Source organism: Amycolatopsis palatopharyngis, from assembly GCF_003385185.1.
GTDB classification, from domain to species: Bacteria; Actinomycetota; Actinomycetes; order Mycobacteriales; family Pseudonocardiaceae; genus Amycolatopsis; species Amycolatopsis palatopharyngis.
Window position 1 is genome coordinate 1 of record NZ_PQHZ01000029.1, and the last position, 56,644, is coordinate 56,644.

Here is a 56,644-nt window from a genome sequence, read left to right on the forward strand (position 1 = left end):
GCCCTCGGCCTGATCCCCGACCCAGCCCTCCCGGACTCCGCCTGGTGCGTCTGCAAGTACCACCAAGCAAGATCAAAGTCGTCGCTAACCCACCCCAAGCGAGCGGCCCCACATACGCGAGTTGGGTGTAGTTAACTGCGAAGTCGATCTTGCTTGGGCGTACTTGCAGACGCACCAACTGGGTGCGGGAGGGGCGGATGGGGACGTAGGTGCGGTCTGGACAGGCTGCGGAAGATCGGGGAGGCCCTAGACTGCGGGTGTGACAGGTGCCACCGAGTTGTCCGGCTCTCCCGCGGAGCTCGCCGACACACTGGAGAAGGTCGGATATCTCGCCGACGCCGGGGTGGCCACCGCCGCCTTCCTCGCGATCCGGATGCGGAAGCCGCTGTTCTGCGAGGGCGAGCCCGGTACCGGGAAGACCGCGCTGGCGCTGGCGCTCGCCGAGGCACTCGGCCAGCCCCTGATCCGGCTGCAGTGCCACGAGGGAATCGACGCGGCCCAGGCGCTGTACGAGTGGGACTTCCCTCGGCAGCTGCTGCACCTGCGTGCGCTGGAGGCCTCCAGCGGCGGCGGTCTCGACGTCGACGCCGCGGAGCAGTCCCTCTACACCGAGCGGTTCCTGCTGGCTCGTCCACTGCTGCGTGCCCTCACGACCGCGCCCTGCGTCCTGCTGATCGACGAGATCGACAGGGCCGACGACGAGTTCGAGGCCTTCCTGCTGCAGCTACTGGACGAGAACGCCGTCACCATTCCCGAGTACGGCGAGGTGCGCGCGCAGACGCCACCGCTGGTCGTGCTGACGTCGAACCGAACCAGGGAGGTGCACGACGCGCTCAAACGCCGCTGTCTCTACCACTGGCTCGAACATCCGGGACTGGCCAGGGAGATCGCCATCCTGCGCAGCCGCATCCCCGGTATCGGCGATCGTCTCGCCCACCAGGTCGCCGACGCGGTTCGCAGGCTGCGTGACCTGGAACTGCTCAAACCACCCGGCGTCGCCGAGTCACTGGACTGGGCACAGGCACTGCTGGCGCTGGACCGCGACGAACTCGACGCGGAGGCCGCGGCACTCACCCTCGGCGCGGTGCTCAAGTACAGCGAGGACGCCGAGCGCATGCGAGCCAAGCTGGACGCTCTGCTCGCGTGAGGCCGCGCGGCCTCAGGCCTCGGCCGCGCTCCAGGTCAGGTGCTCGTCGACGCCGGCCAGCGTGATGACCCGCTCTACCGCGGCGCTCGCCACCACCGACATCGCGACCTCGCGCTCCTGAGCGTGCCGCTGGACCTGAAGCAGTGTGTTCAGCGCGGACGAGTCGAAGAACGTCACCCCGGACAGATCGGCCACAAGGGCGCCTGGCTGCCCGTCGTCAACGACCGTTGTCAGTGCTTCCCGCAGCCGCGGGCTGGTCAACAGGTCGAGTTCCCCGGCGACGGCCACGCGCCACTCGCCGTCTCCGGCGGTGGTGGTGATGCTGAAGCCGGGCGTCTGGGCATCCAGACCAGGGACGCTCATAGGAACTCTCCTCAGGCTTACCGATGCGACCCCGGTATGCGCCTGTGGTCTCAAGCGCCGGCCGTGGCATCGGGACGGGTACTCACACTGATTGGTGCGCGCTGTCCGTGCAACGGGACATACCCGACTTTAGCCGAGCGGATGACGGCCCTGTCGATCACCCGGAGTGTTCAGTTCTTGCCTGCGGTCTCCCTCGGCGCGCGGCGCTGGCGCCGGAACATCTCGCGCCGTTCGATCTCGCCGAGACCACCCCAGATGCCGTACGGCTCCTGTACCGAGAGCGCGTGCTCACGACACTGCTCCAATACCGGGCAGGACCGGCAGATGGCCTTGGCCCGCTGTTCCCGGGACTCCCGGGCTAGTCCGCGTTCGTTGTCCGTGTGGAAGAAGAGACTGCTGTCGGCGCCACGGCACGCCCCGTGCAGTTGCCATTCCCACTCTTCAGCGACCACGACCGGCAGTCGGCTCACATCGGCCATCTCGTCCCCGCCCTTCAGCGATCTTCATGTCCGATCTGCTGCTACCCGGCTGCCGTGACGATCAAACGTCGATGTGTTTGAACTACCGTATGAGGGGGCATGTCAGCGGCACAGCCGCGATTGACGGAGGAGGCGACAGTGTCGCAGCAGTTCGTGGCGGAGGATTCGGCGTCGCCGGCCTCGCATTCGATGCGGGTGCAGACCTCGGCCACGCCAGAGGTGATTCCTACGTTGCGTACGATCGGTGCCGACCTGGCGATGCGCCTGGACTTCGATCTCGACGCGATCGACGATCTCCGGATGGCCGTGGACGAAGCGTGTTCGCTGCTGCTGCCGGCCGCTTCCGACGGTCAGCTCGACTGTGACTTCCGCTACGGTGCCGGACGGATCGAACTGAGCGTCTCCGTCTTCACCGAACAGCCCGGCCTGGTAGCCCCGGACGCACTCGGCTGGCAGCTGCTCAACGCGCTGGTGACGTCCGTGGAGAGGTCGATCGACCAGGTGGACGGCGGCTTCCGGGCCAAGATCGATCTCGCGCGTGACTGCGCGACGGTCGCCCGGTGACCGAGCGGGACGACGACGGCGGGCGCGGTTCCACGGGCATTCGGGACGCCGACGTGCCCGAGTTGTTCCGGCAGCTGCGTGCGCTCGAGCCGGGTGACCGCCGCAGGGAACGCCTGCGGGAACAGTTGGTGCATCACCACCTCGGCCTGGTACGTAACCTCGCTCGGCGCTATCGCGGCCAGGCGGAGTCGATGGAGGATCTGCTGCAGGTCGGCACCGTCGGCCTGATCAACGCCATCGATCGGTTCGATCCCGAGCACGGCACCGAGTTTCTCGGCTATGCCGTCCCCACCATCACCGGCGAGATACGTCGCTACTTTCGGGATTCCGGCTGGTCGGTACGGGTACCAAGGCGGCTGAAAGACCTGCACGGCAGGCTCGCCGCGGCACGGGAGGAACTCACCACCCGGCTGGCAAGGGCGCCGCGGCCGAGTGAACTCGCCGACTATCTCGGCATCAGCAGGGAGGAAGTGCACGAGGGCCTGCTCGCCGAGCGGGGTCAGTACGGCACTTCGCTCGACGCGCTGATGGAGGAGTCGACCCATGCCGTGTTCGGCTCGTCGGACGACAACCTCGATCAGGCGGAACTGCGGGCGCTGATCGGGCCGTTGGTCGAGGACCTGCCGGAACGGGAACGCAAGATCGTTCTGCTGCGGTTCGGCTTCGGCCTGAGCCAGTCCGACATCGCTCGCCGGGTAGGTGTTTCCCAGATGCAGGTGTCCCGGCTGCTGGCAGGCACCCTGCGCCAGTTGCGCGCCAGGATCGGGGAGAGTGCGGGTCCGATGGGGTGACAGGCAGTTGACACCGTGGCACGTAGGGTCTGCAGCGACGAGGTCGGCCGGAGCTGGTGAGGGAGGCCGCGGGGTGGGTGCGTTGCTCGGGGACAGCCCTGGAGAGACCATGGCGCGTGATCGGATGGCCGAGGAGAACTCGGCGCTGGAACACGCCCTGGAACGCGCGGCGTTCATGCAGGATGTTTCCCGCAGGCTGGCCGGTTCGCTCAATGTGCGCAGGACACTCCTGCAGCTACTGCACCTCGGGGTGCCCTACCTCGGCGACTGGATGATGCTCGCGCTGTTCGACGGTCGCGGCGCACGCCTTGTCTCCCTGGGAGCCGGGGGATCGGTCACCGAGCCCCTCTTCCTGCCCGAGCTCGGCGACGGCCCCGCGGCGCTCGACCGCATCCGCCGCGGCGGGCACACCGACCTACTGCACCTGGACTCCGTTTCGCCCGCTGCGGACAGCCTCGCCACCTTCATTCCGGACGAGTCGTTGTGCGCGCGCGCCGCCGCCCAGCGGCCCGCGGAAGTACTGGGTGCTGGACTGACGGCGCGCGGGTCGACCCTCGGCGCGCTGGTATTGGTGCGCGGGGACGGTCGTGCGTTCGCCGAAGCCGACCGCACCCTGGCCGAGGAGTTCGCGCGCAGGGCTGCGGTCACCCTCGACTCCGCCGCGTTGTACGAGGAACGCAGCGAGGTCGCCTCGGTGTTGCAGGCGAGTCTGCGCCCGCCGGTACTGGAGCGGATACCCGGCATGCGGGTCTCGGCCCGGTTCCGCGCCGCGAAGGAACATATGTCCATCGGCGGGGACTTCTACGATCTGCACGGCGCGAACGACGACTGGTCGCTCGTCATCGGCGACGTCTGTGGCAAGGGCGTCGACGCGGCTGTGCTCACCGGCAGGGCCAGGCAGACGATCCGCACCGCGGCGCATTTCGACAGGTCCCCCGCCACGATTCTCACGGCGCTCAACGACGTCCTCTACGGCGCGGATTCCGACCGGTTCGTCACTGTCGCCTGTGCCAGGGTCCGTCCCGGCCGCCGGGACGGCAGCGCCGAGGTGACACTGGCACTCGCGGGTCATCCGGCCCCGCTCGTTCTGCGCGGTGACGGCACGGTCGAGGAGCCCGAGCTGTCCGGGACGCTGTCCGGCGTGCTGCCCGACCTTTCCTACGCCGAGATCACCATCCAGCTGCGCCCCGGCGACCTCATGCTTTTCTACACCGACGGGGTGTGCGAGGCGAAGGGACCGGAGGACATGTTCGGCGTCCAGCGGCTGCGAGCCCTGCTGCCCGCCTATGCCGGGGCCGAGCCGGATACCGTGTGCGAGGCAGTGGAACAGCAGGTGATCGACCACCTCGACGGCCGGGCACACGACGACATCGCGCTGCTCGCACTGCGCTGTGAGGGTGCTGGCCAGGAGATGGCGGACACCGCCCGCTGAGCGAGGAGACGCGAGTGCGGCTTGCCGTCGAGGACCTCGCGGAGTTCGAGCGAGCCCTCGAAGCCGCCGACACCACCGTGGCGGTTCGACACGTGGAACACCTGCTCGACGCCGGCGCGGGCGTGCTGCCGGTCCTGGTCGAGATCATCGCCGCCGCACAGCGCAGGGTCGGTGAGCGCTGGCTGCGCGGGGAGTGGTCGGTGGCCAGAGAGCATGCGGCGACCGGAGTCTCGGTGGCCGCCGCCGGGGTGGTCGCGCGCCACGCGAGGCGCGTGCCGGTGAGCCGAGGCAGGGTAGTGCTCGCCTGTGCCGAACGGGAGTGGCACTTGTTGCCCGCGCTGCTCGTCGCGTACGGGCTGCGGGCCGACGGCTGGGAGGTCGACTTCCTCGGCGCCTCGACTCCGCAGGCACGTTTTGTCTCCCACCTGCACGACATCGGTCCGGACGTGACCGCGGTCAGCTGCTCGGTCCTGCGTGCGTTACCCAGCACCCGCGAATTCATCGAGGCCAGTACGGAATGCGGCATCCCGGTCCTCGCGGGCGGTGCGGCGTTCGGCCCGGACGGCGTGCGCGCCGCCGCCCTCGGTGCGACCGGGTGGGCCGGTGACGTCAGGGACGTGGTGGACGTGATCGCCCGGCTGCCCACGGTGGTCCCGCCCGCACCTGCGCTGCCGGTCCGGCCACTGGCCGAGCAGCGGGCGCTGGACGTGCACCACTCCTGGCTGGTGGCCGAGGTCCTGCGCAGCTGGCAGCCGGAAGCGGCGGCAGCAGCGAGGGAGCACGCGACCGTGTGGCGGGAAGGTGTGGAGCAGGTGTTGTTCGCGCTTCAGGCCACACTCGTCACCGGCGACACCAGAATTCTGTCCGAGGCGGCTCGGTGGGTGGACGGCCTGCTCGGCGCGCGCGGAGTCCGAGGCACGCCGATCCGCGATCTCGCCGAAGCGCTGGCCCGGAACGTGCGGGAATTCCCGCTGGCGGCGGACCTCGTCCACGAATACTGGCCCGCATCACCGCACTCGGCGGCCTCCGTGGGGTGACAATGGTGGGATGGGCGAACCGATCCCGGGACTGGTGGGGTTTCCTGTCGCGCTGCGCGCGGCTGGTCTGCCCTGCGACGCCCACCGGGTACAGGCGTTTCTCGCGGCCACAGAGGCGCTGGATCTCGCCGATCCGGGCCAGCTCTACTGGGCAGGCAGGGTCACCCTCTGCGCCGATCCCGATGACCTGCCCCGCTACGACGAGGCGTTCGCCGCGTGGTTCGCGACCACACCGCCCCGCAGGACGTCGCGACCGGCCCAACAGCGAAGGCAGAGCGTGCTGGCCGCGCTGACCTCCCCAACTCAGCCGGACGCCATCTCGGCCGCCGACCCCTCAGGCGAGGAGATGCGGGTCGCGGCCAGCGATTCGGAGGTGCTGCGCAGGCGCGACCTCGGCGAACTCACCGCGGCCGAGCGGGCGCATCTGCGTGAACTGTTCGCGCTGTTACGGCCCGTACCACCGCAGCGATCGTCGCTACGCAGACGCAGGGCCCGGCGCGGCGGCCTCGATCCGGCGCGGACGATGCGCGCGATGCTGGCGGGCGGCGGTGAGCCGGTGCGCCTTTCGTACCGCGACCGGTCCCGGCGGCCACGCAGGGTCGTGCTGCTGATCGACGTTTCCGGCTCGATGACGCCCTATGCCGACTCGCTCCTGCGGTTCGCGCATGTCGTAGTGCGTTCCGCTCCCGCGTCGACTGAGGTGTTCACCCTTGGCACCCGGCTGACCCGGGTGTCGCGACAGTTGCGGCAGCGGGATGCGGAACGGGCGATGCTCGGCGCCGCCCATGCGGTGGCCGACTTCGCGGGTGGCACGAGGCTGGGGGAGACGCTGCGAGTGTTCCTCGACCGGTGGGGCCAGCGTGGTCTCGCACGGCAGGCCGTCGTGGTCGTCTTCTCCGATGGATGGGAGCGCGGAGACACCGCGCTACTCGGGGAACAGCTCGCGCGGATGCGCAGGCTGGCCCGCTCGGTGCTCTGGGTCAACCCGCACGCGGGCCGGGCGGGTTACGCTCCGGTGCAGTCCGGCATCGCCGCCGCGCTCCCGCACCTTGACCGGTTGCTGGCCGGACACAGCCTGGCCACTCTCGAACGACTGCTGCTGGAGATCCGAGATGCGTGATGTGCTGGACGAATTGCACCGGCGGTGGTCGGCCGGAGAGAGCGTGGGCGTGGGAACGGTCGTGGCCACGTTCTCCTCTGCCCCGCGTGCCCCTGGCGCGGCGATGCTCGTCGGTTCCGGTGGCGACGTCGTCGGCAGCGTGTCCGGTGGCTGCGTCGAGGGCGCGGTGTACGAACTGGCTCAGCAGGTGCTCGACGAAGGTATGCCGGTGTCGCAGCGCTTCGGCGTCAGCGACGACGACGCGTTCGCCGTCGGGCTCACCTGTGGCGGGATCATCGACATCTTCGTGGAGCGGATCGACCGGGAGTCGCTACCGGAACTCTCGGAGATCGTGGCGGCCGTGCACGAGGGGCGGCCGGTCGCGATCGCGACGGTGGTGGAGCATCCGGAGCCGGAGCGGATCGGCCGCAGGCTGATCGTCTGGCCGGATCGGGTGTCCGGCGGCCTGGGATCGGATCGCAGTGACGATGCCGTCGCCGACGACGCGCGCGGACTGCTGGCGAGCGGGCGCAGCGAGATGCTGCACTACGGGCCGGACGGCCAGCGCCGCGGTGAGGGCATGGCGGTGTTCGTGAACTCCTTCGAGCCGCGTCCGCGGATGCTGGTGTTCGGCGCGATCGATTTCGCAGCCGCGATGGCACGTCTCGGCGCATACCTCGGCTACCGCGTGACGGTGTGCGACGCGCGGCCGGTGTTCGCCACGACCAGCCGGTTCCCCGATGCCGACGAGGTGGTGGTCGACTGGCCGCACCGATACCTCGAGGCCGAGGCCGAGGCGGGCCGTGTCGACCAGCGAACCGTGGTCACCGTGCTCACGCACGACCCGAAGTTCGACGTCCCGCTACTGGAGGTCGCGCTGCGACTGGACGTCGGGTACGTCGGTGCGATGGGTTCGCGGCGCACGCACGACGACCGGATGAAGCGATTACAGGACACCGACCTCACCGACGCTGAGCTCGCCCGGCTGTCCTCGCCCATCGGACTCGACCTCGGCGCGCGCACACCGGAGGAGACCGCCGTCTCGATCGGCGCCGAGATCATCGCGTTGCGCTGGGGCGGCGGCGGGCGGCGCCTCGCCGAACTCGACGGCCGCATCCACGGCTGAGGCGCCCGTCCCCGTCCGCACCAGCTATCGCACTTTCCCGGGAAAGTGCGATAGATGCACGCGCAACGAGGGCACTTTCCCGGGAAAGTGCGCCACGGCGGGCCGGGTGTGCGCCCGCCCGTCGCCCGGCCAACACCCCGGTGGAGGCGCTGACGCGCCGCTTGGGTGTTCGCCGGGTCAGCGGATTCGGTACAGATCTCGATCAGGGTCTTGTCCCAACGGGACAGAAGTAGCACGCTCAATTAGTCTCGACTGTGAGGCCCATCACTGAGTCGATCACAGGGAGCCCGTGTACTGCCAGCCCCACCACTGGAGACGCCATGCGCATCACCGTCACCGTCGACGGCACCAAGTACACCGATGACATCGAGCCCCGAATGCTGCTGGTCCACTACCTGCGCGAGCAGGTGGGCAAGGTCGGCACCGTGGTCGGCTGCGACACCAGCAACTGCGGCGCGTGCACCGTCCATCTGGACGGCCACAGCGTGAAGTCCTGCTCGGTGCTCGCGGTGCAGGCCGATGGCTGCGAGGTCAACACCATCGAAGGTCTCGCCAGGGATGGTGAGCTGCACCCGGTACAGCAGGCCTTCCACGACAATCACGCTTTGCAGTGCGGCTTCTGCACTCCCGGCATGATCATGCAGTCCCTCGACCTGCTCGCCGACAACCCGAATCCGGACGAGAAGGCCGTTCGCGAAGGGCTGGAGGGCAACCTCTGCCGGTGCACCGGCTACCAGAACATCGTGCGCGCAGTTCAGGACGCCGCCCATCACATGCGCCCCGGTGCCGGACCCGATGCGGAGCGGGTAGCCAACGAACGGGCCGATATCTCCGGTCGCACGGCCAGCAGTGTCGGCGGAGGTGGTGAGTGATGACCGCGACGATCGAGCCCGAAGTCGGAAAGGCACGCCTGCGCAAGGAGGACGCGCGGCTGATCACCGGCCGCACCCGGTGGACCGACAACATCTCCCTGCCGGGAATGTTGCACCTCGCGGTGCTGCGCAGCCCGATGGCCCACGCCAGGATCACCTCGATCGACACCTCGGCCGCCAAGGAGATGCCGGGCGTCATCGCCGTCTTCACCGGAGCGGACCTCGACCCAGGCGGCGAGATCGGGATGCCATGCGCCTGGCCGGTAACCGAGGACATGAAGCATCCGCGCCGCCCGATTCTGGCCACCGAGCAGGTCAACTTCGCCGGCGAGGGAGTGGCGGTGGTCGTGGCGCGTAGCGATTACGAGGCCCACGACGCGCTCGAGTCGATCGACGTCGAGTACGAAGACCTACCGGTCGTGCTCGGGCTGGAGAACGCACTCACCGAGGGCGCGCCGCTGGTCCACGAGGAGCTCGGTACGAACCAGAACGCCCTCTGGGTGTTCGACTCGGCCGAGGCCGGATCCGGCGGCGACGTCGCGGAGGCCATCCGCACGGCCGAAGCCGACTCCGACGCGATCGTGCTCACCCGGCGCTTCCGCCAGCAGCGGCTGGTACCCGCGTTCATGGAGCCCCGCTCCTGCGTGGTGGACCCGACGGCCGCACAGCTCACGATGTGGTCGGCCACCCAGGTGCCGCACATCCTGAAGACGATGTCGGCGCTGACCCTCGGCATCCCCGAGCACAAGCTGCGCGTCATCGCCCCCGACGTCGGGGGCGGATTCGGCGGGAAGATCGCCGTGCTGCCCGAGGAGACCATGGCGCTGTTGGTGGCGCAGAAGCTCGGCAAGCCGGTCAAGTGGACCGAGTCCCGCTCGGAGACCATGCTCGCCGCACACCACGGCCGTGACCAGATCCAGGATCTGACCATCACCGCCAAACGCGACGGGACGGTCACCGGCCTCAAGGTCGACCTGATGGCCGATATGGGCGCCTACCTCGGACTCGTCGGGCCCGGCGTGCCGATCCTCGGCGCGTTCATGTTCAACGCGATCTACAAGATCCCGGCCTACCGGTTCGCCTGCACCAACGTCTTCACCAACACCACGCTCACCGACGCCTATCGCGGCGCGGGCCGTCCGGAGGCGACGTTCGCGATCGAGCGGATGATGGACGAGCTGGCCGCCGAGCTGGGCATGGACCCGATGGAGATCCGGGAGAAGAACTGGATCAAGCACGAGGAGTTCCCGTACACGACGGTCTCGACACTGACCTACGACTCCGGCAACTACGAGGCAGCCACGGCCAAGGCGAAGGAACTGTTCGACTACGACGGTCTGCGGGCGGAGCAGCGCAGGCGGCGGGAGTCCGGTGATCCGGTACAGCTCGGTATCGGCATCTCGACGTTCACCGAGATGTGCGGGCTGGCGCCGTCACGGGTGCTCGGTTCGCTGTCCTACGGCGCGGGCGGCTGGGAGCACGCGGCGGTACGAATGCTGCCCACCGGCAAGGTCGAGGTGATCACCGGGGCCTCGGCGCACGGGCAGGGGCACGAGACCGCGTGGAGCCAGATCGTGGCCGATCAGCTCGGCGTCGGTTTCGAGGACATCGAGGTACTGCACGGCGATACCCAGTCCTCGCACAAGGGCCTGGACACCTACGGCTCACGGTCACTGGCCGTCGGCGGGATCGCGGTGGTCAAGGCCGCGGAGAAGGTCGTCGCCAAGGCCAAGCCGATCGCCGCGCACATGATGGAGTGCTCGGAGGACGACCTGGAATTCGCGAACGGCAAGTTCACGGTGAAGGGAACGGACAAGTCCACCGGCATCCAGGACATCGCGCTGGCGGTGTTCGCCGCACATGACCTGCCCGACGGGGTGGAGCCCTCGCTGGACTCCGACGCCACCTACGACCCGGAGAACTTCTCCTTCCCGCACGGCACGCACCTGTGTGCCACGGAGGTGGACACCGAGACGGGACGGGTGTCGATTCGCTCCTACGTCTGTGTCGACGACGTCGGGGCCGTGGTCAACCCGATCATCGTGGAGGGGCAGGTCCACGGCGGCCTCGCACAGGGCATCGCCCAGGCGCTGTTCGAGGAGGCCGTGCACGACGAGGGTGGCACGCTCACCACGGGCACGTTCGCCGACTACCTCCTGCCGTCGGCGGCCGATCTGCCCTCGTTCGTCACCGACCGAACCGAGACGCGCTCCACGACGAACCCGTTGGGCGTGAAGGGAGTCGGTGAGGCAGGCACGATCGCCTCGACACCGGCCGTGGTCAACGCGGTCGTCGACGCCGTACGTCACCTCGGGGTGAACGACGTCGAGATGCCCTGCTCGCCGATGCGTGTCTGGTCGGCGATCCACACCGGATCGTCCGATTCGGGCGGAGTCGGTGCCGAAGCGGGTGGAGGCCTTGGATCGATGGACGCGTCCGGCTCAGGAACCACAGGAGGTGCGCAGTGATCCCCGCTGCCTTCGACTACGTTGCTCCCACCACTGTGGACGATGCCGTCCGCGCTCTGGCCGATGCGGGGGAGGACGCCAAGGTGCTGGCAGGTGGACAGAGTCTGCTGCCGGTGCTGCGGATGCGCCTCGCCACGCCGACCAAGCTGATCGACCTCGGCCGGATACCCGAGCTGCGCGGCGTCCGGGAGGACGGCGACATGCTGGTGATCGGGGCGATGACCACGCATTACGACGTGCAGCGGGATCCGCTGGTGGCCGAACACGCGGCGCTGCTGCGCAAGGCCACCGACACCGTGGCCGACCCGCAGGTGCGCCATCGGGGTACCTTCGGCGGCTCGATCGCCCACGCGGACCCGGCCGGTGACCTGCTGGCACCGGCGCTCGCACTGGACGCCGAGATGGTGATGTCCGGAATGGACGGCAGGCGTACGGTGCCGGCGCGGGAGTTCTTCGCCGACTTCTTCACCACGTCCATGCGGCAGGGCGAGATCCTGCTCGAGATCAGGGTGCCGAAGTACACCGGGTGGCACGCGCACTACGAGAAGTTCAACCGGGTGGCGCAGGCGTGGTCGATGGTGGGCGTCGCGGCGGCGATCCGCACCGACGGCGACACGATCGCGGAGGCACGGGTGGGCCTGACGAACATGTCGTCGGTCCCGGTCCGCGCCACAGCCGTCGAACAGGCGCTCGTCGGCAGGCCCGCGACGGCGGAGTCGATCAACGAGGCCGCGCAGCAGGCGGCCGAGGGCACCAGTCCGGCCACCGACGGCAACGCCGACGCCGCCTATCGCCAGCACCTGGCCAGGGTCCTGACCGGTCGCGCCCTCACCTCTGCGGTGAGCGTCTAGCAGCAAGCCACCATGGCCACTTCGGGTGCGTCGTTCTCGCTCCCGAAGTGGCCATGATGGTTTCTTCCACACCACGAAGAAGGGAGACCGGCCCGTGCGGCTCGACCACGAGTTCTCCGTCCCAGCGCCCATCGAGGACGTCTGGAAGGCCGTCGTTGACCCGGAACGGGTGGCGCCGTGCATGCCGGGCGCCACGCTCACCGGGGTGGACGGTGACACGTTCCGCGGGACGGTCAAGGTCAAGCTGGGGCCGATCTCGCTGACCTACAAGGGATCTGGCGAGTTCCTGGAGAAGGATGAGCAGGCTCGCAGGGTCGTCATCAAGGCCGCGGGCAAGGACGCACGCGGCGCGGGTACCGCATCGGCCACGGTGACGGTCACGCTGACCGCCGCGGGCGACACCACGAGGGGTGCTGTCGCCACGGATCTCAGCGTCACCGGCAAACCGGCTCAGTTCGGCCGCGGGATGATCTCCGAGGTCGGCGGGAAGATCCTGGACTCCTTCGCGTCCTGTCTCGCCGAGAAACTCGGTTCCGCACCGGAACCGCCCCCCGTGGCGGAAGATCCCGCGAAGGCCGAACCGGTTCCGGAGGAGGAACCTGCCGAGAAGCCGGGGCCCGCCGCCGCCCCGCGCAGCGAAAGTCCGCGCGAGGCGGAGGCGATCGACCTGTTCGACTATGCGGGTGGTTCGGTGGTCAAACGCCTCGGACCGGTCATCGCCGCTGCCGCCGCACTGCTGGCCGTCGTCGCCGTCGTCCGGGGGATTCGCCGCCGCTGAACCGTCCGGCTGTGACCAAAGACCTGCCAGGTGCGGGAAATACCCGGCCGCGGTCGCCGTTGTACCCGGTATGGGCAGTGGGCAGGCGGACCACCGGACCGACGTCGCGGTGATCGGAGCGGGACAGGCCGGACTGTCGGCCGCGTATTTCCTGCGCCGCGCGGGACTGGCCAACGGCAGCGGATTTGTCGTGCTCGACCACGCGAAACACGCGGGCGGGGCCTGGCAGTACCGCTGGCCGTCGCTGCGCCTGGACCGGGTGCACGGATTGCACGACCTGCCGGGAATGGCGCTGGGTTCGCCGGACGGTTCCCGGCCCGCCTCCGAGGTCGTGTCCGAGTATTTCGACGCCTACGAGCGTGCCTTCGATCTGCCCGTGCTGCGGCCGGTGGACGTGTTGTCCGTTCGTGAGGGCGAGGATGTCGAGGCCGGCAGGCTGGTGGTCGAGAGTGCCACCGAGTCCTGGTCCGCCCGCGCGGTGATCAACGCGACGGGCTCCTGGGACCGGCCGTTCTGGCCGTACTACCCCGGCCAGGAAACGTTCGCCGGCCGTCAGTTGCACACCGCGGACTACACGGGGCCGGCCGGATATGCGGGTCGGCATGTAGTGGTCGTCGGGGGCGGAACGTCGGCTGTGCAGTTGCTCATCGAGATCGCCGAGCAAGGTGCTCCGGCAAGCACGACCTGGGTGACGCGCAGGCCACCGACCTTCCACGAGGGACCGTTCACCCGCGAGGACGGCAGGGCCGCGGTCGCGCGCGTCGAGCGGGCGGTCCGCGCGGGCAGACCCCCGGCGAGCGTCGTCAGTGTGACCGGCTTGCCACTGACCGAGGACCTCCTCAGGGCCCGCGACGCGGGACTGCTCGATCGGCGGCCGATGTTCGAGCGCATCACCTCGCACGGAGTCGTCTGGGCGGACGGCACCGAACAGCGTGCGGACGTGATCCTCTGGGCCACCGGGTTCCGAGCCGCGGTGGATCACCTCGCGCCGCTGCGCCTGCGCGAGAACGGCGGCGGGATCCGGATGGACGGCACCAGGGCCGTCGCCGACCCGCGAGTGCATCTGGTGGGCTACGGGCCCTCGGCGAGCACGATCGGCGCGAACCGCGCGGGCCGAGCAGCGGTCCGCGAACTCAGGCAGCTGCTGAACCTCTGACCGCCGTCGGGGTTATGGCGTCTGCAAGTACCACCAAGCAAGATCAACTCCGCCGCTAACTGTTACCAAGCGGCGGTGGTGTCGGTTGCGGAAAAATGCCTTGATGATCTTGCTTGGGCGTACTTGCAGACGCTCCAACTGTGGGGGACGGCTGGGACTCGTACTCGTCATCTGGGCGTCGGGGTGGTCGGGGGCGAGGTTGAGGGAAGTTGCAGCTTGTTCTGGAGGACCGGACGGAGGTGCTTGCCGGGACGATCCGCGAGTTCTCGGGACCGCCCCGGCAAGCACTCAGTCCTGACTGAGTTCCGGCGTGAGTGGTCCCGCTGTCTCCGGACGCCGGGTACGCTCGCCGAAGATCAGGTTGAGCACCACGGCGGCGATACAACCCGCGCTGATTCCGGAATCCATCACGGTTTGCACCGCGGACGGGAAGCTCTCGTAGAACGTCGGGGACGCGATCGGGATGATCCCGATCCCCAGGGCGGCCGCGACGATCGTCGTGTTGGCCGGTCGTTCGAACGATGCCCTCGCCAGTGTTCGCACGCCGCTGACGGCGACGCTGCCGAACAGCACCAGGCCCGCGCCGCCGAGCACCGGTTGCGGGACCAGTGCGACGATCCCGCCGGTCACCGGGAACATACCCAGCAGCACCATGATCAGGCCGCTGGCCGCAACGACGTATCTGCTCACCATCCTGGTCAGCGCCACCAGCCCGACGTTCTGGGCGAAGGCAGTGCAGGCGAAGCCGCCGAACAAGGTGCTGACAGCGGTGGCGAATCCATCGGCCCGCAGCCCGTTCGCCAGCGTCGTCTCGGATGTCGGCTTCTCCACGATCTCGCCAAGCGCGAGCATGTCCGCGGTGCTCTCCGCCATCACCACGAGCATGACGATCGCCATCGAGACGATCGCCGCGATGTCGAAGGCGGGCACGCCGAAGTGGAACGGGGTGACGATGCCGAAGGTCGGGGCGTCGGCCAGTGTCGAGGTGTCCACGGCACCGAGCGGCCAGGCGACGAGGGTGCCGATCACCAGCCCCAGCAGCAGGGCGATCCGGCTCCAGAACCCGGAGAGGAATCGGTTGAACGCCAGTACCGAGGCCATGGTGACGCCGGCCAGTAGCAGTCCGGTCGGGGCGACGGTGTCTTCCTGATTCGAGATCCACCGCACCGCGACGGGCAGCAAGGAGACGCCGATCAGGGTGATCACCGTGCCGGTGACCAGTGGTGGGAAGAACCGGGTGAGCCGGGAGAAGAACGGCGCGGCGAGGACCACCAGTGCGCCACCGACGAGGGTGGCCCCGTAGATCACGCCGAGTGAGTCCTGCGGGCCGTGCTGACTGACGATCGCGAGTACGGGCGCCACGGTCGCGAACGTCACGCCGTTCACCAGGGGCAGCCGGGCACCGAATCGCCATACGCCGAGCGTTTGCAGCAGGGTCGCCAGTCCAGCGGTGAACAGGCTGGCGCTGATCAGCAGGCTCAGTTGGGTGGGATCGAGGCCGACGGCCGCGCCGATGATCAATGGCGGCGCGACCACCCCGGCGTACATGGCGGCCACATGCTGGAGACCGCCCGCGATCAGTTGTGGCAGGGGTGGACGTTGGTCGACGGGGTGGACGTCGGTGGTCGTGGTGGGGGTGGAAGGCATGCGGGCTCCACAACTGGTGCGGCCACGTTCCTAGAACGCGGCGAGGGTGTGCCAGGCCAGTCCCGGGTCCTCCGCGGCAGGATCGCCGTTCTCACGCTGCACGGTTCCCTCGATCAGGCCGTAGGGACGGTCGGCGGCGTAGAAGACCTCGTTGTCGTTGTCCAGCCCGAAGGGGCTGAGATCGACCAGGAAGTGGTGCTTGTTCGGCAGGGAGAGCCGGATCTCGGCTATCTCCTCGCGCGCGAGGAGCACTGCCTCACCCATCGCGTACAGGGTCTGCTGCAGCGAAAGGCTGTGTTTGGTGGCGAAGGTTTCCAGCAGGATCCGCCGGACGTCGGTGAAGCAGGACGTCCAGTCGTGCCCGCCGGAGCGGTAGCGCCAGCGCGCGGTCAGCGCGGTGGCGAGGATGCGGTCGGTCGTCTCGGCGAGCGTCGTGTAGCGATCGCGCGGGAACCCGTGGAACTCCGAGCCGGTCGACTTGAGCAGGACCAGCCCGGTTACGCCGGAGACGACCCAGGACCGTTCGCCCGCGACCGTGACCGCGGTCGTCCTGCGCTCGTCGCCGGATCGGGAGAAGGCGTGTTCGTGCGGGCTGTCGCCGACGGCGATGCGATCCCACCCGTGCTCTTCGACGAGGATCCTGGCCTGCCCTATAGGGCTGAACTGGCCGACGAAATGCGTGCCGAGTCGCAGGGCGAAGTCCTCGATCTCGCCGACCGGTTGCTCCTTGGCGAACGCGAAGACAGTGTTCTTCTGCGTGTCCGTCGCGACCACGTCGGCGTTGTCCCCGGTCAGGTGGGTGCTTTCCAGTTCCCCGCGCAGGGCCGTCGAGACCGTGAGGTCCTTGATGTGGTGGGTGGGTTCCGTGCGGTCGACCGTGACCAGGCGGACCTCGGCCTTGCCGTACTGGTTTGGGCCCAGGGTGATGGCCACAGTTGATCAGCTCCCTCGGTAGGTGGAGTAGGCGAATGGACTGAGCAGGAGCGGTACGTGGTGATGCGCGGTGCCGTCGGAGATGCGGAAACAGATCGTGGCTTCCGGGAAGAACGCGTCCTGGCCGAGATAGGCCGCGGTGTCGAACACCAGCCGGTAGACACCGGGATTCAGTGATTCCGGCCCGAGGTCGCGAACTCGGCCGTCATCGTCGGTATGTCCGGTCGCGACGGCGCGCCAGCCGTCGTCGGTAGCGGCTTCCAGCGCAACCGGCACTGTGCGTGCGGGTCGCCCGTTCGCCGTGTCCAGCACGTGGGTGGTCACCAGGCTCATGCCTGTACCGCCTTCCTCAGTCGTAGCTCGGCGATCTTCGTCAGTTCCTCGCCGGCCACCGCGAGTTCGGTGTCCGGATCGTTGTCCAGTCGCCGCCGCAGGTCCGCGAGCAGCTCGTCACCACCGCGTCCGCCGGCGCAGACGAGGTAGATGTGGCCGAACCGCCGCTCGTACTCGGCATTGGCATCCCGGAACTCCTTCGCCGCCGCACTGTCCACGCCGGACTGCTCACTGCGGGACCACTTCGAGGAACTGCGCTCGCCGATCCGGGGATGGGAGTCCAGTGCGGCACGAACTTCGGTGGTGCGCAATGGTGCAACCGAGCGGGCCGCCGCGAGCAGGGAGTCCAGCTCCGGATACGGCCTGCCGGCCAGCACCGTGTCCACCCAGCGCGGGACGGCCAGGCAGGCGGTCAGCAAGGCACTCGCTCGCGGCTGTCCTGCTTCGTTGAACTCCGCGAGGGTCAGTGTGGCTTCCGCGTCCTGGCTTGGCGACATGCTGTGTCCTATTCGATACTCGGAGTGATGCACGGTCGTAGGTTCGGCCGCCGCTGTTGTCTCACGTGCATGCGGCCGCCACGAGCCGGCCTCCGGCCGGCCCTCGTCGACCGCATTGTGCATAACCCTCGTGAGTTCTCGATCCCGTGAGAGCGGAGATTCTTCTGCATTGCGGAAAAGAAATTCTGATCTGGAGACGGTACGGCCGCTTGTGCCGAGCGTCAACAGTTTGTTGAATCTATGGTGACCGTGCAGGTGACGACGCTAGGAGGTGTCGCGGTTGAGGTAGTTGTAGACGGTGAACCTGGTGACGCCCAGCGTCTCGGCCACGGCGGCCACCGACTTGCGTAGCTGGAACGCTCCACGTTCCTCGAGTAGCCGTACGGCCCGTTGTTTTCCGGGGCGGTCGAGTTCTCCCAGTGGGCTTCCGAGCTCGTGCTCCACCTGCCGAACCAGCTGGTCGAGCACGTTGACCGGCTCGCCCGCGGGCGTGTCGTTCGTGATGGAGCCGAGGCGAAGGGTGAACCGCGTGGCCCCGCCGTCAAGTGCGGCACGGGCGATCCCGGGCAGGGCTTCGAGTACGGCCTCACGTTCGCCTCTCGCGGCGGTCCCCAGCGGTCCGAAGTCGACGGAGAGCCCGGCTGCGAGCGCGGCGTCTCTGGCTCGTGTCGCGTGACCGGGTGGGCTGCCCTCGCCGCGAAACGGCTCGGTGGTGAACTCCGCTTCCAGTTCCACGGGCGAACCGTACCGCTGCCGGAGTCTTCGGCGCCCGACCCGTTGACGCCGACCGGACTGCTTGGCTACTGTCGTTATGTGAAATAGAAATTCCACTATACGAAATCGCTCAGCGAGGTGTCTCATGAGTGAAGGCAACGGGGCGCAACACTCCCTGCGCTACGACGTCAACTTGTCGATCCTGTTCACCGAACTGCCGGTACCGCGGCGACCCGCGGCGGCGCGGGATGCCGGGTTCGACGCGATCGAGTTCTGGTGGCCGTTCACCGAGCCGGTGCCTGGCGACCGGGAGGTGGACGAGTTCGTCCGCGCGGTCCGGGACGCGGGTGTGGACCTGGTCGGGCTGAACTTCTACGCGGGCGACATGAAGGCGGGCGACCGCGGCCTGGTGTCGTGGGTGGGGCGCGAACGCGAGTTCGCCGACAACGTGGACGTGGCGATCGGCGTCGCGGACCAGCTCGGCTGCCGTAGCTTCAATGCCCTGTACGGCAACCGGATCGACGGAATCGATCCGGCGGATCAGGACAAGCTCGCACTGTCCAACCTGGAACTGGCCGCCAATGCGGCATCGGCCATCGGTGCCAGGCTCGTGCTGGAGCCGCTCTCCGGTGCACCCGCCTACCCGTTGACCACGGCCGCGCACGCGCTCGACGTCATCGATCAACTCGGCAGGGACGACGTGCTGCTGCTCGCCGACCTCTACCACCTCGCGGCCAACGGCGACGACATCGACGCGGTCATCGCGGGGCAGACGGCGCGCATGGGGCATGTGCAGATCGCCGACGCACCCGGCCGCGGTGCCCCTGGCACCGGAGCACTGGACATCCACGGCCACCTGGCGCGGCTGCAGGCCGCGGGCTACTCGGGCCACGTGGGAATCGAATACTCACCCGGCGGAGACAGTCTCGACTCGCTCGACTGGCTGCCGCGAGAGCGAAGGGGAACAGCATGACCAAACTGGGATTCATCGGTCTCGGCATCATGGGCGGGCCGATGTCGGCGCATCTGGCCGCTGCCGGGCACGCCGTGCGCGGCTACGACGTGCACGCCGACGCGCTCGCCAAACTGGCGGCGGCAGGGGGCACGGCCGCCACCGGCATCGCCGACGCCGTCGCCGATGCGGATGTCGTGATCACCATGCTGCCGAACCACCCACAGGTCGAGGAGGTCGTGCTCGGACCGGAAGGGGTGCTGGCTTCGGCCCGGCCCGGCACGCTGCTGATCGACATGAGCACCATCCGGCCGGAGACCTCGATCGAGATCGCTCGCGCCGCGGGGGACAAGGGGATCCGGGTGCTGGACGCGCCGGTCTCCGGGGGGCAGGCGGGTGCCGAGCAGGCGAGCCTGTCGATCATGGTGGGCGGCGAGGAGGAGGACGTCGCCACGGCCCGGCCGCTGCTGGAGGCGGTGGGCAGCACGATCGTCCATGTCGGACCGCACGGCGCGGGACAGGTCGTCAAGGCGGCCAACCAGCTCGTAGTGGGTGGAATCTACGGGCTCGTCGCCGAGGCGATCGTGCTGATGGAAGCGTCCGGTGTGGACGCGAAGACCGGCCTCGACGTGCTCGCGGGCGGACTCGCGGCCAACCGGATCCTCGACCTGAAGCGGGAGTCGATGGTGGCGCGGGAGTTCCGGCCCGGATTCCGGATCGATCTGCACCACAAGGACATGGGCATCGCGCTCGCCGCCGCACGGCAGGCCGACGTGTCGTTGCCACTCACCGGTCTCGTCGCCCAGCTCGTCGCAGCGGGTCGCAGTATGGGCTATGGCGCACTGGACCACTCCGCGCTGCTCAAGGTCACCGAGCAGCTTTCCGGCCGATCCGAAGCACAGGAGTGAGCGACGATGCCCAGAATTCCCGTTATGCAAGCAGTGGTCGAGGTCCTCGCCAGTGAAGGGGTGGACACCGTCTTCGGCTGTCCCGGGGCCGCGATCCTCCCGCTCTACCAGGCCCTGCAGGGCAGCGGGATCGACCACCTGGTGGTCCGGCACGAGGAGGGCGCTACCCATATGGCCGACGGGTGGTCTCGCACCACCGGCAACGTCGGCGTCGCGATCGGCACCTCCGGTCCGGCGGGCACGAACATGATCACCGGTCTGTACACCGCGCAGGCGGACTCGATCCCGATCCTGTGCATCACCGGTCAGGCGGTGTCGAGCAAGCTGCACCAGGAGGCCTTCCAGGCCGTGGACATCGTCGAGATCGCCAAGCCGGTGACCAAATGGGCCGTGCAGATCAAGGAGGCGGCACAGGCGCCCTGGATCTTCCGTGAGGCGTTCCGGCTCGCCCGTTCCGGCAGGCCGGGGCCCGTGCTCATCGACCTGCCACTGGACGTGCAGAAGCAGGAGATCGAATGGGACTCCACAGTGGACGCACCCTTGCCGGTTCCGGCCGTGACACCCGCACCGGCCAGGGTGGAGCGGGCAGCCGACATGCTGCTGGCCGCCCGGCGGCCGCTCATCCTCGCGGGTGGCGGCGTGGTGCTCGGTGAGGCGAGCGAGCAGTTGCGTGCCGTCGCCGAACGCCTCGGCGTGCCGGTCGGCGTCACGCTGATGGGTAAGGGCAGCTTCCCCGAGGACCACGAGCTGTTCGCCGGGATGGCGGGCGTGCAGACCTCGCAGCGGTGGGCGAACGCGGCGTTCCTCGACGCCGATCTGGTGCTCGCGCTGGGTGCGCGCTTCGGTGACCGGCACACGGGCGCGCTGGACGTCTATCGGGGCGAGCGCAAGTTCATCCACGTCGACATCGAGCCCACCCAGCTCGGCCGGGTGTTCGGGCCCGATCTCGGCATCGTCTCCGACACCAGGGAGTTCCTCGTGGCCCTGCTTGCGGAGCTGGATCGCCGCGAGGTGCGGGGGGAGCCAGGCGAGTGGGTGCGCCATCTCGGTGAACTCAAGCGCAAGCTGCCACGCAGGGAGGACTTCGACAGCACGCCGATCAAGGCGCCCCGCGTGTTCGCCGAGATCAACAAGACCTACGGCCCGGACACCTACTTCGTGACCGCGATCGGGCTTTACCAAATCTGGTCCGGGCAGTTCCAGCGCGCGCACAAGCCCCGCCACTACCAGGTGTGCGGGCAGGCCGGCCCGCTCGGCTGGGAGATTCCCGCCGCGATCGGCGTGAAACGGGCGAAGCCGGATGCCGAGGTGGTCGGCGTCGTGGGCGACTACTCCTTCCAGTTCCTGGTGGAGGAGTTGGCGGTGGCGGCGCAGTACGACATTCCGTTCGTGCTGATCATGCTGAACAACACGTATCTCGGCCTGATCCGGCAGGCGGAGACCGGCTATGGGATGAACTTCCAGGTCGACATCCACTACGACGAGAACGGCACCGACAACCTCAAGATCATGGAGGCCTACGGCTGCTCCGGGACACGGGTGGAGGAGGCAGGCGGGATCGCGCCCGCCCTCGAGTGGGCCCGCAAGGAGGCCGAGCGCACCAGCCGTCCCGTGCTGGTCGAGGTCATGATCGAGCGTGAGGGCAATGCCGCGATGGGCACGGCGCTGGACAACGTGGTCGAATTCGAGGCGATCGAGCCGGAACCCGACGTGATTGAGTTGGTGCCATGACCGAACTTGATCTGCTCGTCCGTGCCCGGCGCGTGCTCACCCAGAACGGCGAGTCGGCAGGCAGTGTGGGGGTCGTCGACGGCCGGATCGCCGAGATCGGGCCGTACGACGCCGACTGGCGGGCGGCTGAGGTGGTCGAACTCGAACCCGAACTCGCCCTGCTGCCGGGACTGGTGGACACCCACGTCCACGTCAACGACCCCGGTCGCAGCGAGTGGGAGGGATTCGAGACGGCGACGCGCGCGGCAGCGGCGGGTGGTGTCACGACGATCGTCGACATGCCGCTGAACAGTCTGCCGCCGACCGTCGATGTCGAGGCACTGCGGATCAAGCGGGCGGCGGCGCGGGGCCGGGTCCACGTCGATGTCGGGTTCTGGGGTGGAGCGGTGCCGGGAAACACCGGCGAGCTTGCCGGGCTGCACGCCGAAGGTGTCTTCGGGTTTAAGTGCTTCCTGCTGCACTCCGGGGTGGACGAGTTCCCGCCACTCGGCGGTGCGGAACTGGCCGATGCCATGCGGGTGGTGCGTGACCTGGACTCGATGATGATCGTGCACGCGGAGGACGCGGGCACCATCGAGCACGCGCCCCAGCCGCACGGCCGGGGCTATGGCGGGTTCCTGCGCTCCCGGCCACAGCAGGCGGAAATGCTCGCGATCGAGCAGGTCATCGCGTTGGCCGAGGAGACAGGCGCCCGCACGCACGTGCTGCACCTTTCCTCGGCCGACGCGATCGGTGTTCTCGCCGGTGCCAGAGCGTCCGGGCTTCCGCTCACCGTGGAGACCTGTCCGCACTACCTGAGTTTTCTCGCCGAGGAGGTTCCCGACGGGGCGACGACGTTCAAATGCTGCCCGCCTATTCGGGAGGCCGAGAACCGGGAGCGACTGTGGCGCGGGCTTGCCGATGGGGTGATCGACTGCATCGTCACCGACCACTCGCCCTGCACGCCCGAACTCAAACGCCTCGACAGTGGTGACTTCGGGGTGGCCTGGGGCGGAATCGCCGGGTTGCAGGTCGGCCTGCCCGCCGTGTGGACGCAGGCAAGGCAGCGCGGTTTCGGACTCGGCGACGTGGTGCGGTGGATGGCACAGCACACCGCGGATCTGGTCGGGATGCGGCACAAGGGCCGGATCGCGCCGGGGTGCGACGCCGACCTGGTGGCCTTCGCGCCCGACGAGGCGTTCCTGGTGGACGCACGTGCATTGGCCCACCGCAATCCGGTGAGTGCGTACGACGGCAGGCCGCTGGCCGGAGTGGTGCGGCGAACGTGGTTACGTGGCCGGGAGGTCACCGGTGGCGAACCGCATGGTCAGCTGCTCCGTCGAGGAGAGAGGTAGTGATGAACGAAAGTCCGGAATGGACGACAGAGCCCGATCTGGCATCGCGACGGTTCGGTGGAACCGTCATGTGGGCCACCGACGAACTGTTCGCGGAGAAGGAGAACCTGGTCAACCCGTGGACGCCCCGGCACCAGCCGGAGACCTTCGGGCCGAAGGGGCAGCTCTACGACGGCTGGGAGACGCGTCGGCGCAGAGAGCCGGGTGACGACAGCGCGCTCATCCGGCTCGGAATCCCGGGCGTGCTTTCCGGCGTGGTGGTGGATACGGCCTACTTCAAGGGGAACTACCCGCCGGAGGTGTCGGTGGCAGCCTGCGCGGTCGAGGGCTATCCGAGCCCGGATGAACTGTCCGAACAAGACTGGACTGTTCTCGTGGACCGGGCAGCCGTGCGGGGTGACACGGAGAACTTCTTCCCCGTGGCGAGCGATCGCCGGTTCACCCACGTGCGGTTGACGATGCACCCAGACGGTGGTGTGGCCCGGTTGCGCGCTCACGGAACCGCCGTACCGGACCCGGCACTGCTCGACCCGGCCGCTCTCGACCTCGCCGCACTGGAGAACGGCGGACGAATCGCCGGATGCAGCAACATGTTCTACTCCTCGCCGGACAACATGCTCGCGCCGGGACTCGCGGCGCATCAGGCCGAGGGCTGGGAGACCGCGCGCAGGCGGGACGACGGCAACGACTGGGCGATCGTCCGGCTCGCGGGTGCGGGCGTCGTCCGATTCGCCGATGTGGACACCGGCAACCTGCGCGGTAATGCCCCGGGCTGGTTCTCCCTGAGCGGCGGCACAGCGTCCGATGGATCGGACATTCCGGACTCCTGGTTCGAACTGCTGCCCCGCACCCGGCTGCAGCCGGACACCAGGCACCGGTTCGCCGTGGCCGCCGATCAGGAGGTCACCCATGTGCGACTCGACATCTTCCCGGACGGGGGCGTGGCGAGGCTGCGGTTGTCCGGTGGGCTGACCGAGCGGGGACTGCGGGGACTGCGGGCCCGGTTCGACGCGGCTTCCGCGACCTGACCTGCGATGGAACAGCGCGTGATCCCGGCGAGTTGAACCACGTGGGAAGCATCGACAAGAACGCGGAGAACGAGGAGAACAACGTGGCAGACTCGCAGGCGAACCAGCAGGCCAGGCAGCCAGGTGGTCAGTTCCGGCTCGGCGGTGACCTGCCGGTGCACCGCCTCGGCTACGGCGCGATGCAGATCACCGGCAAGGGCATCTGGGGTGAGCCCTCCGACCGCGACGGCGCGATCGCGGTGCTGCGGCGGGCGGTGGAGCTCGGGGTGAACTTCATCGACACGGCCGACTCCTACGGCCCGTTCGTCAGTGAGGAGCTGATCCGGGAGGCGCTGCACCCGTACCCGGAGAACCTGGTGATCGCGACGAAGGGCGGCCTGCTGCGGACCGGTCCGGACGGGTGGGTCCCGCTTGGCAAACCCGCGTACCTGCGCCAGCAGGTCGAGACCAGCCTGCGCAGGCTCGGCGTGGAGCGGATCGATCTCTACCAGTTGCACCGGGTGGACCGGGACTACCCGCTCGCCGACCAGGTGGGCGAGCTGAAGTCGTTGCAGGACGAGGGCAAGATGCGCCACATCGGACTGTCGGAGGTGGACGCTGAACAGATCGAGGAGGCCGGTAAGACCGCCGAGATCGTCAGCGTGCAGAACCTGTTCAACCTCGCCACCCGGCATCACGAGGCCGTGCTGGACTACGCGACCGAGCACAACGTCGGCTTCATCCCGTGGTTCCCGATCGCCACCGGCGAGCTGGCCAAGCCGGGCAGCGTGCTGGAGCAGGCGGCGAACGAGCACGGGAGCTCGCCCGCGCAGCTCGCGCTCGCCTGGCTGCTGCGCCGGTCGCCGGTAATGCTGCCGATCCCCGGTACGTCGAAGGTGGCACACCTGGAGGACAACATGGCCGCTGCCGACATCGAACTCACGGACGAGGAGTTCACCAAGCTCTCGGCGCTCGCCTGATCCCCACCTGACGCGGCCGGGGCCACCATGCGGCCTGCCCCGGCCGCGTCAGCCGAGCAGGGCTCGCAGGCGTGCCTCGCGGGTCGCGGGCGTCTGGCGCGGGCAGCTGGTGCACTTCTCGCTACCGCCGGCCTCGTAGATCAGGCAGCACGACGCCCTGCGCACGACCGGGGTCCGGCCCACGCGCACGAATCTGGGCGCAGGCAGCCTCGGGTGCACGGCCGCCAGCAGCGGCCGGGCCAGCGCCATGGCCGCGTCCACATCACCGGCTGCCGTGCCGGACCACAGCAGCCGATTGCAGATCGAATCACCGGCGATGGCCCACAACGAGGGCTCACTCGCGCCGGACAGCTCGGCGATCGCCCGCACCGCGGCGCCGAGCGCCGAGCCGAACGCCGCGCCGAGTTCGCCGAGATCGTCCCCCAGTACCCGGTTCGACCGTGCGCCAGGCATCCTGCCGTCCGGGTGCAGGTCCACGGTGACGGCGGACAGTGCCGGGTCCAGCGCGGTTCCGGTCAGCACGAGGGACTCCACGGACGGGGCCACCAGCACCGACGACGCCGAGTACCACCGGATCGTGCCCAGCACCCGGCGCTCGGTCCTGCCGCCGTACATCCGCGCCGCTCGTTCGAGGTCCTCGGTCAACCAGTCCCGGTCGGCGAACGCGGTCGCCGGGACCGCGGGCAGACCGCTGCCTGCCGTGCTACCCGCGTGGTAGCGCATCCGGGCGGCGAGCACGCGGTAGACGTCGTCCGGGGTCATCGCGCTCCGGCTTCCGTGCGGGGACGGTAGGTGGACACCACGAACGATGCCGTCGTCGCCACCGGCTCGGTCACAGCGGTCAATCGTTCGCCCAGTCCGTCCCGGTGCAGGTGATGCGCGTTCGGTCCCATGAATACAGCCTGCCGCACCTGCTCGGGATCCAGTTCCAGTCGCGTCTCCCGCCGCACGCGGTCCACCAGCTCGAAATGCCCGCCGAGCGTGCCGTCCAGCCGTTGTTGCTTGTCCCTGTCGACCTCGAGCAGTCCGAGAGTGGTGGCCAGTTCCGCCAGGTGACCCTGCCCGGGAGACGCGACGACCAACGCCCCGTCGCGTCGCAGCACTCGGTGGAACTCCGCTGCGTTGCGTGGAGCGAACACGTTGAGCACCAGATCGCCCACGCCGGACGCGACCGGCCAGTCCTGCCACAGGTTCCACACCACCGCACCGATACGGGGATGTGCCCGTGCCGCGCGTTTGATGGCCGCCGCCGAGACGTCCAGCGCGAGACCGGTGGCATTCGGCACGGCGTCCAGCACCTCGGCGAGGTAGTGGCCAGTGCCCGCTCCCGCGTCGAGGACCAGTTCCGGATCGAGTCCGGCGGCGGTGGTGGCCAGTAGCTCGGAAAGCGGCGCGTAATGACCTGCGCCGAGGAACGCCATCCTGGCAGCCACCATCTCCGCGGTGTCGGCGGTGCCCACCGCGACGCCGGCCCGGCACAGATTGACGTATCCCTGCTTCGCGAGATCGAAGGAGTGCCCTCGGGGACAGCGCAGAGCGGGACCAGCCCGCTCGAGCTCCTCGGTACACACCGAGCAGCGCAACGCCGAGACGGCAGCGGGCGGTAGCCCTCGCGCAGCTGAGCCCATGGTGGTCACGCTCCTATTCGACCACGAGGTTTCCGGAACGGACGAAACGGCCACGGAGAGGTGACGTACGGGAGGTGAATGGCCCTCCCCGTGCAGGACACGGTCTTCGCGAAACGCAGCCGTAACAAGCGTCACCATTTGGTTCACGATGCCGAAACCTCGAACGTCATCTCGTGCAACAACGCTTTTCCAAGATTCCCCGCAGTAACCGATTCACGAGTCGGGTTGTGCACAGCCGCAGATTCGCCTGGTCCGCGTCCTGCCCGCGCACAACCCTCGTGCGGCTCGGCGAGTGCTCGAAGGAGGAAGCGTGGAAGGGAATACGGCCTGGTTGTTCACCAGTGCCGCTCTGGTCCTGCTGATGGTCCCGGGGTTGGCGTTCTTCTATGGAGGCATGGTGCGCTCGAAGAGCGTGCTCAACATGCTCATGATGAGCTTCGGCTCACTGGGTCTCATCGGTGTCCTCTGGGTGATCTACGGATACTCCATCGCCTTCGGCGACGACGTGGGCGGCGGTCTCCTCGGTAACCCGCTGGAGGCACTCGGCCTGAGCGGGCTCATGGGTGGCGATGCCCTGTCCGGCACCGGTTTCGCGGCGTTCCAGGCGATGTTCGCGATCCTGACGGTGGCGCTGATTTCCGGCGCCGTCGCCGATCGCGTGCGTTTCGGCTCCTGGCTGCTGTTCGCCGGCCTGTGGGCGACCATCGTGTACTTCCCGGTCGCGCACTGGGTCTTCGCGTTCGACGATGAGGAGTCCGGTGTGGCCGGCGGCTGGATCGCCAACCAGCTCGGCGCCCTTGACTTCGCCGGTGGCACCGCGGTGCACATCAACGCGGGTGCGGCCGCGCTCGCGCTGGTCCTGGTGATCGGCAAGCGCGTCGGCTGGCCGAAGGAACCGATGAAGCCGCACAACCTGCCGTTCGTCATGCTTGGCGCGGGCCTGCTGTGGTTCGGCTGGTTCGGATTCAACGCGGGGTCCGCGCTCGCCGCCGACAACATCGCGGGAGTCGCCTTCATCAACACCCTCACCGCGACTTCGGCCGCGATGCTCGGCTGGTTGCTGATAGAGCGGATCCGGGACGGGCACGCGACAAGCCTCGGTGCCGCCTCCGGTGTGGTGGCCGGACTCGTCGCCATCACCCCGGCCTGCGCGTTCGTCGATACCTGGGGTGCGCTGTCGATCGGCGCCATCGCGGGCATCCTCTGCGCACTCGCCGTCGGGCTCAAGTACCGCTTCGGCTTCGACGACTCGTTGGACGTCGTCGGCGTGCACCTGGTCGGTGGACTCGTCGGCACCTTGCTGATCGGATTCTTCGGCACGGTCGGCGTCAACGAAGGCGGCGCGGACGGACTGTTCTACGGCGGTGACCTTTCGCTGCTCGGCAAGCAGGCGGTCGGTGCGTTCGCGGTTCTGGGTTACTCGTTCGTGGTGACCGTCGTCCTCGCCCTGATCATCAAGTACACCCTCGGCCTGCGGGTCGAGGCCGAGGACGAGGTGATCGGCATCGACGAGGCCGAGCACGCGGAGACCGGGTACGAGTTCGGCGGCAGCCGCGGTCGTGGCGTCCTATCTGGCACCGGTGTGGCCGGTGCGGCGAAGAAGCTGGAGGAGACCAAGCCATGAAGCTGATCACCGCGATCGTCAAACCGTTCACCCTCGACGACATTCGCTCCGCCCTCGAACAGCTCGGAGTGCTCGGGATGACGGTGAGCGAGGTACAGGGTTACGGCAGGCAGAAGGGGCACACCGAGGTCTACCGCGGCGCCGAGTACGCCGTCGACTTCGTCGCCAAACTGCGGGTCGAGGTCGTCACCGACGACACCGGTGTGGAGAAGGTGATCGACGCGATCGTCAACGCGGCGCACACCGGCAAGATCGGCGACGGCAAGGTTTGGGTGACCAATGTGGACACCGTTGTCCGGGTTCGCACCGGCGAACGCGGCACGGACGCCCTGTAGGGGCCGGACGTGGTCGTAGGGGGATAGGGCGTGTCTGATGAATCAGCTTTCCGGCCGCGCGATGCCCAGGCGGCGCCTCGCGGCGACGCACCACCTGGATCACCGCTCGCGCGGAGCGGATCCATCAGACACGCCCTGGTCGAGGCCGCCGACAGGTTGCTGGAGGGCAGGCACGGCCGGCTCGGTGCCACGGCACTGCGCGCCGCGCTCGTCGACCTCTACGAGTTCTGGCTGGGCAAGGCCGCCGCGGCGGCCGGTGTGGACACCGCTGAACCCGGTGTCGCACTGGTCGCCGTCGGCGGGCTCGGCCGTCGTGAACTCGTACCCTTCTCCGATCTCGATCTGGTGCTGGTACACAACGACAATCCACGGATCGGGGAGATCGCGGACGCGCTCTGGTATCCGTTGTGGGACGCCAGGGTGGATCTGGATCACTCGGTACGCACCCCGGCGCAGGCTCTGCGGGTCGCAGCGGAGGATCTCCGTACCGCGATCGGGCTGCTCGATGCCCGGCACATCGCGGGTGACCCCGACTTGACCGGCAGGCTGACCGCTGCGGCACGGGACGCCTGGCGCCGTACCGCACGAAAGCGCATCCCTGATCTGGCGGAGTCCGCCAGGCAGCGCTGGCGCCGCAGCGGGGAGATCGCCCAGTCCGCCGAGCCTGATCTCAAGTACGGCCGTGGCGGTTTGCGCGATCTCGGCCTGATCGACGCGTTCGCGCTCGCCCAGCTGACCGACCGCCCCGGCGAGGAGTTGCGGGCGGCGCGGCAACTCCTGCTGGACGTCCGGACGGAGCTACGCAGGGAACTGCGCAGGGACCGCGACGTGCTCGACGCCGCGGACGCCGATCTGGTCGCCACCGAACTGGGATTCGATGACCGGTTCGCGCTGGCACGCGAGCTGTCCGGGGCAGGACGCGCGGTCGCCTACGCGGTGGACGTCGCTTTTCGGTCCACTGTGGACTCATCAAGGGCGAGGTTCGGCAGGCGGCCGTCCCGTACCCCGCTGGACGAAGGGGTCGTCCTGCACGGCGACGAGGTGGCACTCGCCCGCGACGCCGATCCGGCCCGGGATTCCGGGCTCCTGCTGCGGGTCGCCGCCGCGTCGGCACGTACCGGTAAGGCGATGGCACACGGAACCCTGCGCACACTCGCCGACTCGGCACCCGAGTTACGAACGCCATGGCCGGTGAGCGCGAGGCAGGCGCTCACCGAACTGCTCGGCGCCGGCGCGGGCCTCGTCGATGCCGTGGAGGCGCTGGACAGGACCGGGCTGTGGGCCCGGCTGTTTCCCGAATGGGGCGCCGTGCGCGACCTCCCGCCCCGGGAGCCGGTGCATTCCTGGAGCGTGGACCGGCACCTCGTGCAGGCCTGCGTCGAGGCGGCCCGGTTGACCACCACGGTCTCCCGGCCGGACCTGCTCCTGCTCGCCGCGCTGCTGCACGATATCGGCAAGGGACGGCCCGCGGACCACTCCGAGCTCGGGGCGAAGATCGCGGCGCAGGTGTCGGAACGACTCGGGCTGTCGCCCGCGGACCGCACGCTGGTCTCCTCCGCGGTGCGCCACCACCTGCTCCTGCCGCATACCGCGACCCGGCGAGACATCAGTGAGCCGGACACGATCCGCAGGGTTGCCGAAACGTTGAACGACGATCCGGTCCTGCTCGAACTGCTGCACGCGCTGACCATCGCGGACTCGGTCGCCACCGGCCAGGGTGTCTGGACGGAGTGGAAGGCGGGGCTCGTCGCGGAACTGGTCTCGCGCTGCCGGGAGGTGATGCACGGCAACGCCTTCGTCGCACCGGCCCTGGTGACCGAGGTCCAGCGGGACCTCGTCGCGAGCGCGGTGGGCACGGGACGAGGTGAGCTGCTCGTGCACACCGAAGGCAACCTCGCCACGATCACCCTCGCTGTCCCGGCGGCCGCCGAACTGCTCGCGCCGGCGGCCGGAGTGCTGGCCCTGAACTCGATGGAGGTGCACACCGCGGCCCTTCGCGCGCACGACGGGGGCCGCGTGGGCGTGTTCACCGCGTCACCGAAATTCGGCTCGTTGCCGCAGACCTCCCTGCTGCGCGAGCAGTTCGCCAGGGCGGCGGTGGGCGCACTGGCGATCACACCCAAGCTCGCCGCGAAGGAGCGCGACTACGGAGGACCTTCGGTGACCACGGTGCTACCGAGGGTGCTCTGGTTCGACGAGGAGACGAGTGGCGCCGATACCGTGGTGCTGGAACTGCGGGCAGCCGACCGGATCGGCCTGCTGTACAGCGTGGCCAGAGCGCTGAGTGGTCACGACGCCGAGGTGCGCTGGGCGAAGGTGGCCACCATGGGCCCCACGGTCGTCGACTCGTTCGGCGTTTCCCCACGGCACGGCAGGCTGGATGGGCAGTGGCGTGACGGCGTGGCGGCCGCGGTCCTCGCCGCCTGCGGTAGTTGACACCGCCGCACCTGAGTAGAAGTACCCATCCCTACTTGGGTGTCTTCACGCTGCCGGAAGACTCCGCCGACGGGCAATCTTGTGCTCATCACGCGGAGCCGCACCGGGCGGCAGCGGGAATCGCCAGGTACTGGGGGTCTGGCGACGTCCGCAGCCGGGGGGCCGGTCAGCCGCGGGACCTGGCCGTCCGGCCGGCTTGAAGAGGGAGCAGGCCGGCTGGACGGACCTCATCGCCATTGCGGACGGGGTCTTGAGCGGGTAGTGCCGCCGTGGCCGAAGCTGGTCCGAGCCGGGCGACTACCCTCGAAGGTAGCCGGCGGGCGCGCCGGGTGAACAACGACGAACTGCTGGAGCGTGCACACCCGTGTTCGACACCCTCTCCGATCGGCTCACGTCGGTCCTGCAGAACCTGCGCGGCAAGGGGAAGCTCACCGAAGCCGACATCGACGCGACCGCGCGCGAGATCCGCATCGCGTTGCTGGAGGCCGATGTCGCCCTGACCGTGGTGAAGGACTTCATCGCCCAGGTCAAGGAGCGGGCGAAGGGTGAAGAGGTCTCCGGCGCGCTGAACCCGGCGCAGCAGGTCGTCAAGATCGTCAATGAGGAACTGGTCGGCATCCTCGGCGGCGAGACCCGCAGGCTGAACCTCGCCAAGAACCCGCCGACCGTGATCATGCTGGCCGGTCTGCAGGGTTCCGGTAAGACGACGCTGGCAGGCAAGCTCGCCGTATGGCTGAAGAAGCAGGGTCACGCGCCCCTGCTGGTGGCCTGCGACCTGCAGCGGCCCAACGCGGTGACCCAGTTGCAGGTGGTCGGTGAGCGCGCGAACACCCCCACCTTCGCCCCCGAGCCGGGTAACGGCGTCGGTGACCCGGTGGATGTCGCGAGGCGCGGTATCGACGAGGCCCACCGCGCTCAGCACGACGTGATCATCGTCGACACCGCGGGCCGTCTCGGTGTCGACGAGGAACTGATGCGTCAGGCAGCGGACATCCGCGACGCGGTCAGCCCGGACGAGACCCTGTTCGTGGTCGACGCGATGATCGGTCAGGACGCGGTCAACACCGCCGAGGCCTTCCGCGACGGCGTCGGCTTCACCGGTGTGGTGCTCACCAAGCTCGATGGCGACGCCCGTGGTGGTGCCGCCCTCTCGGTCCGGCAGGTCACCGGGCAGCCGATCCTGTTCGCCTCCAACGGCGAGAAGCTCGAGGACTTCGACGCCTTCCACCCGGACCGGATGGCCAGCCGCATCCTCGGTATGGGCGACATGCTCACCCTCATCGAGCAGGCGGAGCAGGCCTTCGACCAGGACAAGGCCGAGCAGGCCGCGGCGAAGCTCGGCAGCGGCGAGCTGACGCTGGAGGACTTCCTCGAGCAGATGCTGGCGGTGCGCAAGATGGGCCCGATCGGCAACCTGCTCGGCATGTTGCCGGGTGCGGGGCAGATGAAGGACCAGCTGGCGCAGGTCGACGACAAGCACATCGACCGGCTGCAAGCGATCATCCGTGGCATGACGCCCGCGGAGCGGGCCGACCCGAAGATCATCAACGCCTCCCGTCGCCAGCGAATCGCGCGGGGCTCCGGGGTCGCGGTCCGCGAGGTCAACGACCTGGTGAACCGGTTCTACGACGCCAAGAAGATGATGCAGCAGATGGCGGGCCGGTTCGGTTTCGGCGGCGGTCCCGGTGGCGGTAACCGGAAGAACAACCGCAAGGGCAAGAAGGGGAAGAAGGGCAAGGGGCGCGGCCCCACCCAGCCCAAGGTGAAGGGCGGCTTCCCCGGCGGCATGCCGGGCTTCCCGCCCGGTGGGTTCCCCGGCGGCGGCGGTGGCGCAGGTGGAGGCGGTATGCCCGACCTGTCCCAGCTCGGCGGCGGGCTGAACGACCTGCCGCCGGACTTCGACCCGTCGAAGTTCAAGCTGCCGAAGAACAAGTAGCGTGCTGCACCTGCGTGGCGTGGTGCTGCCCGAGGGTGAGCATCGCGAATTCTGGATCGCCGACGGCCGGATCAGCACCGAGCCCGTGCCAGGAGCCAGGACCCTCGACGTCGACGGTTACCTGGTTCCCGGCCTGGTCGACGCCCACTGTCACCCCGGTATCGGAGTCGGTGGACCGGTCTCCATCGAGGAGGCGGCCGACCAGGCCAGAACCGACCGGGACGCGGGCACGCTGCTGATCCGCGACTGCGGTGTACCGCTGGACATCCGGCCGCTACAACAACGGGCGGACCTGCCACGGATCATCCGCAGCGGCAGGCACCTGGCCCTGCCCAAGCGCTACATTCCCGGCTTGGGGATCGAACTCGACGCCCCGGAACAGCTACCGGAGGCCGTCGCGGCACAGGCGGCGGACTCCGACGGCTGGGTCAAGCTCGTCGGTGACTGGATCGACCGGTCGGTCGGCGACCTCGCCCCGTTGTGGCCGGACGACGTACTGGCCGAGGCGATCGCGGTGGCGCACGACGCCGGAGCGCGGGTGACCGCGCACGTCTTCGGCGAGGAGGCGCTGCCAGGGCTGATCGGGGCGGGCATCGACTGCCTGGAGCACGGCACCGGGCTGAATGCCGAGCAGATCGATCTGCTCGCCGCGAATGGCGCCGCTCTGGTGCCGACTCTGATCAACATCGAGAACTTTCCCGGCATCGCCGACAAGGCCACGCGATTCCCCGCCTACGCGGCACACATGCGGGATCTGCACGCCCGCGTCGGGGCCACCGTGCGGGCCGCTATCGAAGCGGGTGTGCCGGTCTTCGCGGGCAGTGACGCTGGCGGGATGGTCGAGCACGGCAGGCTGGTGGACGAGATCGAGGCGCTGCACCACGCCGGCATGAGCGCGGAGCAGGCGCTCGCGGCGGGTTCCTGGGCCGCTCGAGACTGGCTGGGCCACCAGGGCATCGTGCACGGCGCACCGGCCGACCTCCTGGTCCTCGACACCGATCCCAGAACCGACCTCGGGGCGCTGCGCCGGCCCCGGCACATCATCCTGCGCGGGCAGGTCCTGAGCTGAGCAGAAGTTCCCCAATGTGGCATTGGGGACGTTGGAGTTCCCTAATGCCACATTGGGGAACTTCACACCGGAGGACGAGCAGGGCAGGAGGCCGGGTGGTTCGCGAGCACGAAGACAGCACGCCCGGGGTCCGGGACGGCCTGGTGTTCGGGGTGCACTGGGGCTTTCTGGCGCTGTTCGCCGGGCTCGGTGGCTACTACCTGGTCTCGCTCGTGCTGGCAGCGGTGCTCTCCGGCAGTGTCGACGATCTGCCGACCCAGGCGCCGACCGAGATCGGGCCGATCATCCTGCTGGCGTTCCTGCCCAACCTGCTGCTCGGGCTCGGTCCCGTGCTCGGGTCGCGGCTGCGCGGCCGCGGCCTGCGCGCGGACTTCGGGCTGATCCCGAACGCACGTGATCTCAAGGTGGGTCTGGCTTGCGGCGGGTTCGCGCTGCTCGTGGGATACCTGCTCAACCTCGTGCTGCTCGCCGTGTACGGCACCGATTCGGTCAACAGCGGTCCGCTCGTCGAGCTCGCGTCGGGCCTCGGTGACGAACTCGTCTGGCTGATTCTGGCCGCGTTGATCGTCGTGCTGGCGGCGCCGGTCACCGAGGAGTTGTTGTTCCGTGGCGCGATGTGGAATGCGCTCGCGTTCTACCGGGTGCCACAGTGGGCCATCCTGCTGCTGACCGCGCTGGTCTTCGCGCAGGTGCACGGTGAACCAATGCGAATGCTCGCGCTGTTCGGGCAGGGCGTGGCGATCGGCGTGGCCCGAATGGTCACCGGCCGGACCGGCGCCAGCATGGTCGCGCATGCGGCGAACAACCTGCCGCCAGCCCTGCTGTTGTTCACTATGCCCTGAACCTCCGGCGCACTGCCGCTAAGCTGCAGTACACCCCTGTCGCAACGGAAGGATCGGTGTGACCTCACGGCAGTCCTGGGAGCCGGTCCCCGACACGGACGACACCCTCGATGCCGTGTCCTCCCCGATCGGTGAACCGGTCAGCGCCAAGCCCCCGACCCACCGCTGGGGATTCGGCGCGTTCCTGTTGGTGGAGGCCGCGCTGCTGGCCTCGGCGGCGTTCGTCGGGGTACTGCTCGGCTCGCCTGCCGACGGCGGCCCACTACCGGTCTGGCACGTGCTGATCGGCACGATGGCTCCCACGGTCATCGCCGCCTCCGTGGCGATACTGATCACCGTTGTCCGGGGCAACGGTCCCCTGACGGATCTGCGTCTGTCCTGGCGATGGGACGACGTGCGACTCGGCCTGCGCCTCGGGGTGATCGGCCTGATCTGCACGACGGTGGGAGCGTTCGTCTGGACGCAGGCAGTGGGGGAGGAGAACGCGACCTCGGCGATCAGCGCCATGGTCGAGGACCAGCCCATGTCGGTCTCCGCCGCCGTGGCGATGTTCCTCTACCTCTGGTTGCTCGGGCCGATCTGCGAGGAGGTCATCTACCGTGGCCTGCTCTGGGGTGCCGTGGAGCGGCTGAACTGGGGAAACGAGAAGTGGGGCAGGCTGGCGGCGTTCCTGATCTCCACCGCCGTCTTCGCCGTAAGCCATCTGGAGCCGCTGCGTACCACGCTGTTGCTGGTGATCGCGGTCCCGATCGGGTTGGCCAGGTTCTTCACCGGTCGCCTGCTCGGCAGCGTCGTGGCGCACCAGATGAACAACTTCCTGCCTGCACTGGCGATCCTGCTCACCGGCCTCGGTGTACTTGCCGTTTGAGCTCTTTGCGGGGACCGAGGACCAGGCGCTCGGTCCCATCTGGCAGAATAATGGACTGCCTGCTCCGGCCGGACCCTCTCACCGTGCCGGGGCGCCCTGACCTGCGGGCGCTCGCATCCGGTTCCCCACACGGATCGTGTCCCGAACCTCGAGCATCGAGAGATACGCAAGGAGTACCCACACCAGTGGCCGTCAAGATCAAGCTGCAGCGCCTCGGCAAGATTCGTGCGCCGTACTACCGGATTATCGTCGCCGACGCGCGCAACCGTCGGGATGGCAAGGCCATCGAGACGATCGGCAAGTACCACCCCAAGGAGGAGCCGAGCTTCATCGAGGTCGACTCCGACCGCGCCCAGCACTGGCTGAAGGTCGGCGCGCAGCCGACCGAGCCGGTGCAGCGCATCCTGGAGATCACCGGCGACTGGCAGAAGTTCAAGGGCCTGCCCGGTGCCGAGGGCACGCTGCGGGTGGCCGAGCCGAAGCCGTCGAAGCAGGACCTCTTCAACGCCGCGCTCGCCGAAGCGGGTGATGCTCCTTCGACCGAGGCCACCACGGCCAAGAAGAAGGGCGGCAAGAAGGCCGACTCCGCCGAGAAGCCGGAGAAGGCCGAGAGCGCCGAGAAGGCCGCGAAGCCGGAGAGCGCCGAGAAGCCGGAGAAGGCTGACGAGAGCGAGAAGGCAGAGGCGTGAGCTTTCTTGCCGACTCCCTCGAACACCTCGTTCGCGGAATCGTCGACAACCCGGACGACGTCCGGGTCGAGCTGCTCACCACCCGCCGGGGGCGCACCCTTGAGGTGCACGTCCATCCGGACGATCTGGGCAAGGTGATCGGCCGTGGTGGACGGACCGCGACCGCGCTGCGCACCGTCATGGGCGGCATCGGTGGTCGTGGGGTACGCGTCGACGTGGTCGACACGGACCGCTGACACCGGCCGGACGCTCGACACCGATGGCGACTGAGCCGACAGATCCGACCGGACCGACAGGGCCGGGGCGGCAGGCAGAGGCCTCCCAGCTCGTGGTCGGCCGTGTCGCCAAGGCGCACGGCATCACCGGCGAACTCGCCGTGGACGTGCGCACGGATTCTCCCGAGCAGCGATTCGCGGTCGGGTCGGTGCTGGTCGGCCGGTCCCGTGACGGAAGTACCCGCAGGCTCACAGTGGCAGCCGCCCGCCAGCACGGCGGGCGGCTGCTTGTGCGTTTCGAGGAGGTTCCGGACCGGACGGCGGCCGAGGCCGCACGCGGGCTGCTGTTGCTCGGCGACACCGCCGATCTCCCGCCGACCGAGGACCCGGACGAGTTCTACGACCACGAACTCGAAGGCCTGCGCGCCGAACTCGCCGATGGTTCCGTCGTGGGAACGGTGCGAGAGATCGTCCACTCGCCCGGTGGCGAACTGCTGGCAGTGGATCGGGACGGGCAGACAGTGCTGGTGCCCTTCGTGCGGGAGATCGTCCCCCAGGTCGATGTCGCCGCGGGCCGGGTCGTGCTCGATCCGCCGGAGGGCCTGCTCGAGCTGGAATAGGAGTCCCGCGTGCGTATCGACGTCGTGACCATCTTTCCCGAATACCTCGACCCGCTACGGGCCGCGTTGCTCGGCCGCGCCATCGACCGGGGACTGATCGAGGTCGGCGTGCACGACCTGCGCGACTGGACGCACGACGTGCACCGGGCCGTGGACGACGCCCCGTACGGCGGCGGTCCAGGAATGGTGATGAAGCCACAGATCTGGGGCGCGGCGCTCGACGACGTGTGCGCGGAGGGCAGCAGGCTCGTCGTGCCGACCCCGGCGGGCAGGCCGTTCACCCAGTCCCTCGCGCATGCCTACGCCGAGGAGCAGCATCTCGTCTTCGCCTGTGGGCGGTACGAGGGAATCGACCAGCGAGTGATCGACGACGCGGCGCGGCGGATGCCCGTGGACGAGGTCTCGATCGGTGACTACGTGCTGGTCGGGGGTGAGGCGGCGGTACTCGTGATGGTGGAAGCGGTCGTCCGCCTGCTGCCCGGGGTGCTGGGCAACCCGGCCTCCGCGCAGCAGGACTCCTTCTCCGCCTTCTCCGGCGGATTGCTGGAGGGGCCGAGCTACACCCGGCCCGAGGTGTGGCGGGATCTGGCGGTGCCGGATGTGCTGCGCTCGGGTAACCACGCGTTGATCGATCGATGGCGCCGGGACGAGTCGCTGGTCAGGACCATGCTTCGCCGTCCCGACCTGATCGCGGAACTGCCGGAGGAGGGCCTGGACGCACACGACCGAGCGGTGCTCGAACGGCTCAGGGACCAGCCCGAGCGGACCCCGTGACAGGGACAGCACCCGGCGTCTGTAATACTTGACCGGTTGGCGCTTGTGGACCACATCGTTCACGCGCCCACCGAACCCCCAGGGCCTGCCGCCAGTCAATCAGGTGCGCGCCCGAATGTACGTAGGCCACGAAGGACGAGGACGGACTCCCGATGAACACCCTGGACGCCCTGGACGCTCAGTCACTGCGTTCCGATATCCCGGAATTCCGCCCGGGCGACACGCTGAAGGTGCACGTCCGCGTTATCGAGGGCAACCGCGAGCGCAACCAGGTGTTCCAGGGGGTCGTCATCCGCAGGCAGGGTGGCGGCATCCGGGAGACCTTCACCGTGCGCAAGGTGTCCTTCGGCGTTGGCGTCGAGCGGACCTTCCCGGTGCACTCGCCGAACATCGCCAAGCTCGAGGTGCACAAGCGCGGTGACGTGCGGCGCGCCAAGCTGTACTACCTGCGCGATCTGCGCGGCAAGGCAGCCAAGATCAAGGAGCGTCGCGAGACCCCGACTGCCTCCTGAGTGGCGAACTGGTTACCGTAGCCTGGCTACGTGGTTGAACCTGTGCCCTCGAACGCAGCCGAGGACGAGCCCGAGCGCCCCAAGGACGACATGTCGCCGGATTCCCCGGACTCCGCTGGTGCCTCCCCCGACGAACAGGGGGAGGCCGAGCAGGAGGCGGCACACCGCCACCGCAAACAGCAGAAGAAGCAGCGTTCGTTCTGGAAAGAGCTGCCCATCCTGATCGTGGTGGCGCTGGTCTTCGCCTTCCTCATCCAGCAGTTCCTTGCCAGGGTCTACATGATCCCCTCGGGCTCGATGGAGGAGACGCTGCACGGATGCCCCGGCTGCACGCCGGACCGCATCCTGGTGGACAAGGTCACCTACAACTTCACCGATCCCGCACCTGGGGACGTGGTGGTGTTCAAGGGGCCCGAGCCGTGGGTCGAGAACGAACTGCCTCCCCAGGAGTCCAGTAACGACGTGGCGGAGTTCTTCCGCAGCATCGGTTCCGTCGTGGGACTCGCTCCGCCCGACGAGCGGGATTTCGTCAAGCGCATCATCGCCACCGGTGGACAGACGGTCGAGTGCTGCGACGACCAGAATCGGGTCACCGTCGATGGTCAGCCCCTGGACGAGCCCTACATCCACTGGGAGGACGCGGAGCGGACCCAGTTGGAGTTCGGTCCGGTGACCGTTCCAGAGGGCTCGGTCTGGGTGATGGGCGACAACCGCAACAACTCGCAGGACTCTCGCTACCAGGGCGGCGGCGGTGAGCGCGGCGCGGTCCCGGTGGACAACATCATCGGCAAGGCCAGAATCATCGTGCTGCCACCGAGCCGCTGGGGCGGGATCAGCGATCACAACCCACAGCAGTCTCCTGCTCAGGCGATGGCGCTGAGCGCCCCGCAGTGGCAGGACGGACTGCCGATCGGTATTGGAGCGCTCGCCGCATGGCCGGCCGTGGCGGGTGGGCGCAGGCTCGCCGTTTCCGTCCGCGGGGCGGCTGACCGAAAGCGGTAACCGGCGTGATCGCGCCTAAGCAGCTCGTATCGCCAATCCGTCCACCCCGCGCCGTCATTCGCGGGGAGATCCAATGGGGTCTGCAAGCCGCGCTCGATCGCCGGGGTCTCGGTCCGGTGGCCGGGGTCGACGAGGCGGGCAGGGGAGCGTGTGCGGGCCCGCTGGTGGTCGCCGCCTGCGTACTGCGTCCCGGTGACGGTGCCAGGCTCCCCGAACTGACCGACTCCAAGCTCCTCACCGCCGCCGCGCGAGAGCGGGTCTACGACCGTGTGGTGGCTCGTGCACTCGACTACTCGATCGTGGTTGTCCCGACCGAAGAGGTCGATGCGATCGGGATCCACGTGACCAACGTCGAGGGCATGCGCAGGGCCGTGGCGAGCCTCGACCTTCGACCGGGGTACGTGCTGACGGACGGCTTCGGCGTCCCCGGCCTTCCGGCGCCCAGTATTCCGGTGATCAAGGGCGACCGTGCGGTGGCGTGTGTGGCGGCGGCGTCGGTACTGGCCAAGGTCACCAGGGACCGGCTCATGGCCGGCCTGCACGAGGAACACCCGGTGTACGGCTTCGACATCCACAAGGGGTACACCACGCCCGAGCACGGTGCCGCGCTCACCGAGCACGGTCCCAGCGAGGTGCACCGGTGGTCCTACGCGAACGTCGCGCGGGCAGCCGTCGCGCACGGCAGACGGCCGACGCGGCGGGTCATGCTCACCGCGGCGGCACTTCTGCGGATGTCGGGCGAGGCGGAACCCACAGTCGACGGTGATGTGGGTCAGAATGGTGCATCCGCCGTACAACGGCCGACCAGCTCGCGAGGAGGGGCGCGCATTTCATGAGCGCAGAGGATCTCGAGAAGTACGAGACCGAGATGGAGCTGTCGCTGTACCGGGAGTACCGCGACATCGTCAGCCAGTTCTCGTATGTGGTGGAGACCGAGCGCCGGTTCTACCTGGCCAACGCCGTGGACGTGCAGGTGCGTGACGGTGGCGGTGAGGTCTACTTCGAGGTACGGATGTCCGATGCCTGGGTGTGGGACATGTACCGGCCTGCTCGGTTCGTCAAGCATGTCCGGGTTATCACCTTCAAGGACGTGAACGTCGAGGAACTGGACAAACCCGATCTCCGGTTACCCGAGGACGGCCCGTTCACCGGCTAAGTTCACCAGCTGAGAGGTGTACTCGGCTCCCGAGCCTTCGTGAAACCGCGGATGTAGTGACATCCAGCGCCCCATGGGCAGCGAGAGTTGTCCACAACCCCCGACTTGTCCACAGTCCTGCGAACTGACCCTGGTTCTTGCGTCCACCCCACTGGCAGCGTCGATGGTGACCGAGCTGTGGCTGGCAGAACCTGGGGGTAGTGGTGGCGGGAACCATCGAGCGGGAAGCACCGGCGTCCGGCAACGGCCGTCCGGCGCACCTCGAACTGGGGCGTAGGGGGGAGGACCTGGCGGCCGAGTACCTGCGCGACCTCGGTCTCGTGGTACTCGGCCGGAACTGGCGTTGCCGCGACGGCGAACTCGACCTCATCACCACCGACGGGACGATAGTTGTCGTCTGCGAGGTTAAGACGCGCTCGGGGACCGGTTACGGGGCTCCTGAGGAGGCCGTCACTCCGGTGAAGGCGGCTCGCGTCCGGAGGCTGGCTTTCCGATGGCTGCGAGAGCAGCGAATCGGCTGGTGCACGGTCCGCTGTGACGTCGTGTCGGTTCTGCTCCGACCACATCGCCCGGCCGAGATCCGTCACCTGCCGGGGGTGTTGTGATGCCGCTGGCGCGCACCTGGTCGGTCGCGCTGCTCGGGGTCGAGGGCAGGCTCGTGGAGATCGAGGCGGACCTCGGCGCCGGGCTCCCCGGCGTCAAACTGCTCGGTCTGCCGGATCCCGGCCTGCGCGAGGCGAAGGACAGAGTCAAGGCGGCGGTACGCAACAGCGGGCTGGCCTGGCCCGATCGCCATGTCACGCTCGGTCTCTCGCCTGCCAACCTGCCCAAAGCAGGATCCGCCTACGACCTGGGGATCGCCGTCGCCGTGCTCGCGGCGGCCAGCATCGCGCCCGCCGAGAAGCTGCCCGGCACCGCCCTGCTGGGCGAACTGGCACTCGATGGACGGCTGCGCCCGGTGCGCGGCGTCCTCCCTGCGCTGCTCGCGGCCCACCGAGCCGGGCTCACCCGGGCGGTGGTGCCGGCGGAGTCACTGCCCGAGGCGGCACTCGTGGACGGGATGGAGGTCGGCGGCGCCAGCTGCCTGGCCGATGTGCTCGAGTGGCTCAGGCAGGAGCGGTCCCTGGACGCTCCTGGCCCACGTACCGGTGATGAACAGCGGCAGCAGGGGCCCGACCTCGCTGACGTCGTCGGCCAGCCCGAGGCCAGGTGGGCACTGGAGGTGGCCGCGGCGGGCGGGCACCACCTCCTGCTCACGGGGCCGCCGGGAATCGGCAAGACGATGCTCGCGCGACGCCTGCCGGGGCTGCTGCCGCTGCTCAGTCCCGCCGAATCCCTCGAGGTCACCGCGGTCCATTCGATCCACGGTTCGCTGGCGCCGACGTCTCCACTGGTGCGAGTGCCTCCGATCGTCGCGCCGCACCACTCGATCTCCGTGGCCGCGCTGATCGGCGGTGGGAGCGGGCTCGCTGTGCCAGGGGCGATCAGCAGGGCCCATCGCGGCGTTTTGTTCCTGGATGAGGCATGCGAGTTCGGTCCGCAACGGCTCGAGTCGCTGCGCACCGCGTTGGAGGAGGGCGAGGTGCGTATCGCGCGCCAACGGGGTGTCGCCCGCTATCCCGCACGATTCCAACTGGTCCTCGCCAGCAATCCGTGTCCCTGCGCTCCGGCGAGAGAGACGGACTGTGCCTGTTCGCCATCGGCGCGGCGCCGCTATCTGGCTCGGCTGTCCGGTCCGCTCCTGGATCGGGTGGACCTGCGGGTCCGGATGCGTCCCGTCACGGCGATCAGCAGCCTCGACGGGGGTGAACCAGAGAGCACAAAGGTCGTTCGCCAGCGCGTGCTGCAGGCGCGCGAGCGGGCCGCGCACCGCTGGGCGGGTCGGGGCTGGCAGCACAACGGCGAGGTGCCCGGCCCGGTGCTGCGGCGCGAGTTCACGCTGCCCACCTCGGCGACCGCGTTGCTCGAACGCGCGCTGCGCAGAGGCTCGCTGACCGCGCGGGGTGCCGATCGTTGTCTGCGAATCGCCTGGACGCTGAGTGACCTCGCCGGGACTCCCCGGCCGGACCCCGACCACGTCGCTGCCGCACTCGAGTTCCGGGACAGGAGAGCGGCATGAGCACGGTCGCGCCCACTGGCGAGGCGCGCCTCGCGCGGGCCTATCTGCTGCGGGTCGCGGAGCCGCCCGCGCCGGCGCTGGCCGCGTTCGTCGCGGCACGAGGGGCAGCCGAAGCGGCGGAGCGGGTACGTGCCGGTCAGGTGCCTGAGCTCGTGGCACAGGAGACCAGTGCCCGTCGGGAACTGGAGCTGGCCGAGCGTGATCTTGCCGAGGCCACGAGGCTCGGCATGCGGCTGATCACGCCGGAGGACGAGGAATGGCCGGCGTGGCCCCTGCTGTCGCTTGAGGTGGCGACCGGCAGGGGAGCGGGCGGGCTGGCGCCGCCGCTCGCGCTGTGGGGCCGCGGCGAGGGCAAACTCGACGTGCTCACGGAACGGGCCGTTGCCGTCGTTGGCGCCCGGGCGGCCACCGGGTACGGGGAGTACACGGCGGCCGAGTTCGGGCATGGGCTCGCCTGCGCCGGCATGACGGTTGTCTCCGGTGCGGCGTACGGCATCGACGGGGCCGCACACCGGGGTTGTCTCGCGGGCGAGGGGCCGACCATCGCGGTTCTCGGCTGCGGGCTGGACGCGGGCTACCCGGCCGGACACGTTGGGCTGCTCGACAGGGTGACCAGCAACGGCCTGGTGATCAGCGAGTATCCGCCCGGCACACCACCTGCCCGGCATCGTTTCCTGGTACGCAACCGGCTGATCGCCGCCCTCACCAGTGGAACCGTGGTCGTGGAGGCGGGCGGCCGCAGCGGAGCGCGCAACACGGCCGGACGAGCGAGCGCATTGGGCAAGGTAGTCATGGCGGTTCCTGGACCGGTCGGCTCCGTGCTGTCGGTGGGCTGTCACGCGCTCATCCGCGCTGCTGATGCGACTTTGGTGGCCTCGGTGGCCGACGTGCTGGACAGCGTCGGCCCACTGGGATCCGCTGTACCGGAAACGCCCCGGCCGAAACGCTCCACGGACGGACTCGGCCCGCAGGCCCTTCGCGTGTACGAGGCACTGGGCGGAAGGCAGGGAAAATCACCCGATCGTGTGGCGACCGAATCGGGAGTGCCGCTCCCGCGCGTTCGTGCGCTGTTACCGCAACTGGAGCTGGACGGGCTGGCCGAACGTTGCGAGAGCGGCTGGCGGCGGAACGGTCGAGGTGGGGGCGTCGCGGGGCGTGGCGATGCTTGACCGCAGCCCTCTGGTGGCGCAGCGTCCAGTGTTATGGCGTCCCTGTCACGACGAGCAGATCTGCTCCGCGTTCGGTCCCGGTTGCCGCGCGCCGCCGGCGAACTTGTCGCCGAGTACGAGCGGCACCTGACATTGGAGCGTGGGCTCTCCGCGCACACCGTGCGCGCCTACCTCGGCGATGTGGTGTCGTTTCTGGGATTCCTGCACGGAGTGAGCGAGAGCGAAAGCCGGGATGAGGAAATCCCCGGCGGCCGCTCGGTCGAAACCACACCCACCGATGACACCGCGGGCCCGCTGGACGGACTCGACATAGCGGAACTGCGGGCCTGGCTGGCCGGCCAGCGCGCCACCGGGTTGACCAGGGCCACACTGTCCCGGCGCGCGGCCGCCGTGCGCACCTTCACCGCATGGGCACACAAGCGGGGCGAACTCGCCACGGATCCAGGGTCGCGTCTGGTTGCCCCGCGTCCGCAGCGCACGTTGCCCGGGGTGCTGCGCCCTGGCGAAGCCGGTGCGGTGATGCGGGCGTCCAGTGCGGGAGCACGCGAGCGGGATCCGGTCGCGTTGCGTGACCACGCGCTGGTGGAGTTGCTCTACGCCACTGGTATCCGTGTGGCGGAGTTGTGCGGTCTGGACATCGGTGACCTCGACTTCGACCGGCGGGTGCTCCGGGTGCTCGGCAAGGGTTCACGTGAACGGACTGTGCCGTTCGGCGTTCCGGCCGCGGGAGCGGTACGCGACTGGATCGACGACGGGAGGCCGCACGTACTGGCGAACCGCGGGGTCACCTCGGCGGAACCGGCGTTGTTCCTGGGCGTCCGGGGCGCCAGGATGGATCCGAGGGCAGTGCGCCGGGTGGTGCATGACGCCGTGGATTCCGTGCAGGGAGCGGCGTCGATGGGGCCGCACGGCCTGCGCCACTCGGCGGCTACTCACCTACTGGAAGGGGGCGCTGACCTTCGCAGCGTTCAGGAATTACTCGGTCACGCTACGCTTGCGACGACGCAGCTCTACACTCACGTGACAGTCGAGCGGCTGAAGGCGATCCATGACCGAACCCACCCCCGAGCCCGATGAGGGTGTGCAGCCGACCTCGCACAAGCCGGGAGATCACCCTGACCGCGTTACTGCCTCCGAGAACACCGAGACCCGGGCCGTCATGACGGCCCAGTACGAGCTCGCCGAGAAGGGTGAGACCGAGAACGGTGATGTCGACGCCGGCATCCAGGCGTTGTGGCGGCAGTTCTCGTGTGCTCCTGAGCAGCGGCTTCGCGATCGGCTTGTGCTGCACTACGCGCCGCTGGTCAAGTACGTCGCTGGCCGGGTGGGTACGGGCCTGCCCACCCATGTGGACGTCGGCGACCTGGTGCAGTCCGGCATCTTCGGACTCGTCGACGCCATCGAGAAGTTCGATCCGGAACGCGGACTGCGGTTCGAGACCTACGCGATGCAGCGCATCCGGGGTGCGATCCTGGACGATCTGCGATCCCAGGACTGGGTACCGAGAGTGGTGCGCAGCCGCGCTCGCGAGGCCGAGCGCGCGCTTGAGCGGTTGGGGGCGCGGCTGCACCGCACACCCACGGACGCCGAGCTGGCCACCGAGCTCGGTATCACGGCGAACGACCTCCGGGATCTCTACGGTCAGTTGCGCCTGACCAGCGTGGTCGCGTTGGAAGACCTGGTCGCGGCGGGCAAGGACAGCGGTTCGCTGGTGGACACGCTGCCCGACGACGACGCCGTGGATCCGGTCGCCGTCCTGGTCGACCAGGACAATCGCCGGCAGCTGGCCGAGGCCATCGCGCAACTCAACGAGCGCGACCGGGTGGTCGTCAGCCTCTACTACTTCGAGAACCTCACTTTGGCCGAGATCGGGAAGGTCCTCGGAGTGACGGAGTCCCGGGTGAGCCAGTTACATACCCGCGCTGTGCTTCGGTTGCGTGCGAAACTGGTCGAGCAGGCCACCGTCTGAATCGCCTCGATGGGGCGTTCAGCCAGCCGCGTCCCATGGCTTCAGTCGCAGCCTGGTGTCCGGCCGGACCAGTCGCAGCGGGTTCAGGTAGTCACCCGCCCTGAGTGCGCCCCAGTGCAGGCAGGCGGCCACCGGGCAGTTCTCGTGGCCCGCGGTCACCTTGCCGATCACTTGTCCGCGGTAAATCTGTTCTCCGGTGCGTACCGCGGAGATCACCGGCTCGTAGGTGGTCCGCAGCTCGCCATCGTGGTCGATGGAAACCACTCCACGGCCCGCCACCGTGCCGGCGAATCGCACGGCGCCCTCGCCTGCGGCGAGAACCGGACGCCCCACCTCGGTTCCCAGGTCGACGCCACGGTGACCCGGTGCGTACGGATGCGCGGGTGCATCGAAGTTCCTGGTGACCGGCGGATCCGGAGACAGCGGCCAGTCGAAGCGCGGTTCGGGATCGCCGGGAGCGAAACGTACCGCCGCTGCCTGCGGGGTCAGCCACGACAGGACGAGGAGCGAGATCGTCAACAGCAGCGCGAGCGGTGAACGCCTCAGCCGCCGGTGGGCTTGGTCGATGGACATGGGCTCAAACTGCGGCCGGCGGCGGCCGCGTGGGGAGTGCCGCGCGAATCTGTGGACAACCGGACGCGTCAGGAACAACCAGGCGCCACGCCGTTTGCCAACCTGCGCCGCGCCCGCGACTACCGCGCTTTCCCGGGAAAGCGCGGTAGTCGCGGGCTCGGGGTGGGGGCGCTGTGACCTGGCCGGTATCGGTGCCGGTCGGGTGGCGTACAATCTGTACCGCAGTCTGTGCATGCACTGACTGACTCCGCAGTGCCGTGCGCATCCCGCCGGGATTTCAGCTGAAACTCCTGGTCAGCGGGACACACGACGTTCGGCGGTCCCCCCGGTTCCTTGACCGAGGGGTCCGAACGCCGGCGCGGCACCAGGGCGAACGGCTACCTGGCCGATCGCGACAAAACCGACCGCGCATGCCGGCGAACGCACGGCATGCCCAAGATAGAAGAGGTGCGAATCCGGCTATGGCCGTCGTCACCATGAAGCAGCTGCTCGACTCCGGCGTGCACTTCGGGCACCAGACCCGCCGCTGGAACCCGAAGATGAAGCGCTACATCTTCACCGAGCGCAACGGTATCTACATCATTGACCTGCAGCAGACGCTGACCTACATCGACCGCGCCTTCGAGTTCATCAAGGAGACGGTCGCGCACGGCGGCACGATCATGTTCGTGGGCACGAAGAAGCAGGCCCAGGAAGCGATCGCGGCCGAGGCCCTGCGCGTCGGCATGCCCTTCGTGAACCAGCGCTGGCTCGGCGGAATGCTGACCAACTTCCAGACCGTGCACCGCCGTCTCCAGCGGCTCAAGGAACTCGAGTCCATGGAGCAGACCGGCGGTTTCGTGGGCCTGAACAAGCGCGAGATCCTCACGCTCACCCGCGAGAAGGACAAGCTGGAGAAGACCCTCGGCGGTATCCGCGATATGTCCAAGGTGCCCAGCGCCGTGTGGATCGTGGACACCAAGAAGGAGCACATCGCCGTCGGTGAGGCGCGCAAGCTCAACATCCCGGTGGTCGCGATCCTGGACACCAACTGTGACCCGGACGAGGTCGACTACCCGATCCCGGGTAACGACGACGCGATCCGCTCCGCGGCGCTGCTGACCAAGGTCGTCGCCGAGGCCGCCGCGGCTGGCCTGATGGCCCGCTCGGGCCGCAACGGTTCCGCCGCCGACGGTCAGGACAAGCCGGAGCCGGGTGTGGCCTCGGACGAGCCGCTGGCCGAGTGGGAGAAGGAACTTCTCGCCGGCTCCGACTCCGCCGCTGGTGACGCCGAGAAGGCCGAGACCAGCGTCGAGGCCGCGACCCAGGAGACCGAGCAGCCCCAGCAGACCGAGCAGACCACCGCGTCCTGACGGCGGTTCGAACACCGACTTCGAGTTGCCCCGCGGCCGTCCCGGCGGCCGCGGGGCACAGCCACCAAACCATCCCGCGTACAGGGGAAAAGGAACGGAAACGCACGATGGCGAACTACACCGCGGCAGACGTGAAGCGCCTCCGCGAACTCACCGGTGCCGGCATGATGAACTGCAAGAAGGCACTGGAGGACAGCGACGGCGACTTCGACAAGGCCGTTGAGTTCCTGCGCATCAAGGGTGCCAAGGACGTCGGCAAGCGCGCTGAGCGCGCGACGGCCGAGGGCCTGGTCGCCGGCGAGGGCGGCGCGCTGATCGAACTGAACTCCGAGACGGACTTCGTCGCCAAGAACGCGGAGTTCCAGCAGTTGGCCGCGAGGATCGTCGAGGCGGCGAAGGCCACCAAGACCAGCGACGCCGAGCAGCTGAAGGCCGCCGACCTCGGCGGAAAGACGGTGGACGAGGCCGTGCAGGAGCTCGCCGCCAAGATCGGTGAGAAGCTCGAGCTGCGCAGGGCCGCCTACTTCGACGGCACCGTGTCCACCTACCTGCACCGCCGTGGCGCCGATCTGCCGCCCGCGGTCGGCGTGCTCGTCGAGTACACCGGTGAGGGTGACGCGGCCGCTGACGCCGCTCGTGGCGCCGCACTGCAGGTCGCCGCACTCAAGGCGAAGTTCCTCACCCGCGACGAGGTGCCCAGCGAGCTCGTGGACAACGAGTGGCGCATCGCCGAGCAGACCGCCCGCGAGGAGGGCAAGCCGGAGCAGGCTCTGCCCAAGATCATCGAGGGCAAGGTCAACGCCTTCTACAAGGACGCCGTGCTGCTCGACCAGCCCTCGGTGACCGACAACAAGAAGACGGTCAAGGCTCTGCTCGACGAGGCGGGTGTGACCGTCACCCGGTTCGTCCGCTTCGAGGTCGGCCAGCAGTAGACCGACGTACGCGACACGGACAGTGCCCCGTCTCCGGCAGCGTCGGGGACGGGGCACCGTCATGACAGATCCGGGTGTCCCGCCGAAGCAGGAGGCTGAGCTTAGACATGGGTGAAGATCGACCGGAGGGCGGCTACCGGCGAGTGCTGCTCAAACTGGGCGGCGAGATGTTGGGTGGCGGCGCGGTCGGTGTCGATCCCGATGTCGTGCACTCGGTGGCCGTGCAGATCGCGAACGTCGTTCGCGACGGAGTGCAGTTGGCCGTGGTGATCGGGGGCGGCAACTACTTCCGGGGAGCTGAACTCTCCCAGCGCGGCATGGACCGCGACCGGGCTGACTACATGGCGATGCTTGGCACGGTGATGAACTGCCTCGCGCTGCAGGACTTCCTGGAGAAGGAAGGCGTTCCGACCAGGGTGCAGAGTGCGATCACGATGGGGCAGGTCGCGGAGCCCTACATCCCCCGCCGGGCCGAGCGTCATCTGGAAAAGGGTCGCGTCGTGATCTTCGCGGCCGGTGTGGGAATGCCGTACTTCTCGACCGACACGGCCGCCGCGCAGCGTGCGCTGGAGATCGGTTGTGACGCGGTGCTGATGGCCAAGGCGGTGGACGGGGTGTACACCGCGGACCCGAAGACCGACCCGGGGGCCAAGATGTTCCACGAGATCACGCACCGGGAGGTGCTCGAGCGTGGCCTCAAGGTCGCCGACGCCACCGCCTTCAGTCTTTGCATGGACAACAACATGCCGATCATCGTCTTCAACCTGCTCACCGAGGGGAACATCGCCCGCGCGGTGAGTGGTGAGAGGATCGGCACATTGGTGAACACCCCCGCCGGTCGCATCCAGGTGTAGACCTGCTGGGATTCCGCCACAGCCAACGAGCAGCGCCACATGAGCAAGGAGTAGCCGTGATCGACGAGACCCTCCTCGACGCCGAGGAGAAGATGGAAAAAGCGGTGTCCGTCGCCAAGGAGGATCTGGCGTCGGTGCGGACCGGCCGTGCGACCCCGTCGATGTTCTCCCGGATCCACGTCGAGTACTACGGTGCTCTCACGCCGCTGAACCAGCTCGCGAGTGTGAGCATCCCGGAAGCACGCATGGCCGTCGTCAAGCCTTACGACGCCAGTCAGCTGGGCGAGATCGAGAAGGCGATCCGGGACTCCGATCTCGGTGTGAACCCGAGCAACGACGGCACCATCATCCGTATCTCCATTCCGCAGCTCACCGAGGAGCGGCGCAAGGAGATGGTGAAGGTCGCCAAGAGCAAGGGTGAGGACGCCAAGATCTCCATCCGTAGTGTGCGCCGCAAGGCCAAGGAGGAGCTCGACCGGATCGGCAAGGACGGCGAGGCAGGCGAGGACGAGGTCGCGCGTGCGGAGAAGGAGCTGCAGCACCTGACCGACAGCTACGTCTCCCAGGTCGAGGAGCTCGTGAAGCACAAAGAAGCCGAACTGCTCGAGGTGTGAGCGGGTGCCCGGGGCGGGAGTGAGCGTGAGCGAGGAGCGCGAGGGTGCCGAGGCATCCGACGGGCCCGGATCACCGGAAGGGGCGGCACAGCCGGCACAGCCTGTGGTGAACTCCTCGCGGGCGGGCAGGAATCTACCCGCCGCCATCGCGGTGGGAGTGGCACTCGGTGCGGCGATCCTGGTGTCGCTGTTCACCGTCCGGTTCCTGTTCATCGGAATCGTCGCCGCGGCGATCGCGCTCGGAACGATCGAGTTGGCCAGGGCGTTGCGCAAGGCGGCCGATATCCGGCTCGCGCTCGTACCTGTGCTCGTGGGCGGTCAGGCGACGATCTGGCTGGCCTGGCCATTCGGCCGCGAGGGCGCGCTCACCGCGTTCGTGCTCACCGTGTTCGCCTGCCTGTTCTGGCGGCTTCCGCGCGGCGCCGACGGTTATCTCCGTGATGTGGCCGCCTCCATCTTCGCCACCGCTTACCTGCCGCTGTTCGCGGCGTTCGCCGCGATGCTGGTGCCGCCAGAAGACGGCGTCGGACGGGTGCTCGCGTTCATGATCGGTGTGGTCGCGTCCGACACCGGCGGATACATCGCCGGGGTGCTCAGGGGAAAGCACCCGATGGCACCGTCGATCAGCCCGAAGAAGACCTGGGAGGGATTCGCGGGCTCGATGATCGCCGGCATCGGTGCCGGTGTACTGACACTCAGCGTGATTCTCGATGGCCAGGCCTGGCAGGGGGTCATCTTCGGCGCGGCCATCGTGCTCACCGCCACGCTCGGCGACCTCGTCGAGTCGCTGATCAAGCGGGACCTGGGGATCAAGGACATGGGCGACCTGCTGCCCGGCCATGGCGGGATCATGGACCGCCTCGATTCACTGCTGCCTTCGGCGGTCGTGTCCTGGCTGCTGCTCAGCGCGTTCCTCCCGTAGCGCTCGCGGGATGTCCCCAATGTGGCATTGGGGACGTTGAAGTTCCCCAATGCCACATTGGGGACATGTTCGGGAGTGGGGGACGGGGCTTCGTGCTGCGTGCGGCTGCTTTGGCGGGCGGGTGCCGTGTGGTGGGTTGAGCGCGCGGGGTCGCGTTGCCTCAGGCTGTGGTTTGTTGGCGGCACTGCGCGGGTTCCGTGCTGCGTGCGGTTCTTGCGGCGGGCGGTTTCGTTGTGGTGGGTTGAGCGCGCGGGGTCGCGTTGCCTCAGGCTGTGTTTGTTGGCAGCACTCCGCAGGCTCCGTGCTGCGTGCACCTCCTTCGGCGGGCGGCTTTCGTTGTGGTTTCTTTTCGTTGCCGCCTCAGTCGGTGTACGGATCGTCGACTTCCGCTCTGCCCCAGCCGTCGATCGGATTGCTGTGGTCGATCACCGAGAATGTGCCGCCACCGGGGTCGGCGAGTACCGCGGTCCGGCCGAAGGGCGTGTCGAACGGCGGCGCCACGACGCGCCCGCCCAGCTGTTCCGCGCGCACGGCGAGTGCGTCCGTGCCGACCGCTGGTTCCACCTCGAAGTAGACCATCCAGTGCGGCTGCGCGGTCGCCTGATACTCGGTCCCCATCACGTAGCGGTGGAGCACCGGCTGCTGCTCCAGGCGCCACTCCGCGTAGTCCAGACCCTCGGCGCCGATCTGCATACTGCTGTAGCCGAACAGCCGGCAGAAGAATCCGTCCGACGTGGGTCCGTCATGAGTGTTCAGCTCGGCACCGGCGAACATCCCCGGCGATCCGAAGCCGAAGTTCCACGAACTGGCCGGCTGCCACAGCACGACCGGAACACCACTGGGATCCACGACATGCAGAATGCTGCCCCTGCCCGGGATGTCGACCGGCCCCAGAGTGGTTCGGCCACCAAGGTGTTCGACCCATTCCGCTGCCGTAGCCGTGTTGTGCACGCAGAGGTGCAAGGTCCATCCCGGTGCCTGCCCCGCACCGGCGCGGTACATCCCGCCTGCGGGTAGCCCCGCGAGGTTCACCAGCGTGTAGCGGCCAGTGGCAGGGTCCGGTTTGTCCTGAAAGGTCCAGCCGAACAGACCCGAGTAGAAGTTCTGTGCCGCGGCCTCGTCCGGGGTGGCGAGTTCCACCCAGCATGGCGTTCCCGGCAGGAGGTCCGGCGTCGTGGCGGAAAGGTCGAGCGACATGATCATCACCTCCGGTGAGCCGACCATGTTACGACGTGGATTGGTTGTGGATGGCGGAAACTCACAGATCGACGTGATCCGGTGTCTCAGAGTGAGATCTCCCCGGATTGCCCCGGCTTACGCCTCGGGCGAATATGCTGGTCACGTGATCAGGTTTGTACGCAAGGCAGAAATCCTGCCCAGTCCCAACATCTGGTACCACCCGGAGGCGTACGAACAGGAGAACCACGCGCAGGACGTGGACGGGGACCTCTGGCGCATACTGCGAACCCAGTGCGACTGGGCGGGACGGGACGTCGTGGATGTCGGCTGCGGCGACGGTTTCCACCTGCCGCTGTTCGCCGAGACCGCCAGGTCTGTCGTGGGTGTCGAACCGCATCCGCCTCTGGTGCGGCGGGCACGTGGCCGGACGAACGGAATCGTTGGTATAGGCGTGAAACAGGGGCCCGCGCAACGGTTGCCGCTTCCGTCCGGCAGCGCCGATCTCGTTCATGCGCGCACGGCGTACTTTTTCGGCCCTGGCTGCGAACCCGGGCTCAGAGAAGCAGACCGGGTGCTACGCCAAGGGGGCACGCTGGCGATCGTCGATCTCGACGTGCGGCATTCCCCATACGGTGACTGGATGCGCGCCGATCTGCCCGACTACGACCCGGCCGAGGTCGACAGGTTCTTCGCGGAGCAGGGATTCCGGTGCGTCAGGGTGGAGACCCGGTGGGGCTTCGAGAACCTCGCGGCGGCGGAATCCGCTCTGCGGATCGAGTTCAGCCCAAAGGTCGCGGCAGGCGCCGTCCGGGAGGTGCTCCGGCGCAACGGTGGCCTTCCGGCGGGCCCGCTGACCATCCCGGTCGGCTATCGCGTGCTGTTGCGCGAGAAGCCTTCCGGGCTGGTCCGCTTGCCCCGCGCCGTTCACTTCGCGTCGGCCGGGCCGGATTCCTCGATCTCGCCCAGGATTCCGTAGAGCGACCTGCGAGCCTCGTTGATGACCGCGACGGCCTTCGACTTCTGAGTCGCTGACGCGGCCGCCCCAACCTGCTGCATCGCACCCATCAGCGCGCGCACGGCGTTGCCGAGTTCGACCTCGGCCGGGTCTGCCTCCTGAGCCATGTGCTCCCACGGCGGCGTGCTCTCCTGCTTCTCGACCGCGGCCCTGCCCTCGTCGGTGAGTTCGAACAGTCGCTTGCCGCCCGCCTCACTGCTCACCACGAGCCCCTCGTCGGCCAGCAGTTGCAGCGTCGGGTAGATCGAGCCGGGGCTCGGACGCCAGAGTCCGTTGCTGCGCTCGCCGATCTCGCTGATGATCTCGTATCCGTGCCGTGGCTGTTCCGCGAGCAGGGTCAGGATCGCCACCCTGATGTCCCCCCTTCGCCCGCGCCTCGCGCCGGGCCCCCTGCCACGGCCTCCGTGTGGTCCGCCCCATCCCGGCGGGACAGGCGGCATCGGCCCGAAGCCGCCGTGGCGGTGGGGCGAGCGGCGGTCTGTGCCGTGTTCCATGAACGGCAAGCGCATTCTTCGTTGTCCTCGCATTGTGTCAATCCTTTCGATGCTTCTTAGACTATCTCGACATGTCAACGATATATCGCCGACTATCGGCTGTCAAGGATGCCCGGTGGCCGAGGGGGCAGCGGCGGCGGCGTGGGACACTGGAGGAGCTATGACTGCCCTCCCCCTTGTTTTCGAAGCTCCCCGGCGCGGCATGCCGCCTCGGCATCTCGCGGACCTCACCGCGGCCGAGCGGGCCGAAGCCGTGGTCGCCCTCGGTGAGAAACCGTTTCGCGCCAAGCAGTTGTCGAACCACTACTTCGCTCGATTGACCGTCGATCCCGCCGAGATGACCGATATCCCGGCCGAATCCCGGGAGCGGCTGGTCGGCGACCTGATGCCACCCCTGCTCTCCGAGATCCGTTCGCTCGCCTGCGACGACGGCAGCACTCGGAAGATGCTCTGGCGCGCGCACGACGGCACGCTGCTGGAAAGCGTCCTGATGCGCTACCCCGACCGCGCGACGCTGTGCATCTCCAGCCAGGCAGGCTGCGGCATGGCCTGCCCGTTCTGCGCGACGGGCCAGGGCGGGCTGGAGCGCAACCTGTCCACGGCCGAGATCGTCGACCAGGTACGTTCCGCCGCCGCGGTCATGCGCGACGGCCTGATGCCAGGAGCGGACGGCGAGCCCAGCCCCGGCAGGCTGTCGAACATCGTCTTCATGGGCATGGGTGAGCCGTTGGCGAACTACAAGCGCGTGGTGGCAGCGGTGCGGCGGATCACCGAGCCCGCACCCGAGGGGCTGGGGATTTCGCAGCGGTCGGTGACGGTTTCGACCGTGGGTCTGGCGCCGGCGATCCGCAAGCTGGCGGACGAGAAGATGCAGGTGCGTCTGGCGTTGTCGTTGCATGCTCCGGACGACGAGTTGCGCGACGAGCTGGTGCCGGTGAACAACCGGTGGTCGATCGACGAGGTGCTGCAGGCCGCTCGGTACTACCTGGACGTGAGCGGGCGCAGGGTTTCCATCGAGTACGCGTTGATCAGGGACATGAACGACCATCCATGGCGGGCGGACCTGCTGGCCAAGGTGCTGCGCAAGCACCTCGGGCATTTGGTACACGTGAACGTGATCCCGCTGAACCCGACGCCGGGCTCGAAGTGGGACGCGTCGCCGAAGCCGGTGGAGCGGGAGTTCGTGCGCCGGGTGAATGCCGGGGGAGTGGCGTGCACGGTGCGTGACACCCGAGGCCAGGAGATCGCCGCGGCCTGCGGTCAACTCGCCGCCGAGGAGTAGCACGGCGTCTCGCGGCGATCGCGTGCGTGATGCGAGGCCACGTTCCCATCGGTGTCCTCGTATCCTGACGTTTGATCATGCTGGCGCGCCGAGAGGTCGAGGTCGATGGAAATCTGGGTCAACCCGGCGTGTTCCAAATGCCGGTCCGCGCAGTCACTGCTGGACGAGGCCGGCGCCGAATACACGGTGCGGCGCTACCTGGACGAGCCACCCACCGCGAGCGAGATCGACGAGGTGTTGCGGCGACTGGAACTGCAACCGTGGGACATCGCGCGTACGGGCGAGCCGGCAGCCGTCGAAATCGGGATGCGGAAGTGGCCCCGGACAGCGGCCGAGCGGGACCGATGGATCGAGGCGCTCGTCGCTCACCCGATCCTCATCCAGCGGCCGATCATCACCGCGGACGACGGCACGGCGGTCGTCGGCCGCACACCGGAAGCCGTCCGCTCGGTGCTGCCGTCCGATTGAGCGCCCCGGCTGAGCCGGCCGCGATCAGCCCTGGTCGGTCCGCGCCGTGTTCTTTCGCTCGGTGAGCTTCGGTACCCCACCCGTGATGCGGACGGTCACCTGGTTGTCGTTGTAGGTGTACGCCTCGTACTCGTACTCGATCCCGGTTCGCTCGACGTACTCCATCCATGCGCGGTACTCGTGGCGCTTCCAACCCGGATAGTTGAAGAACTCGTCGAAATGCACGATGCTGCCCTGGCGCAGCCGCGACCCGACGAGGTCGAGCACCGTTTTGGCCGAGCTGTACAGGTCGCTGTCGACGTGCAGGAAGTCGACGTGGCCGGGATGTGCCTCGAGGAAGCCGGGCAGGCTGTCGGCGAACAACCCGACGACGAGTTCCGCACCCGGCACGTCCGGCAGGTTGTCGCGGGCGAACGCACCCGCGGGTAGCCCGTTGAGCCAGGCTTCCGGCAGCCCCTCGAACGAGTCGAAGCCGTAGACCTCGGCGCCACCCCTTGCCCTGGCGATCGCCCGCAGCGTGTTCCCGGTCGCCACACCGAATTCGAGGGCCATGCCGCCGGTGGGCGCCAGTGACAGGGCGTGGGCAAGGGTTTCCGGTGGGCTGCCGAAATGTCGAGCGCCGATCAGGTTCTCCCTCGCGAAGACATTGCTCTCCAGCGCGGCGTCCTGATCACCCGCGTAGACGATGTCGCGGCGGGTGCGAATCTCGAACTCGACCACCCGGTCGACGAGCCGGTCGCCCTGCCGGACGATCTCCTCCCGGAGCGTTTCCGTCATCCGGCTGACCTCCTCGGCGC

Annotated in this window: 59 protein-coding genes (1 of these 59 cut by a window edge); 46 read left to right on the top strand and 13 right to left on the bottom strand. The window is 68.6% G+C overall.

Annotated elements, in window-relative coordinates; all coding sequences use genetic code 11:
• Window positions 1-259 precede the first annotated feature (259 nt).
• A complete protein-coding gene (locus D0C15_RS20970; protein WP_116048225.1) occupies window positions 260-1,147 on the top strand; it encodes an AAA family ATPase in 888 nt (295 codons plus the stop codon).
• A 12-nt stretch (window positions 1,148-1,159) separates the two neighbouring features.
• Here the strand turns inward: D0C15_RS20970 and D0C15_RS20975 are convergent, their stop codons facing one another.
• A complete protein-coding gene (locus D0C15_RS20975; RefSeq protein ID WP_116048227.1) occupies window positions 1,160-1,510 on the bottom strand; it encodes an STAS domain-containing protein in 351 nt (116 codons plus the stop codon).
• A gap of 170 nt (window positions 1,511-1,680) precedes the next feature.
• The gene (locus D0C15_RS20980) at window positions 1,681-1,989 is read right to left on the bottom strand and encodes a WhiB family transcriptional regulator (protein ID WP_116048230.1); all 309 of its coding nucleotides are present in this window, start codon (window positions 1,987-1,989) and stop codon (window positions 1,681-1,683) included.
• A 138-nt stretch (window positions 1,990-2,127) separates the two neighbouring features.
• On the opposite strand from D0C15_RS20980, the gene D0C15_RS20985 reads away from it, so the two are divergent.
• The 11 genes from D0C15_RS20985 to D0C15_RS21035 all read left to right on the top strand — a co-directional run bounded on the left by D0C15_RS20985 (window position 2,128) and on the right by D0C15_RS21035 (window position 14,163).
• Window positions 2,128-2,553, top strand: a complete 426-nt coding sequence (locus D0C15_RS20985; protein WP_342768590.1) for an anti-sigma factor — start codon at window positions 2,128-2,130, stop codon at window positions 2,551-2,553.
• A complete protein-coding gene (locus D0C15_RS20990; protein WP_162830176.1) occupies window positions 2,550-3,344 on the top strand; it encodes a SigB/SigF/SigG family RNA polymerase sigma factor in 795 nt (264 codons plus the stop codon). Before D0C15_RS20985 ends, D0C15_RS20990 begins: the two co-directional genes overlap by 4 nt.
• A gap of 73 nt (window positions 3,345-3,417) precedes the next feature.
• Window positions 3,418-4,776 carry a PP2C family protein-serine/threonine phosphatase gene (locus D0C15_RS20995; protein WP_245976074.1) on the top strand — a complete coding sequence of 453 codons (1,359 nt, stop codon included), beginning with the start codon at window positions 3,418-3,420 and terminating at the stop codon, window positions 4,774-4,776.
• A 14-nt stretch (window positions 4,777-4,790) separates the two neighbouring features.
• Window positions 4,791-5,813: a cobalamin B12-binding domain-containing protein gene (locus D0C15_RS21000; protein ID WP_116048235.1), complete on the top strand. Its 1,023-nt coding sequence runs from the start codon at window positions 4,791-4,793 to the stop codon at window positions 5,811-5,813.
• A gap of 10 nt (window positions 5,814-5,823) precedes the next feature.
• Window positions 5,824-6,933, top strand: coding sequence for a vWA domain-containing protein (locus tag D0C15_RS21005; protein WP_116048238.1), 1,110 nt, complete (start codon window positions 5,824-5,826; stop codon window positions 6,931-6,933).
• Window positions 6,926-8,038, top strand: a complete 1,113-nt coding sequence (locus D0C15_RS21010; protein ID WP_116048240.1) for an XdhC family protein — start codon at window positions 6,926-6,928, stop codon at window positions 8,036-8,038. Before D0C15_RS21005 ends, D0C15_RS21010 begins: the two co-directional genes overlap by 8 nt.
• 320 nt (window positions 8,039-8,358) lie before the next feature.
• Window positions 8,359-8,910, top strand: a complete 552-nt coding sequence (locus D0C15_RS21015) for a (2Fe-2S)-binding protein (protein ID WP_116048242.1) — start codon at window positions 8,359-8,361, stop codon at window positions 8,908-8,910.
• Window positions 8,910-11,378 carry a xanthine dehydrogenase family protein molybdopterin-binding subunit gene (locus tag D0C15_RS21020; protein WP_116048245.1) on the top strand — a complete coding sequence of 823 codons (2,469 nt, stop codon included), beginning with the start codon at window positions 8,910-8,912 and terminating at the stop codon, window positions 11,376-11,378. The genes D0C15_RS21015 and D0C15_RS21020 overlap by 1 nt, the downstream gene beginning before the upstream one ends.
• Entirely contained in the window at window positions 11,375-12,229 is an 855-nt protein-coding gene (locus D0C15_RS21025) for an FAD binding domain-containing protein (protein ID WP_116048247.1), read from the top strand. Before D0C15_RS21020 ends, D0C15_RS21025 begins: the two co-directional genes overlap by 4 nt.
• A gap of 94 nt (window positions 12,230-12,323) precedes the next feature.
• Window positions 12,324-13,007 carry an SRPBCC family protein gene (locus tag D0C15_RS21030; RefSeq protein WP_116048249.1) on the top strand — a complete coding sequence of 228 codons (684 nt, stop codon included), beginning with the start codon at window positions 12,324-12,326 and terminating at the stop codon, window positions 13,005-13,007.
• A 70-nt stretch (window positions 13,008-13,077) separates the two neighbouring features.
• Window positions 13,078-14,163 (top strand): NAD(P)-binding domain-containing protein, encoded by a 1,086-nt coding sequence (locus D0C15_RS21035; protein ID WP_116048252.1) that lies wholly within the window; start codon window positions 13,078-13,080, stop codon window positions 14,161-14,163.
• 288 nt (window positions 14,164-14,451) lie between these two features.
• On the opposite strand, the gene D0C15_RS21040 is transcribed toward D0C15_RS21035, so the two are convergent.
• From D0C15_RS21040 to D0C15_RS21060, 5 genes are all read right to left on the bottom strand, one after another.
• Entirely contained in the window at window positions 14,452-15,810 is a 1,359-nt protein-coding gene (locus D0C15_RS21040) for a nucleobase:cation symporter-2 family protein (protein ID WP_116048254.1), read from the bottom strand.
• Window positions 15,811-15,840: 30 nt separating this feature from the next.
• Complete coding sequence (gene pucL, locus D0C15_RS21045) at window positions 15,841-16,743, bottom strand: factor-independent urate hydroxylase (RefSeq protein WP_116048257.1); 903 nt, start codon at window positions 16,741-16,743, stop codon at window positions 15,841-15,843.
• 6 nt (window positions 16,744-16,749) lie between these two features.
• A complete protein-coding gene (gene uraH, locus D0C15_RS21050; RefSeq protein ID WP_116048259.1) occupies window positions 16,750-17,076 on the bottom strand; it encodes a hydroxyisourate hydrolase in 327 nt (108 codons plus the stop codon).
• Window positions 17,073-17,573 (bottom strand): 2-oxo-4-hydroxy-4-carboxy-5-ureidoimidazoline decarboxylase, encoded by a 501-nt coding sequence (gene uraD / locus D0C15_RS21055; protein ID WP_116048262.1) that lies wholly within the window; start codon window positions 17,571-17,573, stop codon window positions 17,073-17,075. Before uraD ends, uraH begins: the two co-directional genes overlap by 4 nt.
• Before the next feature lie 264 nt (window positions 17,574-17,837).
• A complete protein-coding gene (locus D0C15_RS21060; protein WP_162830177.1) occupies window positions 17,838-18,308 on the bottom strand; it encodes a helix-turn-helix domain-containing protein in 471 nt (156 codons plus the stop codon).
• A gap of 124 nt (window positions 18,309-18,432) precedes the next feature.
• Here D0C15_RS21060 and D0C15_RS21065 point away from each other — a divergent pair, with 124 nt between their 5' ends.
• The 6 genes from D0C15_RS21065 to D0C15_RS21090 all read left to right on the top strand — a co-directional run bounded on the left by D0C15_RS21065 (window position 18,433) and on the right by D0C15_RS21090 (window position 25,199).
• The gene (locus tag D0C15_RS21065) at window positions 18,433-19,260 is read left to right on the top strand and encodes a hydroxypyruvate isomerase family protein (RefSeq protein ID WP_116048267.1); all 828 of its coding nucleotides are present in this window, start codon (window positions 18,433-18,435) and stop codon (window positions 19,258-19,260) included.
• Window positions 19,257-20,147: a 2-hydroxy-3-oxopropionate reductase gene (locus D0C15_RS21070; protein ID WP_116048272.1), complete on the top strand. Its 891-nt coding sequence runs from the start codon at window positions 19,257-19,259 to the stop codon at window positions 20,145-20,147. The genes D0C15_RS21065 and D0C15_RS21070 overlap by 4 nt, the downstream gene beginning before the upstream one ends.
• A 24-nt stretch (window positions 20,148-20,171) precedes the next feature.
• A complete protein-coding gene (gene gcl / locus D0C15_RS21075) occupies window positions 20,172-21,878 on the top strand; it encodes a glyoxylate carboligase (RefSeq protein ID WP_245976076.1) in 1,707 nt (568 codons plus the stop codon).
• Entirely contained in the window at window positions 21,875-23,212 is a 1,338-nt protein-coding gene (gene allB, locus D0C15_RS21080) for an allantoinase AllB (protein WP_116048278.1), read from the top strand. The genes gcl and allB overlap by 4 nt, the downstream gene beginning before the upstream one ends.
• 2 nt (window positions 23,213-23,214) lie before the next feature.
• Window positions 23,215-24,240, top strand: a complete 1,026-nt coding sequence (alc, locus tag D0C15_RS21085; RefSeq protein ID WP_116048281.1) for an allantoicase — start codon at window positions 23,215-23,217, stop codon at window positions 24,238-24,240.
• 83 nt (window positions 24,241-24,323) lie between these two features.
• Complete coding sequence (locus D0C15_RS21090) at window positions 24,324-25,199, top strand: aldo/keto reductase (RefSeq protein WP_116048383.1); 876 nt, start codon at window positions 24,324-24,326, stop codon at window positions 25,197-25,199.
• 48 nt (window positions 25,200-25,247) lie between these two features.
• Here D0C15_RS21090 and D0C15_RS21095 read toward each other — a convergent pair whose 3' ends face one another.
• Together D0C15_RS21095 and D0C15_RS21100 are read right to left on the bottom strand one after the other, a co-directional pair.
• Complete coding sequence (locus D0C15_RS21095; protein WP_116048385.1) at window positions 25,248-25,922, bottom strand: (2Fe-2S)-binding protein; 675 nt, start codon at window positions 25,920-25,922, stop codon at window positions 25,248-25,250.
• Window positions 25,923-25,957: 35 nt separating this feature from the next.
• Complete coding sequence (locus D0C15_RS21100) at window positions 25,958-26,827, bottom strand: putative RNA methyltransferase (protein ID WP_116048283.1); 870 nt, start codon at window positions 26,825-26,827, stop codon at window positions 25,958-25,960.
• A 310-nt stretch (window positions 26,828-27,137) separates the two neighbouring features.
• Here D0C15_RS21100 and D0C15_RS21105 point away from each other — a divergent pair, with 310 nt between their 5' ends.
• The 20 genes from D0C15_RS21105 to D0C15_RS21200 all read left to right on the top strand — a co-directional run bounded on the left by D0C15_RS21105 (window position 27,138) and on the right by D0C15_RS21200 (window position 46,162).
• Window positions 27,138-28,451, top strand: coding sequence for an ammonium transporter (locus D0C15_RS21105; protein ID WP_116048286.1), 1,314 nt, complete (start codon window positions 27,138-27,140; stop codon window positions 28,449-28,451).
• A complete protein-coding gene (locus D0C15_RS21110) occupies window positions 28,448-28,786 on the top strand; it encodes a P-II family nitrogen regulator (protein WP_116048288.1) in 339 nt (112 codons plus the stop codon). Before D0C15_RS21105 ends, D0C15_RS21110 begins: the two co-directional genes overlap by 4 nt.
• Window positions 28,787-28,909: 123 nt before the next feature.
• On the top strand, window positions 28,910-31,222 hold the full coding sequence (locus D0C15_RS21115; protein WP_116048388.1) for a [protein-PII] uridylyltransferase: 2,313 nt from the start codon (window positions 28,910-28,912) through the stop codon (window positions 31,220-31,222).
• 364 nt (window positions 31,223-31,586) lie between these two features.
• The gene (gene ffh, locus D0C15_RS21120; RefSeq protein WP_116048291.1) at window positions 31,587-33,158 is read left to right on the top strand and encodes a signal recognition particle protein; all 1,572 of its coding nucleotides are present in this window, start codon (window positions 31,587-31,589) and stop codon (window positions 33,156-33,158) included.
• Between the two features lies 1 nt (window position 33,159).
• Window positions 33,160-34,227: an amidohydrolase family protein gene (locus tag D0C15_RS21125; RefSeq protein WP_211323283.1), complete on the top strand. Its 1,068-nt coding sequence runs from the start codon at window positions 33,160-33,162 to the stop codon at window positions 34,225-34,227.
• 95 nt (window positions 34,228-34,322) lie between these two features.
• Complete coding sequence (locus D0C15_RS21130; protein ID WP_245976078.1) at window positions 34,323-35,069, top strand: CPBP family intramembrane glutamic endopeptidase; 747 nt, start codon at window positions 34,323-34,325, stop codon at window positions 35,067-35,069.
• Window positions 35,070-35,184: 115 nt separating this feature from the next.
• Window positions 35,185-35,937, top strand: coding sequence for a CPBP family intramembrane glutamic endopeptidase (locus tag D0C15_RS21135; protein ID WP_162830184.1), 753 nt, complete (start codon window positions 35,185-35,187; stop codon window positions 35,935-35,937).
• 185 nt (window positions 35,938-36,122) lie between these two features.
• Window positions 36,123-36,626: a 30S ribosomal protein S16 gene (gene rpsP / locus D0C15_RS21140; protein WP_116048299.1), complete on the top strand. Its 504-nt coding sequence runs from the start codon at window positions 36,123-36,125 to the stop codon at window positions 36,624-36,626.
• On the top strand, window positions 36,623-36,862 hold the full coding sequence (locus D0C15_RS21145) for an RNA-binding protein (RefSeq protein WP_091670056.1): 240 nt from the start codon (window positions 36,623-36,625) through the stop codon (window positions 36,860-36,862). The genes rpsP and D0C15_RS21145 overlap by 4 nt, the downstream gene beginning before the upstream one ends.
• A gap of 23 nt (window positions 36,863-36,885) precedes the next feature.
• Window positions 36,886-37,461: a ribosome maturation factor RimM gene (gene rimM / locus D0C15_RS21150; protein WP_116048301.1), complete on the top strand. Its 576-nt coding sequence runs from the start codon at window positions 36,886-36,888 to the stop codon at window positions 37,459-37,461.
• Between the two features lie 9 nt (window positions 37,462-37,470).
• Entirely contained in the window at window positions 37,471-38,235 is a 765-nt protein-coding gene (gene trmD / locus D0C15_RS21155) for a tRNA (guanosine(37)-N1)-methyltransferase TrmD (protein ID WP_116048303.1), read from the top strand.
• A 152-nt stretch (window positions 38,236-38,387) separates the two neighbouring features.
• Window positions 38,388-38,747 carry a 50S ribosomal protein L19 gene (rplS, locus tag D0C15_RS21160; RefSeq protein WP_116048306.1) on the top strand — a complete coding sequence of 120 codons (360 nt, stop codon included), beginning with the start codon at window positions 38,388-38,390 and terminating at the stop codon, window positions 38,745-38,747.
• Window positions 38,748-38,789: 42 nt separating this feature from the next.
• Window positions 38,790-39,749, top strand: coding sequence for a signal peptidase I (gene lepB / locus D0C15_RS21165; protein ID WP_116048308.1), 960 nt, complete (start codon window positions 38,790-38,792; stop codon window positions 39,747-39,749).
• Window positions 39,750-39,754: 5 nt separating this feature from the next.
• A complete protein-coding gene (locus D0C15_RS21170) occupies window positions 39,755-40,585 on the top strand; it encodes a ribonuclease HII (RefSeq protein WP_245976080.1) in 831 nt (276 codons plus the stop codon).
• Window positions 40,582-40,905 (top strand): DUF2469 domain-containing protein, encoded by a 324-nt coding sequence (locus tag D0C15_RS21175; RefSeq protein ID WP_116048310.1) that lies wholly within the window; start codon window positions 40,582-40,584, stop codon window positions 40,903-40,905. The genes D0C15_RS21170 and D0C15_RS21175 overlap by 4 nt, the downstream gene beginning before the upstream one ends.
• A 203-nt stretch (window positions 40,906-41,108) precedes the next feature.
• Window positions 41,109-41,510, top strand: coding sequence for a YraN family protein (locus tag D0C15_RS21180; protein ID WP_245976090.1), 402 nt, complete (start codon window positions 41,109-41,111; stop codon window positions 41,508-41,510).
• The gene (locus D0C15_RS21185) at window positions 41,510-43,024 is read left to right on the top strand and encodes a YifB family Mg chelatase-like AAA ATPase (protein ID WP_116048313.1); all 1,515 of its coding nucleotides are present in this window, start codon (window positions 41,510-41,512) and stop codon (window positions 43,022-43,024) included. The genes D0C15_RS21180 and D0C15_RS21185 overlap by 1 nt, the downstream gene beginning before the upstream one ends.
• The gene (gene dprA / locus D0C15_RS21190) at window positions 43,021-44,193 is read left to right on the top strand and encodes a DNA-processing protein DprA (RefSeq protein WP_116048316.1); all 1,173 of its coding nucleotides are present in this window, start codon (window positions 43,021-43,023) and stop codon (window positions 44,191-44,193) included. The genes D0C15_RS21185 and dprA overlap by 4 nt, the downstream gene beginning before the upstream one ends.
• 33 nt (window positions 44,194-44,226) lie before the next feature.
• Window positions 44,227-45,270 (top strand): tyrosine recombinase XerC, encoded by a 1,044-nt coding sequence (locus D0C15_RS21195; protein ID WP_116048318.1) that lies wholly within the window; start codon window positions 44,227-44,229, stop codon window positions 45,268-45,270.
• Window positions 45,242-46,162 carry a FliA/WhiG family RNA polymerase sigma factor gene (locus tag D0C15_RS21200; protein WP_116048320.1) on the top strand — a complete coding sequence of 307 codons (921 nt, stop codon included), beginning with the start codon at window positions 45,242-45,244 and terminating at the stop codon, window positions 46,160-46,162. Before D0C15_RS21195 ends, D0C15_RS21200 begins: the two co-directional genes overlap by 29 nt.
• An 18-nt stretch (window positions 46,163-46,180) precedes the next feature.
• On the opposite strand, the gene D0C15_RS21205 is transcribed toward D0C15_RS21200, so the two are convergent.
• A complete protein-coding gene (locus tag D0C15_RS21205; protein ID WP_116048322.1) occupies window positions 46,181-46,735 on the bottom strand; it encodes a M23 family metallopeptidase in 555 nt (184 codons plus the stop codon).
• A gap of 461 nt (window positions 46,736-47,196) precedes the next feature.
• Here D0C15_RS21205 and rpsB point away from each other — a divergent pair, with 461 nt between their 5' ends.
• The 5 genes from rpsB (at window position 47,197) to D0C15_RS21230 (ending at window position 51,409) form a co-directional block, all read left to right on the top strand.
• Window positions 47,197-48,087, top strand: coding sequence for a 30S ribosomal protein S2 (gene rpsB / locus D0C15_RS21210; RefSeq protein WP_116048324.1), 891 nt, complete (start codon window positions 47,197-47,199; stop codon window positions 48,085-48,087).
• 107 nt (window positions 48,088-48,194) lie between these two features.
• The gene (gene tsf / locus D0C15_RS21215; RefSeq protein WP_116048326.1) at window positions 48,195-49,019 is read left to right on the top strand and encodes a translation elongation factor Ts; all 825 of its coding nucleotides are present in this window, start codon (window positions 48,195-48,197) and stop codon (window positions 49,017-49,019) included.
• A 107-nt stretch (window positions 49,020-49,126) separates the two neighbouring features.
• Complete coding sequence (gene pyrH / locus D0C15_RS21220) at window positions 49,127-49,873, top strand: UMP kinase (RefSeq protein WP_116048328.1); 747 nt, start codon at window positions 49,127-49,129, stop codon at window positions 49,871-49,873.
• Window positions 49,874-49,929: 56 nt separating this feature from the next.
• The gene (gene frr / locus D0C15_RS21225) at window positions 49,930-50,487 is read left to right on the top strand and encodes a ribosome recycling factor (protein ID WP_116048330.1); all 558 of its coding nucleotides are present in this window, start codon (window positions 49,930-49,932) and stop codon (window positions 50,485-50,487) included.
• Between the two features lie 103 nt (window positions 50,488-50,590).
• Window positions 50,591-51,409 carry a phosphatidate cytidylyltransferase gene (locus D0C15_RS21230; protein ID WP_116048397.1) on the top strand — a complete coding sequence of 273 codons (819 nt, stop codon included), beginning with the start codon at window positions 50,591-50,593 and terminating at the stop codon, window positions 51,407-51,409.
• A 360-nt stretch (window positions 51,410-51,769) separates the two neighbouring features.
• Here D0C15_RS21230 and D0C15_RS21235 read toward each other — a convergent pair whose 3' ends face one another.
• A complete protein-coding gene (locus D0C15_RS21235) occupies window positions 51,770-52,606 on the bottom strand; it encodes a VOC family protein (protein WP_116048332.1) in 837 nt (278 codons plus the stop codon).
• Window positions 52,607-52,751: 145 nt separating this feature from the next.
• On the opposite strand from D0C15_RS21235, the gene D0C15_RS21240 reads away from it, so the two are divergent.
• Window positions 52,752-53,564, top strand: a complete 813-nt coding sequence (locus D0C15_RS21240) for a class I SAM-dependent methyltransferase (RefSeq protein ID WP_162830178.1) — start codon at window positions 52,752-52,754, stop codon at window positions 53,562-53,564.
• Here the strand turns inward: D0C15_RS21240 and D0C15_RS21245 are convergent.
• Entirely contained in the window at window positions 53,513-53,953 is a 441-nt protein-coding gene (locus tag D0C15_RS21245; RefSeq protein ID WP_245976082.1) for a PadR family transcriptional regulator, read from the bottom strand. The genes D0C15_RS21240 and D0C15_RS21245 overlap by 52 nt on opposite strands.
• Window positions 53,954-54,257: 304 nt before the next feature.
• Between D0C15_RS21245 and rlmN the strand changes: the two genes are divergently transcribed.
• Both rlmN and D0C15_RS21255 read left to right on the top strand, forming a co-directional pair.
• Window positions 54,258-55,379, top strand: a complete 1,122-nt coding sequence (gene rlmN, locus D0C15_RS21250; protein WP_116048336.1) for a dual-specificity RNA methyltransferase RlmN — start codon at window positions 54,258-54,260, stop codon at window positions 55,377-55,379.
• A gap of 105 nt (window positions 55,380-55,484) precedes the next feature.
• On the top strand, window positions 55,485-55,847 hold the full coding sequence (locus D0C15_RS21255) for an arsenate reductase family protein (protein WP_116048338.1): 363 nt from the start codon (window positions 55,485-55,487) through the stop codon (window positions 55,845-55,847).
• A 24-nt stretch (window positions 55,848-55,871) separates the two neighbouring features.
• On the opposite strand, the gene D0C15_RS21260 is transcribed toward D0C15_RS21255, so the two are convergent.
• A protein-coding gene (locus D0C15_RS21260) for a class I SAM-dependent methyltransferase (protein WP_116048340.1) crosses the window boundary here: on the bottom strand, window positions 55,872-56,644 show its 3' portion. 109 nt of this gene lie beyond the right edge of the window; 773 of the gene's 882 nt are visible here — the last part of the coding sequence; its start codon lies off the right edge, out of view; the stop codon is at window positions 55,872-55,874.

Bases quoted from the DNA above. Each gene is read 5' to 3' on its own strand.
- tsf (WP_116048326.1), top strand. From the start codon at position 48,195: ATGGCGAACTACACCGCGGCAGACGTGAAGCGCCTCCGCGAACTCACC.
- D0C15_RS21005 (WP_116048238.1), top strand. From the start codon at position 5,824: ATGGGCGAACCGATCCCGGGACTGGTGGGGTTTCCTGTCGCGCTGCGC.
- rplS (WP_116048306.1), top strand. From the start codon at position 38,388: ATGAACACCCTGGACGCCCTGGACGCTCAGTCACTGCGTTCCGATATC.
- D0C15_RS21235 (WP_116048332.1), bottom strand. From the start codon at position 52,606: ATGTCGCTCGACCTTTCCGCCACGACGCCGGACCTCCTGCCGGGAACG.
- D0C15_RS21195 (WP_116048318.1), top strand. From the start codon at position 44,227: ATGGCGTCCCTGTCACGACGAGCAGATCTGCTCCGCGTTCGGTCCCGG.
- allB (WP_116048278.1), top strand. From the start codon at position 21,875: ATGACCGAACTTGATCTGCTCGTCCGTGCCCGGCGCGTGCTCACCCAG.
- D0C15_RS20980 (WP_116048230.1), bottom strand. From the start codon at position 1,989: ATGGCCGATGTGAGCCGACTGCCGGTCGTGGTCGCTGAAGAGTGGGAA.
- D0C15_RS20975 (WP_116048227.1), bottom strand. From the start codon at position 1,510: ATGAGCGTCCCTGGTCTGGATGCCCAGACGCCCGGCTTCAGCATCACC.
- D0C15_RS21065 (WP_116048267.1), top strand. From the start codon at position 18,433: ATGAGTGAAGGCAACGGGGCGCAACACTCCCTGCGCTACGACGTCAAC.
- rpsB (WP_116048324.1), top strand. From the start codon at position 47,197: ATGGCCGTCGTCACCATGAAGCAGCTGCTCGACTCCGGCGTGCACTTC.
- D0C15_RS21185 (WP_116048313.1), top strand. From the start codon at position 41,510: ATGCCGCTGGCGCGCACCTGGTCGGTCGCGCTGCTCGGGGTCGAGGGC.
- D0C15_RS21255 (WP_116048338.1), top strand. From the start codon at position 55,485: ATGGAAATCTGGGTCAACCCGGCGTGTTCCAAATGCCGGTCCGCGCAG.
- rlmN (WP_116048336.1), top strand. From the start codon at position 54,258: ATGACTGCCCTCCCCCTTGTTTTCGAAGCTCCCCGGCGCGGCATGCCG.
- uraD (WP_116048262.1), bottom strand. From the start codon at position 17,573: ATGTCGCCAAGCCAGGACGCGGAAGCCACACTGACCCTCGCGGAGTTC.
- D0C15_RS21110 (WP_116048288.1), top strand. From the start codon at position 28,448: ATGAAGCTGATCACCGCGATCGTCAAACCGTTCACCCTCGACGACATT.
- D0C15_RS21020 (WP_116048245.1), top strand. From the start codon at position 8,910: ATGACCGCGACGATCGAGCCCGAAGTCGGAAAGGCACGCCTGCGCAAG.
- D0C15_RS21095 (WP_116048385.1), bottom strand. From the start codon at position 25,922: ATGCGCTACCACGCGGGTAGCACGGCAGGCAGCGGTCTGCCCGCGGTC.
- D0C15_RS21200 (WP_116048320.1), top strand. From the start codon at position 45,242: ATGACCGAACCCACCCCCGAGCCCGATGAGGGTGTGCAGCCGACCTCG.
- D0C15_RS21100 (WP_116048283.1), bottom strand. From the start codon at position 26,827: ATGGGCTCAGCTGCGCGAGGGCTACCGCCCGCTGCCGTCTCGGCGTTG.
- alc (WP_116048281.1), top strand. From the start codon at position 23,215: ATGAACGAAAGTCCGGAATGGACGACAGAGCCCGATCTGGCATCGCGA.
- dprA (WP_116048316.1), top strand. From the start codon at position 43,021: ATGAGCACGGTCGCGCCCACTGGCGAGGCGCGCCTCGCGCGGGCCTAT.
- D0C15_RS21205 (WP_116048322.1), bottom strand. From the start codon at position 46,735: ATGTCCATCGACCAAGCCCACCGGCGGCTGAGGCGTTCACCGCTCGCG.
- rimM (WP_116048301.1), top strand. From the start codon at position 36,886: ATGGCGACTGAGCCGACAGATCCGACCGGACCGACAGGGCCGGGGCGG.
- D0C15_RS21010 (WP_116048240.1), top strand. From the start codon at position 6,926: ATGCGTGATGTGCTGGACGAATTGCACCGGCGGTGGTCGGCCGGAGAG.
- uraH (WP_116048259.1), bottom strand. From the start codon at position 17,076: ATGAGCCTGGTGACCACCCACGTGCTGGACACGGCGAACGGGCGACCC.
- D0C15_RS21035 (WP_116048252.1), top strand. From the start codon at position 13,078: ATGGGCAGTGGGCAGGCGGACCACCGGACCGACGTCGCGGTGATCGGA.
- pyrH (WP_116048328.1), top strand. From the start codon at position 49,127: ATGGGTGAAGATCGACCGGAGGGCGGCTACCGGCGAGTGCTGCTCAAA.
- D0C15_RS21070 (WP_116048272.1), top strand. From the start codon at position 19,257: ATGACCAAACTGGGATTCATCGGTCTCGGCATCATGGGCGGGCCGATG.
- D0C15_RS21015 (WP_116048242.1), top strand. From the start codon at position 8,359: ATGCGCATCACCGTCACCGTCGACGGCACCAAGTACACCGATGACATC.
- D0C15_RS21040 (WP_116048254.1), bottom strand. From the start codon at position 15,810: ATGCCTTCCACCCCCACCACGACCACCGACGTCCACCCCGTCGACCAA.
- gcl (WP_245976076.1), top strand. From the start codon at position 20,172: ATGCAAGCAGTGGTCGAGGTCCTCGCCAGTGAAGGGGTGGACACCGTC.
- D0C15_RS21175 (WP_116048310.1), top strand. From the start codon at position 40,582: ATGAGCGCAGAGGATCTCGAGAAGTACGAGACCGAGATGGAGCTGTCG.